The following is a 55,470-nucleotide window of genomic DNA, read 5'->3' on the forward strand; positions in this document are numbered from 1 at the left end:
AAAGGGCAAGAGTCGATTCAGAAAGCAAAGCGGCTTCACGGCCGCTTTTTTCATGGGCGCCGGTGGCGTGGCAGTGCCTCAGTCGCGCCAGGTGACGCTGTCCCCCGGGGCTGCGCGCTGCGTGCGAAACCGGTTGGCCGGATGCGCCGGGTCGGCCATGCCAAACGAGATGCCGCAGACGATGCTGCGGTCTGTGGCAATGCCCAGCACCTCGCGCAGAACACGGGGGTAGGCGGCCAGCGCGGCCTGCGCAATGGTTGCCACGCCTAGGCTGTGCGCGGCCAGCAGAAAGTTGCCCACGTAGGCGCCACAGTCCACCGCGCCATACACGCCCAGGGCTTCGTCGCTGCTGACGATGGCCACATGCGGCGCACCGAACATGGTGAAGTTCTGGGCCGCCTGCCGGGCGGAGGCTTCGCGGTCACCCTTGGGAATGCCCAGGGCTTCGTAAAGGCCCCAGCCGCATTCGCGCCGCCGCTCCTGGTACACGCCGCGGTATTCGCGCGGCCAGGGCAGATCGGGCGCCGCAGGCTCGGTGGCCACATGGGCCTGCAGGGCACTGCGCAGGCGCGCCAGGGTGGCGCCGCTGGCGATGGTCAGCTGCCACGGTTGCGCATTGCACCACGAGGCCGTGCGCTGGGCGGCGGCCAGGATGCTGTCGATGGTGGGGCGGTCCAGTTCCTGCGGCAGGAACGCGCGGCAGCTGTAGCGGGTATGCAGTAGGGTGGACAGGGTTTCGTAGGCGGGCGTTGTCCCGGCGGGTGCTGCGGCAGGAGGTGGTGTGTGCATGGGTGTCATCTCAGGCTTTCCGGGCCGCCGCCTTGGCGGGTGCGCGGCTGGCGGTCTTGTGCTCCGCGCCATCCTGCGCGGGCGCTTTCTTTTTGGCTGGCGCGGTTTTGCGCGCAGCGGGGTGGGGCGCGTTGAGCAGCGCATCGAGCTGCTCGCCGATTTCGGCTTCGATGCGCGCCTTGAAGGCACCAAACAGGAAGCCCAGCTCGGCCTTCATTTCAAACTGGCGGGCATCCACCAGCAGCGTGCCTTTCACGCCGGCGCGGCTGAAATACAGGGTGTCCTGCGCATCGCCTTCTTCATACGTGCAGTCCATGTCGAACTTTTTCTCGGCCTTTTCGGCCCAGGACAGGCCGACGTTGCGGGCTTCGGCGAAGCCCAGGTGGTGTTCGCGGTGGATGTGGATGTCAGGCACCGGGGGGCTCCTTGGGTGGTGGTAGGGCGCGCAGGCTCTGGTGGCGTTGCGCTTCGGGCTGCTGCGCCAGTTGTCTGACGGCATCATAAAACCGGGGCCACTGGCGGCCCTCGCGCTCGAACAGGGCTTCGAACGCGGGCACCAGTTCGTCGTAGGCCGCCTGGGCGGCAAAGCTGGCATTGTTGGCCCGGGCCACCCAGCGGTCGTAACCCGCCAGCTGGGCGGCATTCACGGCGGCGGTGCGATCGCGCCGGGCCTGCAGCCAGGCGGTGCGCAGCGTGGCGTAGTCGCTACGAAACGCTTGCATTGCTTCAATTTTCATAGCTGCCAGCGCTTTCTCATCAAGCGCTAGAGCCTCTTTTTGCTCGTAAATTGCTGACAGCCGCGCCCGGGTGGCGCGCGTCAGGGCACGGAAGGCGCTGCGTCGTTCGCTGCTTTCGGCAAAGGCCGCGCGGGCCTCTGGGCTGGCCTCGGTGGCCAGCCACTGCGCGCTGCCCAGCCGCTCCACCGCCGTGGCAAACGATTCGTTGAACAGCGTGTCGCCCTGCGCATACACCACCTGGTGAGCCAGTTCGTGGAACAGCAGGCGCACAAATTCGCCCTCGGGCCAGGCGATGAAGGTGGAGAGCAGCGGGTCACCGCCGGCCCAGTTCATGTAGCCCAGGGTGGAGTAGGCGGGCACGCCATACACCTCCACTTCCAGGCCTTGCCCGGTCAGCTGCGCGGCCTCGGCCCGCGCGTCGGATTCGGCAAAGTAGCCGCGGTAGCCAATGCAGCCCGTGACCGGAAAGCACCAGCGGTGCAGCGTGAGCGCATAGGGCGGCGCGGCCACCACATTCCAGACGGCGTAGGGGCGTTTCAGGTCGGCATAGCGGCGGTAGCTGGCGTTGTCGGGCAGGCCCAGCTCGGCCACGGCAAAGGCGCGGGCGCGCTGCGCCAGTTGCAGGCGCTCGCGCAGTGCGGGGGTGATGTCGGTGCGGGCGATCCACTGGTCGATCGGCTCGGCCGCCCGCATGATCTGCAGGTGCCCCTGTGCGGATTGCCAGTAATAGCCCAGCGTGCTGCCCTGGCTGGCGCAGCCCGGCAGCGCCAGCGCCAGCAGGAACAGCAGTACAAGGCGTTGCAGAAACGAAAGTGGCATGTCGGCAAGGAAAACGGGAGTGATCTGCAGTGTAGACACAAGGCCCGGCCAGGGTTCACTGCGGGCCTTGCCTGGCACCCGGTGCGGCTGGTTCCTAGAATGTGCCATGCCCCACGCTGCAGCTGGTGCCGGGCAGCACCGGTCTATTGCCGCTACCACGACCATGAATGGGGGTTCCCAGTGGCATGTCCAATGACGCACGTTTGCCCCCATTGTCAGAAGCGCGGCGTCAGCAATGCAGCGCTTCGCTGGTCCACGCGAGAAGGTCCTGCGCAATGCGGCTACTGCGCAGGACTGTCCCATGTACTGGCCAGTACCTCCAGCGCCATTGGCGTGTTCACATGGATGACGCTGATCGGTGGCCTGGTGCTGGGTCTGGTGCTTTCATCCGTTGCGGTCGCCGTGGCGGGTTTGCTCGTGGCGGGCTTAGGCAATGTGTGGATGTGGCGCCGCTGCGAGTTGTTCCCGACAGAGAGAAAGGCCGCGCGAACGGCACAGCGTGTTGGCTGGGCGGCTGCGCTTTTTGCGGTGGTGATGGCGCTCTTCGGCTGACCCCACGAGCAGGGCGGTGCAGGGCCTTTGGCTATTGCCGCGCCACCGGCCGCAGCACCCACAACGCCGCCAGCGCCGCCACGCCCAGCAGCGCGGTGACCCACAAGGCCGCAGCGCCAACGCCATCGAGCAGCAGGCCAAACAGCAGCGGCGCAAAGGCCTGCGCCACGCGGGCGGGCACCATCAGGAGCCCCTGGCGCTCGCCATAGCCCGCTGGGCCGAACAGCACCAGCGGCAGCGTGCCCTTGGCAATGGTCAGGATGCCGTTGCCCGCGCCGTGCAGCACGGTGAACACCGCTGCTGCGGGGGCGCCCACCACCATCAGGATGGCTGCGCCTACCGGGTGGGCCGCTGCGGCCAGCTGGGCTGACAGCAGCGGGTGCATGCGGTGCAACAGGCCAAATTCGAGCAGGCGCGCCACGACCTGGGCGGGGCCCACCAGGGCTGCGATGGCCACCGCCGCCTGCAGCGAGGTGCCGCTGGCCTGCAGCAGGCGCGGCAGATGGGCGGCCATGGCCGTGCTGGTGAACCAGGTCACGGCGAAGACGAACGACAGCAGCACCGTGGTGCGCAGCGCGCGGGTGGCAGCGGCCGGGGCGTGTGGGGATGCATCTGCTGACGCTGCCTGCGATGCGGCCGGCATGGTGGTCATGGGGGCCGGTGTGTTTTGCGCGTTCGCTACGCTGTCGATGCGGGGCAACCAGCCATTGAGCGGCACGCCCGCCAGCAGGTGCAAGCCGGCCCAGCCAAAACATGCGCCACGCCAGCCCCATTGCACTTCCATCCAGGCCGACAGCGGCCAGCCCACGGTGCTGGCAAAGCCCGCAATCAGCGTGATGCCGGTGATGGCGCCACGGGAGTCCTTGCCGTACAGGCGCACCAGCGTGGCAAAGGCCGCTTCATACAGGCCCGAGCCCATGGCTACGCCCATCAGCACCCAGGCGGCAAACAGGCCGATGGGGCCCTGCGCGAGGCCCAACCCGGCCAGACTGGCGGCAAACAGCACGTTGGTGCCGACCAGCACCGAACGGCCGCCATGCCGGTCGATCGTGCGGCCCGCCAGCGGGCCCAGCAAGGCCGACACGATGAGCGCCACCGAGAACGCGGCAAACACCACGGACGGTGCCACACCCAGGTCGCGCGCCATGGGCACGGCCAGCATGGCCGGCAGGTAGTACGACGAGGCCCAGGCCAGGGTCTGCGCGCTGCCCAGGCGGGCCACTGTCCAGCGCTGCGAGGCGGGTCTCATGAGAGGGGGTGCACCACGCTGCGCAAGCTTGGGGTGTTATGGCTTGCTGGAGGGGCGGTCGGCCCCTGGGGCGCGCTGGCCGTTCGCAGCGATGACCACCTCGCCGTCTTCCTTGGTGAAGGCGCCTTGCTGGGGCTGGGGCAAGATGTCCAGCACCGCCTCGGACGGGCGGCACAGCCGCGTGCCCAGCGGCGTGACCACGATGGGGCGGTTGATGAGGATGGGATGTTGGACCATGGCATCGATGAGCTGCTCATCCGTCACGCCGGGGGCACCCAGGTTCAGCGCGGTGAACAGGGCTTCCTTGCTGCGCACCGCATCGATCACGGGCCGGCCCGTGGCAGCGATCAGCGCCACCAGGGTTTCGCGGCGCGGCGGGGTCTTGAGGTATTCAATGACCTCGGGCTCCACGCCGCTGTTGCGGATCATGGCCAGGGTGTTGCGGGAGGTGCCGCAGCGCGGGTTGTGATAGATGGTGATGGAGGTCATGCGTCGGCAGTGTGTCAGCGCGAGCGTGCCATGGCAATGGCGTGTTCAGAGGGGCCAGCCGGGCAGCTGCTGCAGGGTGCGCAGCAGGTTGCGGCCAGCGTCGTCCAGGGCGTTGTTGTTGTGCACTTCCACGGCGGCGACGTGGGGTGGAGGCTGAAAGGCCGCTGCCCGCTGAACGCGTGCGTCGATCTGCTCTGCCGTCTCGCGGCCCCGGGCCGTCAGGCGCTGGCGCAGAACCTCGGGGCTGGCGGTGATGTGCACGGCGACCAGTTCCGGGCATTGTTGCAGCGCCTGCGGCAAGTAGGCGCGCGAGCCATTGACCAGCACCCATGCGCGTCTTGACAAGGGTGCCAGTTCAGCGTGCCGCACGCCATAGTGCAGGCCATTGGCTTGCCAGTGCAGCGCAAAGGCCTGGGCGTCGCGCAGCCGGGCGAAGGTGGCTTCATCCACGCTTTCGTGCGCCTCGCCACCGGCTGGGGCGGCGCGGCTGACGGTGCGCCGTGCCCAATGCACCGCGCTGGAGGCGGGCAGATGCTGGCGCAACCAGTCGAGCAACGAATCCTTGCCCGCGCCCGAGGGGCCCATGCAGTACACCAGCCGCCCACTCATGCGCCCATCTCCAGGTGGTCCAGCAGCACAAAGTCGGCGCCCGGAGTGGGTTCGGCAAACAGCGCCAGGCTGTTGAACTGCAGGGGCGGCAGGTCGGCAAAGAACTGCTCGGCGGCATCGTGCACCAGGGCCTGGGCGTCGACATGCACCTCGCTCAAGGGGCCGGTCAGCGACATGTGAAAGCGGAACTCCTCCAGCACAAACGGGTAGCCCCAGCGCTGCAGCAGCTCGTCCTGCCGGGGTGTCAGGCCGCCCGCGCGCCGCCGGGCGAGTTCGGCCGGGGGCAAGGGGGCCACCAGCGGCTGCAACTTCGTCACGCAAGCGGCGGCGGCCTGATGGATGGGCGCCTGCGCGGCAGCGGATGCCGTGGGTACCAGCGCCAGAAAGTCGTCAAGGCGCTCGACCTGCATGGGCGGCAGTGTGAACGGCTGCAGACCACTGGCGATGGCCTGCACAGCCTGGTGCAGCGTGGCCCAGTCCACGCCCGGCGTCAGCATAAATGGCGCCTTGAGCGTGCCATGCCAGCCATAGCGTCGGGGCGCTGCCGTGAGGCGGTGCAGGTCATCTTTGGTTACGCCTGCAATGTCCAGCTGGGGCAGCGGCTGCAACTGCGCCGCGCAGCGGCCCAGCCAGTGGCTGCCTGCCAGCCAGCCGAGGGTGCCGGGTGCGGGGGCGAAATACACCGCATAACGGTGCGCGGTGATGGGTTCAGTGCTCATCGTGGGCAATGGTGAGTTTGACGCGGTCGCCCGCAAACCAGGCGCGCGCCCATTCGATGGGCACGCCCTGAGGGTCGACGTTCAGGCTCTCCACCAGCAGCACGGGGCGGCTGGCGGGCTGGCGCAGATCGGCGGCCACCTGGGCATCTGGCAGATCGGCGGTGATGCGGCTTTCGCGGCGGGTGTAGTCGGCCACGCCATGCGCGGCAAAGCCTGCCGTGATGGAGCCGGTCGCGCGTACCACGGCGGTCAGGCCCTCAAAGCGCGGCAGCGGGAAATAGCGCTCACTGACGTGCAGCGGCTGCCCTTGTGCCTCGCCCAGCACGCGCAATGCCAGCACCTTGCTGCGCACAGGCACCTGCAAGGCCTTGGCCACCGTCACCGTGGCGGGCAGTGCTTGTTCGTGTAGCACCACCAGGCTGCCGCGCAGCCCCGCCTGCGCCAGACCCTGATGGTGCCGCGTGCGCTTGCCCAGCACCAGGTCCACCGCAAAGTCTTCGACATAGGTGCCGCTGCCCTGTGTGATGCGTACCAGGCCCTGCGTGCAAAGGCTGGCCAGTGATCGGCGGATGGTGTGGCGGTTCACGCCGAATTGCTCGGCCAGCGCGTGCTCGGACGGCAGGCGCTGGCCCGGGGCATAAATGCCGCTGCCAATGGCCTCGGCCAGTTCGGCGGCAATGCGCGTCCAGAAGCTGTCGCGGACGGGGCGTTGCGGTGCGTTCGACGCAATCGAGGGAGAAGTACTGGCTGTCATGAAAGCTACACGAGCGCTCTTTAAGCTGGCGCGAGTTGTTCAATTTGTCTATACAACTTTCAGGGTATCACTTTCATGTTTCAAGCCTTTGACAACCCCGGTGCTGGCAGACCGTTGCAGCGGGCGCAGTGGATGGCCTTGCTGGCCCGTGCGCCGCTGGACCTGCTGGAGCCCGCGCTGTGCGACCACCTGTCGCGCCCCGCCCGCTGGCTGCGCGCCCCGGAAACCGGGTTGATGATGGTGCAAGGCCGTGCCGGCGGCACCGGCGAGCGTTTCAACCTGGGGGAGGTCACAGTCACCCGCTGCGCGCTGCGCGTGCAGGCCGAAGGTGCCGAAGCCACCGTGGGCGTGGGCTATGTGCTGGGGCGCTCGCAACGCCATGTGCATCTGGCTGCGCTGGCCGATGCCCTGCTGCAAGACCCCGCGCATCAGCCGGCACTGGATGCCGCCCTGCTGGCGCCGCTGCGCCGCCATCTGGCAGACCAGCAGGCCGAGCGCCGCGCGCGCGCTGCCAGCACGAAGGTGGAATTTTTCACGGTGGCGCGCGAAAGCGGTGCCGATGACGAGGAGGAATCGGAATGACAGCCCACACCTTGTCCGCACTGGGTGCGGATTTTTCCAACGAAGCCCTGGGCAGCCAGGCCGTGTTTCGTGCCGTGCTGCAGGCGCTGTCGCAGCCCGGCAAGCCGGTGCGCGTGGACCACGATGCACAAGTGCCCGCAGTGGGCCACAGCGCTGCGGCTGCCGCCTTGCTGGCCCTGCTCGATAGCGATTGCTCGCTGTGGCTGTCGCCGCGTCTGGCCACCAGCAACGCAGGGCAATGGCTGCGCTTTCACACCGGTTGCCAGTTGGTGAACCTGCCGGAGCAGGCGCGCTTTGTGTGGGTGGCAGCGGGCGACGCCATGCCGCCCCTGCACGCCCTGGCACTGGGCAGTGACGCCTACCCGGATCAGTCGGCCACCTGTGTGCTTGATGTGGACGCGATGGACGCCGATGCGGTTGCGCACGGTGCCTGGCGCCTGCGCGGCCCCGGCATCCGTGATGTGCAGCACTTGCGGGTGAGCGGCCTGCCAGCCGACTTTGAACGCCAGTGGGCCGACAACCATGTGGCGTTTCCGCGCGGGGTGGACGTGCTGCTGGCCACCGCGAACCACCTCGCGGGACTGCCCCGCACCACCCGCATCCCTTCTGCCGTGGAGGCCTGAGCATGTACGTTGCCGTCAAGGGCGGTGAAGCCGCCATTCTCAACAGCTACCGCCTGCTGGCCGAACAGCGCCGCGGCGACACCGCGCAGCCCGAGCTGTCGGTGGACCAGATCCGCCAACAGCTCAAGCTGGCCGTGGACCGCGTGATGACCGAAGGCTCGGTCTACGACCCTGAATTGGCGGCGCTCGCCATCAAGCAGGCATCGGGCGATCTGGTCGAGGCCATCTTTTTGCTGCGCGCCTACCGCGCCACGCTGCCGCGCCTGGGCAGCACCTGCCCGATCGACACCGCGTGCATGGTGCTGGACCGGCGCATTTCCGCCACCTTCAAGGACCTGCCCGGGGGGCAGGTGCTGGGCCCTACCTACGACTACACCCAGCGGCTGCTCGACTTCACGCTGCTTGCGCAGGGTGACGTCCCGGCCATGCCATCGACCCAGGTTGCAGACATGGCCGCGCCGCCAACCACACCGCGTGTGGTGGACCTGCTGAACCAGGAAGGGCTGATCGAAACCCGCCCGGTGCCCCCGGGTGACCCGTTGCCCAAGGACCTCACGCGCGAGCCGCTGCGTTTCCCGGCCGACCGCGCTACGCGGTTGCAAAACCTGGCGCGCGGCGACGAGGGCTTTTTGCTGGCCATGGCGTATTCGACCCAGCGCGGCTATTCGCACTCGCACCCCTTTGTCGGCGAGGTGCGCCTGGGCACGGTGGCGGTGGAGATTGAACCCGAGGAACTGGGCTTTGCGATCGATATCGGGGATATCGAGATCACCGAATGTGAAATGGTCAACCAGTTTGCCGGCAGCAAGACCAGCCCGCCGCAGTTCACGCGTGGCTACGGCCTGGCGTTTGGCCACAGTGAGCGCAAGGCCATGGCCATGAGCCTGGTGGATCGCGCGCTGCGCGCCGACGAACTGGGTGAGCCCATCGAGTCGCCCGCACAGATGCAGGAGTTCGTGCTCTCGCACAGCGACAGCCTCGAAGCCTCGGGCTTCGTACAGCACCTCAAATTGCCGCATTACGTGGACTTCCAGTCGGAGCTGGAGCTGGTGCGCAAGATGCGCGCCGCTGCCGGCGCGGCCACTTCCGATTCCGTGCCAGGAGACGATGCATGAACGCGCCCCAACAGCCCGACTTGAGGCCCGCCGAGATGCCTGATGTGACGGAACCGACTGCCGACGCAGCGCCCGCCGATGGCCACTTCAACTTTGCCTACCTGGACGAGCGCACCAAGCGCATGATCCGCCGCGCCATCCTGAAGGCGGTGGCCATCCCCGGTTACCAGGTGCCGTTTGGCTCACGCGAGATGCCGCTGCCCTATGGCTGGGGCACGGGTGGCATCCAGGTGACGGCTTCCATCATCGGCCCGCAGGACCGCCTCAAGGTGATTGACCAGGGCTCGGACGACACGGTCAATGCGGTCAATATCCGCCGCTTCTTCGAACGCACCACGGGTGTGGCCACCACCACGCGGACCGTGGAGGCCACGCTGATCCAGACGCGCCACCGCATCCCCGAAACACCGCTGACCGAAGGCCAGGTGCTGGTGTACCAGGTGCCGGTGCCCGAGCCCATGCAGCGCCTGGAGCCGCGCGAGACCGAAACCCGCACCCTGCACGGTCTGGCCGAGTATGGGCTGATGCATGTGAAGCTTTATGAAGACATCGCCCGCTACGGCCACATTGCCACCACCTACGACTACCCGGTGCTGGTCAATGGCCGCTATGTGATGTCGCCGTCGCCCATTCCGAAGTTCGACAACCCCAAGATGCACATGAACCCGGCGTTGCAGCTGTTTGGGGCCGGCCGGGAAAAGCGCATCTACGCCGTGCCGCCGTACACCCCGGTGGAAAGCCTGGGCTTTGACGATCACCCGTTCGAGGTGCAGCGCTGGGATTCCGCCTGCGCGCTGTGCGGTGCCACCGACAGTTTCCTCGACGAGGTCATCACCGACGATCAGGGCAGCCGCATGCATGTGTGCTCGGATTCGGACTATTGCCAGGAGCGCCAGTGCACCCGGCAGGGCGAAGCGTCCACGACCTCTGGCGCAGCGGAGGCCCCATGAGCATCACCATCCGCGAGGCCTCCGAGGCCGACCTGGAAGACATTCTGGCGCTGTACGAAAGCATCGAAGAAAACCCGCAGCTGGTGCTGTCCCTGGAAGAGGCCCGCGCCATGCTGGCCCAGTTTTCCCGTTACCCCAGCTACCGCCTGTGGGTGGCCTGTGACGCGGCCAGTCGCGGTGCCGTGGTGGGCAGCTATGCACTGCTGGTCATGCACAACCTGGCGCACCGGGGCGCGCCTTCGGCCATTGCCGAGGACGTGGTGGTGGCGGCGGGGCGGCAGGGCCAGGGCATCGGGCGCCAGATGATGGCCCATGCGGTGCAGCAGGCGCGCGACGCCGGTTGCTACAAGCTCGCCCTCTCGTCGAACGCCAAGCGCGTCGCGGCCCACGCCTTTTATGAATCCCTGGGCTTTGCGCGGCACGGCCTCAGCTTTGTCATCGAGACCTGAAGAGACCTGCGATATGGAAACCCCTGATTCCCAATCCCCTTTGCTGAGCGTGCGCGGCATCTGCAAGCGCTATGGCGAGCGCGTGGCGCTGCAGGACGCATCGTTTGACCTGTGGCCTGGCGAAGTGCTGGCCGTGGTCGGCGAATCCGGCTCGGGCAAGTCCACCCTGCTCAATGCGATTGCAGCGCGCAGCGCGCCCGATGCGGGCAGCGTGCAGTTTTGTGGCCGTGACGGTGCCCTGCAGGACGTGTTTGGCATGACAGAGGCCCAGCAGCGCCTGCTGGCCCGCACCGACTGGGGCTTTGTGCACCAGAACGCGGCGGACGGCCTGCGCATGGAGGTGTCGGCCGGCGCCAATGTGGGCGAGCGCCTGATGGGCCTGGGCGAACGGCACTATGGCCGCCTGCGCGCCACGGCCATGGAGTGGCTGCAGCGCGTGGAGATCGATCCGGCCCGCATCGACGATGCGCCCCGCACCTTCTCGGGCGGCATGCGCCAGCGCCTGCAGATTGCCCGCAACCTGGTCACCCAGCCGCGCCTGGTGTTCATGGACGAACCCACCTCGGGCCTGGATGTGTCGGTGCAGGCGCGCCTGCTGGACATGTTGCGCCAGCTCACGCGGCAGATGCAGCTGGCCGCCATCATCGTCACGCATGACTTGGCGGTGGCCCGCCTGCTGGCGCACCGCATGGTGGTGATGCAGCGCGGCCGCGTGGTCGAGTCGGGCCTCACCGACCAGGTGCTGGACGACCCGCAACACCCTTACACCCAGCTTTTGGTTTCTTCGGTACTGCAGCCATGAACAACTCCCCCATTCTTCAGATGAAAGGGGTGGCCAAGCGCTTCACCCTGCACCACCAGAACGGCATCGAACTGCCCGTGCTGGGCGATGTGGACCTCGCCGTGTGCCCCGGCGAATGCGTGGTGCTTGACGGCCCCTCGGGGATGGGCAAGAGCACCTTGCTCAAGATGGTCTATGCCAACTACCGCGCCAGCGAAGGCAGCATCACCGTGCGGTCGGCCAGTGGCGCACTGGTGGATGTGACCCAGGCCACGCCGCGCGCGCTGGTGCAGCTGCGACGCGACACCATCGGCTACGTGAGCCAGTTTTTGCGGGTGATTCCTCGCGTTTCGGCACTCGATGTGGTGGCCGAACCGCTGGCCGAAGACGCCGCGGGTGACCGCACCGCGCTGGAGGCTGCGCGTGAGCAGGCGCGCCAATGGCTGGTGCGTCTGCGCATTCCCGAGCGCCTGTGGCATTTGCCCCCGGCCACGTTCTCCGGCGGCGAGCAGCAGCGCATCAACATTGCCCGCAACATGATCAAGCCCAAGCCGCTGCTGCTGCTCGATGAGCCCACGGCCTCGCTCGATGCAGCCAACACCGAAACCGTGATTGCCCTGATCCGCGAGGCGGTGGAGCGCGGTGCCGCCCTGGTGGGCATCTTTCACGACGTCCATGTGGGTGCGGCCGTGGCTACGCGCCGCGTGAATGTGGGCGACTTCCGGGGGGCGCCCGCATGACGGCCACCGTCTTCACGAACGCCCGCCTGGTGTTGCCAGGCGAGGTGGTTCAGGGTACGTTGCGCGCAGAGGCCGGGCGCATTGCGTCGGTGGATGCCGGCGCGACATCTGCGCTGCAAGCCTTCGACCTGGAGGGCGACTACCTGCTGCCCGGCCTGGTGGAGGTGCACACCGACAACTTCGAGCGCCATCTCATGCCCCGCCCCAAGGTGCAGTGGGCCGAGATGCCCGCGCTGCTCGCGCACGACGCCGAGATTGCCGCGGCCGGCATCACCACCGTGCTGGACGCGCTGGGCGTGGGCGAGGCCGACGCGGACAGCCTGCGCGGCAGCGCCTGGAATCGCGTGCTTGACACCATAGCCATCTGCACCGAGCGCAAGCTACTGCGGGCCGACCACCACCTGCATGTGCGCTGCGAGCTGCCCGCGCCCAACACCATCGACCTGTTTGCGCCGTTCCACGGGCACCCGCGCCTGTCGCTGATCTCGCTGATGGACCACACGCCGGGCCAGCGCCAGTGGGAAGACATTGAACAGGCACGCACTTACTACACCGGCAAGAAGGGCTGGAGCGCGGAAAAGTTCGAGCGCCAGGTGGAGCACGCTGCCACGCTGCAGGCGCAATACGCAGAGCCGCACCGCGCATATTTCGTGGATTACTGCCGCACGCACGGCATCTCGCTGGCCAGCCACGACGACACCACGGTGGCGCATGTGGAACAGGCCCATGCCGAAGGGGCCGCGATGTCGGAGTTTCCGACCACGCTCGCGGCGGCCCGCGCCGCCCATGAGCGCGGCCTGCTCACCGTGATGGGCGGACCCAATGTGGTGCGGGGCGGCTCGCACTCCGGCAACGTGGCGGCGGCCGACCTGGCACGCCAGGGGCTGCTGGACATTCTTTCGTCCGATTACGTGCCCGGCAGCCTGCTGAGCGCCGTGATGCGCCTGGTGCACGACGGCATCCTCACCTTGCCGCAGGCGGTGGCCACGGTCACGCGCAACCCGGCCCGGTCGGCCGGCATGGCAGACCGGGGCGAGCTGGCACCGGGGCTGCGGGCCGACCTGGTGCAGGTGCACATGGCCGAACTGCCCGATGGCTCACAGCAGGCGGTGGTGCGTGCCGTGTGGCGCGAGGGCATGCGGGTGCTGTGAGGGCCGATGGGGTGGCCCGTTTGCCGTCCCGTTTGACACCCAAACTTCTTGCAACTGTCAAAACCGTGTCATGAGGCAGCCAGACACTTGGTTGTCTAGACGACTTAAGGATCCTGTGATGTCCACAGCGCTTCGCATCCAGAAACTGAACAAGCATTTCGCCAATGGCAAACATGCCTTGCGCGACATCAACCTCACCGTGCAGCGCGGCGAGATGGTGGCTTTGATTGGCGCCTCGGGCTCGGGCAAGTCGACGCTGCTGCGCCATGTGGCGGGGCTGGTGGTGGCCGACAGCGCCAGCGACTCGCTGATCGAGGTGGACGGCCGCTGCGTGCAGCAGGGCGGGCGCATTCACCGCGACATTCGCCAGGTGCGGTCGCAGGTGGGTTTTGTGTTCCAGCAGTTCAACCTGGTCGATCGCCTGCCGGTGCTGATGAATGTGCTGGTCGGGCTGCTGCATCGTACGCCCCGCTGGCGCGGCTGGTTGCGCATGTTCAAACCGCACGAACGGGCGCTGGCGCTGGAGGCCCTGGCCCGCGTGGGCATTGCCGATTGCCACGCGCAACGCGCATCCACCCTGTCGGGCGGGCAGCAGCAGCGGGCGGCCATAGCCCGCACGCTGGTGCAGGGCGCCAAGGTGGTGCTGGCCGACGAGCCCATTGCCTCGCTCGACCCCGAGTCGTCGCGCAAGGTCATGGACATCCTGGCGCGGATCAACCGCGAAGACGGCAGCACCGTCATCGTGTCGTTGCACCAGGTGGACGTGGCCATCAAATACTGCCCGCGCGTGGTGGCGCTGCACCAGGGCCGTGTGGTGTACGACGGCCCGTCCGCCGCCCTGACACCAGACCTGCTGCGCGCGCTGTATGGCGTGCAGGCCGACGAGATTCTGGTGGGTGCCAGCCCGCTGGCGGCAGCCCCCGCCGCGCAACCAGCCAACGGCTGGATGCCGCCACTGGCACAGGTCGCCTGATTTTCCTTTTCACTTTCCAACCCCCGGGAGTTTTCATGATCAAGAAACTGTGTGCAGCCCTGGCCTTGGGCCTCGGCATGACGGGCGCCATGGCCCAGGACATCAACTTTGGCATCATCTCGACCGAAGCCACGCAGAACCTCAAGGCCGACTGGCAGCCGCTGCTGGACGACATGGCCAGGCAGACGGGCTTCAAGATCAAGGCGTTCTTCGCCCCGGACTACGCCGGCATCATCGAAGGCATGCGCTTTAACAAGGTGCAGGTGGCCTGGCTGGGCAACAAGTCGGCCATGGAAGCGGTAGACCGCGCCAACGGTGAAGTGTTTGCCCAGATGGTGAATGCCGATGGCACGCAGGGCTACTACTCGCACCTGATCGTGCACAAGGACAGCCCCCTGACCAGCCTGGACGACGTGCTCAAGAACGGCAAGTCGCTGAGCTTTGGCAATGGCGACCCCAATTCCACCTCGGGTTTTCTGGTGCCGGGCTACTACGCCTTTGCGCAGAACAAGATCGATGCCAAGACACATTTCAAGATTGTGCGCAGCGCCAACCACGAGACCAACGCCCTGGCCGTGGCCAACAAGCAGGTGGATGTGGCCACCAACAACAGCGAAAACCTCGAGAAGATCAAGGAACGCCAGCCCGAGAAGTTCAAGGACATCAAGATCGTCTGGACATCGCCCCTGATCGCGCTGGACCCCGTGGTTCTGCACAAGGAAATGCCCGAGGCGACCAAGACGAAGATCAAGAATTTCTTCTACAACTACGCCAAGACCGATGCACGCGAGAAGGAGATCGTGATGAAGCTCTCCAAGCTCTCGGGCTTCAAGCCATCGACCAATGCTCAGCTCACCCCCATCCGGCAGCTCGACCTGTTCGGCAAGCGCAACAAGATCGAATCCGACGCCACGCTGGCTGACGCCGACAAGAAGACCCGCCTGGCCGAAATTGACCAGCAACTGGCGTCCCTGAAGTAACGCCAACTGCCGGCACGAACTGCAGCCCTCCGCCGCCCCGAGTATCCCCATGTCTTCTGCTCTGAATCCTTCGCTGGCCACCCTGGCCAGCACCACGGCGCCCAAGCGCAGCCTGGGCTGGTACCTGTCGTGGGGCATCCTGCTGGTGCTGTTGGCGGCGTCCTGGAATGGCGCCGACATGCGCCCGCTGGATCTGCTGAGCGACTCGGGCAACATGGCCCGCTACGCGGCGGAGTTTTTTCCGCCCAATTTTGGGCAGTGGCAGCTCTATTTGCAGGAGATGCTCGTCACGCTGCAGATCGCGCTGTGGGGCACGGCCTTGGCCGTGCTGACGGCCGTGCCGCTGGCCTTGCTGGCCTCCTCGAACATCGTGCCCTGGTGGGTGTACCAGCCGGTGCGTCGCGTGCTCGATGCGTTTCGTGCCATCAACGAAATGGTGTTCGCCATGCTGTTCGTGGTGGCCGTGGGTCTGGGGCCGTTTGCGGGCGTGCTGGCGCTGTGGATCCATACCTCGGGCACGTTGGCCAAACTGTTTTCCGAGGCGGTCGAAGCCATCGACCCTCAGCCCGTCGAAGGCATACGCTCCACCGGTGCCAGTGCCCTGCATGAAATCATCTACGGTGTGATCCCGCAGGTGATGCCGCTATGGATCTCCTTCACGCTGTACCGCTTCGAGGCCAATGTGCGCTCGGCCTCGGTGGTGGGCATGGTGGGCGCGGGCGGCATCGGTGTGGTGCTGTGGGAGATCATTCGTGGCTTCCAGTATGCCGAGACCTGCGCGGTGATGCTCATCATTGTGGTTACCGTGAGTGCCATCGATCTGGTATCGGCGCGCATACGCAAGGCCCTGGTCTGAGAGGCCGCGCAGGAGTCCCTCATGGCCTTGACCCTGATCGACATTTCACACTTGCTGGTGACGCGCGGCAATGCGCAGTATGGCGGCGAAGCCGTCAGCGAGTTGGAGCATGCATTGCAGTGTGCCCATCTGGCCGAGCTGGCCGGCGAGACGCCAGAGTTGGTGACTGCTGCGCTGCTGCACGACATCGGGCACCTGCTGTCTCCGCAGGACGGGGGTGCTGAGCGCGCCGGCCGCGATGGTCTGCACCAGTATGTGGCGCTGCCGTTTTTGCGGGCCCTGCTGCCGCCGGCAGTTCTGGAGCCCGTGAGGCTGCATGTCGATGCCAAACGCTACCTGTGCACCGCGGAACGCGGTTACCAGGATGCCCTCTCACCGGCGTCCCAACACAGCCTGGAATTGCAGGGGGGCGCGTACTCGGTTGAAGAGGCCGTGCAGTTCGTATCTCGGCCCTTTGCCCACGAGGCCATCCGGCTACGCCGTTACGATGATGCGGCGAAGGTGGCCGGTCGCTCGACACCCGCGTTCGAGCATTTCATGCATACGCTGGCAACGGTCACCGCGCGCCATGCGCTGGCCAGTCAGATGCCCGTCGCCTTGCCGGCCTGAGGGGCTGAAGGCTCCAGCAGTTCATAGCAAGCGTTTTTCGCTGCCTTTGTGCAGCCAACCCACGCCCGGCTGGCGGTCTCTTCCAACGCTGTATCGCGCACCACGTTGCGGAACCGCACGTTGTGCCGGGGCCATGGGATCGTGGTGTGCCGATGGCGGAGCATTGGCATTTGCGACCCGTCTCTGTGTGCCGGGGTTCTGTGGCGCGCTTGCCGACATGCGCGGGGAATTATGGCGTACCGTGCAGCGAAGAAACCAAAGGTAAAAGAGTTGAATTCTTGCTGCAATTTCGGGGCATGGCTACCGGGTTGAAGGCTGGGGCGCGCACCACCGGGTCGGGGGCTGTTGACGTAGCAACGAGCCCATTCAAGAATGCGCCACCATGAAGAACTTGCTGCACATCCTGGAGGGGCGGCTGGAGGCGCTGCCGGTCCGCATGGCAGTTCAGTTGCCTGCGGGGCAGCGGCTGGGCGCGCGCAACGCGGCGGTCACGCTGCGGTTTAGGGATCGCATGGCGCTGTTGGCCCTGGCTTCGGGTGAAATCGGCAACGTCGGCGCGGCGATCGTTGAGGGCAAGGTGGCACTGGAAGGCAGCATGCGCGAGCTGATGGCTGCTGCCGCCGGACTGCTGACCGGGAACCCCGCGCAGGAGCCAAGCCATATGTGGTGGCGCCGCGTGCTCGCGCGCGCCAGATCGATGGCGGTTCACACGCTCCAGAACGATGCGCGCCATGTGCAGTTCCACTACGACCTGTCGGACGATTTTTACGCGCTGTGGCTGGACCCGCGCAGGGTGTATTCATGTGCCTATTTTTGCGACCCCGGAATGACGCTGGCCCGCGCCCAGGAGGCCAAGCTGGATCTGATCTGCCGCAAGCTGCGGTTGCAGCCGGGTGAGCGTTTTCTGGATATCGGTGCCGGCTGGGGCGCCCTGCTGCTGTGGGCGGCAGAGCACTACGGCGTGGACGCGACGGGCATTACGCTGTCGCGTAACCAGCACGCGCATGTCCAGCAACGCATTGCGGAGCGCGGTTTGACGGAACTGGTGCGCATCGAACTGCGCGACTACCGCGAACTGCAGGTCCAGGAGCCCTTCGACAAGGTGGCATCTGTCGGTATGTTTGAACATGTCGGGCGGGCGAAGATGAACGCCTACTTTGCCACTGTGCGCAACCTGCTGCGCCGCGGGGGGCTGCTGCTCAACCATGGCATCACGGCCGGTGGCGTGGACAACGCGCAACTGGGCGCCGGCATGGGCGATTTCATCGAGCAGTACATCTTCCCGGGCGGCGAATTGCTGCACGCCAGTGCCGTCCTGCACGACATGGCGCAGGCTGGGCTGGAGATGGTGGACACCGAAAACCTGCGCCCCCATTACGCCCGCACGCTGTGGGCCTGGTCGGATGCGCTGGAAGCCGTGCTGGAGCCGGCCCGCCAGGTGCTGCTGGCGCAGGTTGGGCCGGAGCGCGCGGACAAGGCGCTGCGGGCCTATCGCCTGTATCTGGCAGGCAGCGCCCTGGGCTTTGAGCGCGGCTGGATGGCCTTGCACCAGATACTGGCAGTGCGACCCGATGGCAACATGGGCTCGGGCACGATGACCGGCGCACAATCGGTCTATCCGTTCACGCGCGACTACATGTACACCACCAAGGACCGCACGCCATGCTCTACAAATTCAAGTCCCGATCCGCGCCCGATCTGATCATGCTCGAACCCCACGGGCGCCAGATCCTTCAGATCGTCGGCAAGACGCCCGGCCCCAGCGGCATCATCACGGCAGCGCAGATCCCCGGTGCCATGGCCGCGCTGGAGGCGGCCGTTGCTGCCGACGAGGCGCTTGCCGCCGATGCGCAGGATGATGCGGACGAGGATGGCGCGGAGCGCCCGGACACAGTGCGCCTTCGTCAGCGAGCGGCGCCGTTTCTCGAAATGCTGCGTCGCTCGGTCGCCGAGGGGCACGACGTGGTGTGGGGCGCCTGAGAGGCCGAGAGGCTTTTGCTCACTCCCGCTCATCGCAGCAGTAGCCCGTTGCATCACCTCCAGCTGGTGCCATTGCCGCACCGGTAACCCATAAAAAAGCCGCCTGGCCCCGAGGGGCAGGCGGCTGGTCGCGCACCGGCACGAAGCCGGGCAGGCTCAGTCGGCGTAGGTGCCGGCGGCCTTGATGACGGCGCCCCACTTGTCGATTTCAGCCTGCACGAATTTCTTGTGCTCGGCGGGCTCGACGCGCTTGTCGGTCACCACCACGGCGCCCAGGGCTTCCTGCTTCTTGATGAAGTCGGGGTCTTTCAGGCCTACTTTCAGGGCATCGTTGATTTTCTTGGTGACGTCGGCGGGCGTTCCCTTGGGTGCATACAGGCCGTGCCAGATGGTCACTTCAAAGTTTTTCAAACCCGACTCGGCCAGGGTGGGCAGGTCCTTCAGCGCCGGGGTGGTCAGGCGTTTGGAGGTCGTCACGGCAAAGGCCTTGACCTTCTTGCCTTCGATCTGCGACGTGGTGTTGGTGGTCTGGTCGCACAGCAGGTCGATCTGGCCACCGATCAGGTCGGTGATGGCGGGCGCCGTGCCCTTGTAGGGAACCGTGGTCATTTCGACCTGCATGGCGTTCTGGAACATCAGGCCACACAGGTGGGACGCAGCGCCCAGGCCCGCGTTGCCCAGATTGATCTTGCCCTTGTTCTGGCCGATCCAGGCGGTGAGCTCCTTCATGTTGTTCGCCGGGATGTTGGGGCGAGCAATCAGGGTCATGGGCACATCGTTGACCATGCCCAGGTACTCAAAATCATTCGGCACGCTGAAGGACAGCTTGCGGTACAGCGCGGGCATGGTGGACATGCCGATGTGGTTGAGCAGCAGTGTGTAGCCATCAGGGGTGGCGCGGGCCACACGGGCCGCGCCGATCGAGCTGCCGGCACCGGCCGTGTTGTCCACGACCACGTTGGCGCCCAGTGGCTTGCGCAAGGCTTCCGCGAGGTCGCGCGCGACGCGGTCAGTAGGGCCGCCTGCGGTGAAGGGAACGACCAGGGTGACGGTCTTGTCCTTGGCGGGATAGTCCTGGGCTTGTGCGCCCAGTGCTGCGATGGCTGCGGTGGCGACCAGTGCGAGTTTCAGTATCTTTTTCACGGAATGCTCCTGTAATCTGACGCGCGATGATAACGAGTCTCCGTCAAGGGGGTATTGAGGAAAGCACTTAAAGTTTGTCAGAGATGAATTTTATTAATATTGGCCTCTGGTGCTTATGTGGCGAGCGCCATTCGCTATCAATAAAATAGCAAAAAAAGGGTAAACCCTTGTTCGTCTGTGCGGGCACGGGCCGCAACCTTGCGTGGTTGTTGCGCTGGCTCAACCCGCGCCGGCGGCAGCGTTTCAGCGATAGCTGCGTGCGTCTTCAATCACCCGGCCATCGTTGGGCAGGGTGCCTGGGGCCACCATTTGCACTTCGCTGCGCAGCTTCGTCACTTCGCGCACCACCTCGGCGAGCTGGCGCGCAAAACCCTCGGCGGTTTCATGCGTCTCGACCTGCAGCACCATCTGGTCGCTGGCCATTTCGCCGCTGACCACCAGACGGGCCCGCAGCACTTGCGGAAACCGGCGTGTGATGGCGGCGATCTGGGCGGGATGCACGAACATGCCGCGCACCTTGGTGGTCTGGTCGGCGCGGCCCATCCAGCCCTTGATGCGGGTGTTGGTGCGGCCGCTCGGGCACTGGCCCGGCAGCACGGCCGAGAGGTCGCCGGTGCCAAAGCGGATCAGCGGGTAGTCGGGGTTGAGCGTGGTCACCACGAGTTCGCCCACTTCGCCTTCGGGCACCGGGTCGCCGGTGCCGGGGCGCACGATCTCGACGATCACGTCCTCGTCCAGCACCAGGCCTTCGCGCGCCTCGGTTTCATAGGCGATCAGGCCCAGGTCGGCCGTGCCGTAGCACTGGTAGCCGGCAATGCCGCGCTCGGCAAACCAGTCGCGCAGCGACGGCGGAAAGGCCTCGGCCGACAGGAGCGCCTTGGTCACGCTGGGCAGGGGCTGCTGCAGTTCGGCCGCCTTTTCGAGAATCAGCTTGAGAAAGCTCGGCGTGCCGATGTAGCCCGCGGGGCGCAGCTCGGCCATGGCCTGCACCTGCTGCTCGGTCTGGCCGGTACCGCCCGGAAACACCGTGCAGCCGAGTGCGTGGGCGCCGTTTTCCATCATCGAGCCGGCCGGCACGAAGTGGTAGCTGAAGCTGTTGTGGGCCAGCTCGCCCGCGCGGAAGCCGGCGGCGTACAAGGCGCGCGCCATGCGCCAGTAGTCGCGGCGCGTGCTCTCGGGCTCGTAGATGGGGCCGGGGCTGCTGAACACGCGCGGCATGGCCGCACCGAAGCCGATGGTGGCAAAGCCGCCAAAGACGTCGTTGCCCCGCCCTGCCTGCTGGCGTTCCTGCAGCTCATGCTTGCGCGTGACGGGCAGGCGTGCCAGTGCGGCACGGCTGGTGATGCCGGCCGGGTCCACATCGGCCAGGATGGCCGCATATGCGGCAGAGTGCGTGCGCGCATGCGCCACCTGGGTGGACAGTGCGGCGAGCAGTGCGGCCTCGCGCTCAGCGGGGTCGCGGGTTTCCAGGGCGTCGTAGAACTTGCTCATGCCATGGGTTCCTATGCGGTTGGGTTCAATGAAATTAGCCTCTGGCGCTTATTCATAAAGCGCAAGCAGCTATGAAATCAGGAGTGTTCGATTGCGTTGATCGGCGATGCCATCGTTGAAGCCGCCATGGCCTCGTCCCAGCGCCGCCTGTAGCCGGCTTCGCCGGGCCACCGCTTCTGGCGGTGGCACCGATGCACGAAGCGCCGCAGGGGGCATATCACGCCAACCAGCGCTTGCGGCGCTTGTAGCTCTTGACGTCCTTGAAGCTTTTGCGTTCGCCGCCGCCCACGCCGAGGTAGAACTCTTTCACGTCTTCGTTGTTGGCCAGATCGGAGGCGGCGCCATCCATCACCACGCGGCCGCTTTCCATGATGTAGCCGTAGTCGGCATATTTGAGGGCCATGTTGGTGTTCTGCTCGGCCAGCAGGAAGGTGACCTTCTCCTTGGTGTTCAGGTCTTTGACGATGTTGAACACCTCTTCCACGATCTGGGGCGCCAGCCCCATGGACGGCTCGTCGAGCAGCACCACGCTGGGGTTGGCCATGAGCGCGCGACCGATGGCGCACATCTGCTGCTCACCGCCCGAGGTATAGGCCGCCTGCGAGCTGCGGCGCGTTTTCAGGCGCGGAAAATAGTTGTAGACCTTCTCCAGGTTGGCCGCGATCTCGGCCTTGCTGGTGCGGGTGTAGGAGCCCGTCATCAGGTTCTCCTCGATGGTCAGGTGGGCGAAGCAGTGGCGTCCCTCCATCACCTGCACCACGCCACGCTGAACCAGGTCGGCTGGCGAGAGGTTTTCGATGCGCTCGCCACGCAGCTCGATGGTGCCCTTGGTCACCTCGCCCCGCTCGCCCTTGAGCAGGTTGGAGATGGCGCGCAGCGTGGTCGTCTTGCCCGCGCCATTGCCACCCAGGATGGCCACGATGCTGCCCTGCGGCACCTGCAGCGAGACACCCTTGAGCACCAGGATCACGTGGTTGTAGATGACCTCGATGCCGTTGACGTTGAGAACAATATTGCTGTTGGAGTCCATGGTCTTGCCTTCCTGTGCCAATCGAAAAGGTTGCGTCACAACCCTTTCGGTTGGCGGCTGCCCGCAGGAGCAACCGCTGATCACTGGCCGTAAAAACTGCCGCTGCCCAGGCCAGGGCCCCCGCGCAAGGACCGCCCCGCCGCGCTGGTGGTGTCCCCCTTCCCGAATCGCGAAGCGATTCGGGAAGGGGGAAGCGGCGCAGCCGCTCAGGGGGATGTCCTCAAGACTGGCAGTCCGCCGCATCGCGGCGCGTCATCTTCTTGTCGGCCAAGTACTTGTCGGCACCGGCCTTGACCATGGGCTTCAAGATCTGCTCATCGGCCTGGTACCAGTCGGACGAGAAGTTGAACTTCTTGCCATCCCAGGTGTGCACCCGTGCCCAGGTGGAGCCCATGTGGTCGGCGCAGCTGGTGGACAGCGGACGCATCAGGTCCTTGAAGCCCAGTGCATCCAGTTTCTTCTGGTCGAGTGCCAGGTTTTCCATGCCCCAGCGCACCTGCTCGCCGGTCATGACCTTGCCCTTGCCAAAGCGCTCCTGGGCACGGCGCACGGCTTCGACGGCCAGCATCTGGATGATCACGCCGCGCGTGTACAGCACCGAGCCCACTTCATCCTTGGGGCCCGTGCCCTGGCCTTTGTCGTGCACGTTCTTGAGGATGTCCTGGATGACCTTCGATTGCGTACCGTAGCCGTTGAGCGCCAGGGCGTGGTACCCCTTGGCGCCTTCGCCTACGTCGCGCACATCGGGCTCGGCACCGGCCCACCACACGCCATACAGCTTGTCGCGCGGGAAGCCCGTGGCTTGCGCTTCCTTCAAGGCGGTGGAGTTCATCACCCCCCAGCCCCACAGCAGCACATAGTCAGGGCGGCTCTGACGCACCTGCAGCCAGGTAGCCTTTTGCTCCACCCCGGGCGCGGTCACCGGCAGCATCTGCAGCTCAAAACCGTGCATCCTGGCGCGTTCCTGCAGCAGCGGGATGGGCTCCTTGCCGAACGGGCTGTCGTGGTAGACCAGCGCAATCTTCTTGCCCTTGAGCTTGTCCAGGCCGCCCGCGGTCTTGCCGATATGCTGGATCAGGATGTCGGCACCGGTCCAGTAGCTGCCCATGAAGGGGAAGTTCCACTTGAAGGCCTGGCCGTCCTGCGCCACCGACAGGCCGTAGCCCAGCGTCATCAGCGGGATTTTGTCCACGGGTGCCTTTTCGGTCAGCGCGAAGGTGATACCAGTGGCCTGGGGGTCGAACAGCGACACGCCGGGCTTGCCCTTCAGGCGCTCATAGCATTCCACGCCGCGGTCGGTGGCATAGCCGGTTTCGCATTCTTCAAAGGTGAGCTTGACGCCGTTGATGCCGCCGTCGCGCGCATTGATCATCTTGATGTAGTCCTGCTTGCCGTTGGCCCATGGCACGCCGTTGGGTGCGTAGGGGCCGGTGCGGTACGACAGCAGCGGGAAGAACTGCTCCTTGGCTTGCGCGAAGGCGCTGGTCGTCATGGACGACGCACCTGCAGCGACCACGGCAGCGGCGATCACGAGTTTCGAAAGCTTCATGGATGTCTCCTTTGATGAATGTGTTGAAGCACGGGGAAAACCAGATGGTTGGACAGTTAACGCGTCAATGCAGGCGGTCCGTATCGGGAATTGCGAGTAAGGGGTTTCCTCTGCGGCGGCTCTTCAGTGCGGGAAGGGCCACAGCCGCAGTTTCTGTTTGGCCGTGGACCACAGCTTGGCCAGGCCGTGGGGCTCCACGATCAGGAACCAGACGATGAGGGCACCAAAAATCATCAGTTCGGCGTGCGACACCCCGGCGGTGGAGATCTCGATGCCAAACATGCCAACCAGGGCAGGCAGGAACTGGTTGAGCACGATGGGCAGCACCACGATGAAGGCCGCGCCAAAAAAGCCGCCCATGATGGAACCGAGGCCGCCAATGATCACCATGAACAGCAACCGGAAAGATACTTCGACGGAAAATGCCGCCGGCTCCCAGGCGCCCAGGTGCACAAAGGCCCACAGGGCGCCGGCCATGCCGATGATGAAGGAACTCACGGCAAACGCACTGAGCTTGGCGTACATGGGACGGATACCGATCACGGCAGCGGCCACGTCCATGTCGCGGATGGCCATCCATTCGCGGCCTACTGAGCCGCGCACCAGATTCTTGGCCAGCAGGGCGACGACCACCAGAACCGCCAGACAAAAGATGTATTTGCTGGTGGCGCTTTCGATGGGCATGCCGAACACCTGCAGGTTGTTCACCGACACCGAGCCCGAATCGGAATTGTTGGTAAACCACTTGATGCGCAGAAACATCCAGTCGCTGAAGAACTGCGCCGCCAGCGTGGCCACAGCCAGATAAAGGCCCTTCACCCGCAGGCTGGGCAGCCCGAAAAGGATGCCGAAGAACGTGGCGCACAGGCCGCCCAGAATCAGCGCGGGAATGAGGGGCAGGCCCGGGATGCGCACGAAGAAGTTGTAGGCCCCATAGGCGCCCACTGCCATGAAGGCGCCAGAGCCCAGCGAGATCTGCCCGCAATACCCCACCAGGATGTTCACGCCCAGGGCCGCCAGCGCCATGATGACGAAGGGAATCAGGATGGCGCGGAAAATGTAGTCGCTGGCCAGCATGGGCACCACCAGAAACGCCACGGCGAGCATGAGGGCGATGGCAATGCGGTCTTGCGCGATGGGGAAGATGGCCTGGTCGGCCCGGTAGCTGGTCTTGAACTGGCCGTTTTCGCGGTAGAGCATGTTTTATTTCTCCTTGTGAGCCTTCGGGGTGGTGATCTTTTGGCTGCGGGCACTGCATGCCCTGCGCCGAAAAATCATTCTTCGCTGCGCGAAGCACCCTCCGGGCGGATCACGTGTTTCACACGCGATCAATGATTTTTTCGCCAAACAACCCCTGCGGCCTGAACAGCAGGAACACAAGCGCCAGCACATAGGCAAACCAGATCTCGATGCCACCACCGACGTAGGGGCCCAGATACACCTCCGAGAGCTTCTCGCCCACGCCGATGATCAGTCCGCCGATGATGGCGCCGGGCACCGAGGTCAGGCCGCCCAGGATCACCACCGGCAAGGCGCGCAGCGCCACCGTGGTGAGCGAAAACTGCACGCCAAGCTTGCTGCCCCAGATCATTCCGGCCACCAGCGCCACCACGCCTGCCACGCACCACACGATCACCCAGATGCGGTTGAGTGGAATGCCGATGGATTGCGCCGCCTGGTGGTCGTCAGCCACGGCGCGCAGGGCGCGGCCCGTGGAGGTCTTCTGAAAGAAAACACTGAGCAGCACCACCAGACCGGCCGCAATGGCGGCGGCAATGATGTCTTCCTTGTTCACCAGAATGCCACCTTCAAAAATCGAATCGAACACGAAGATGGGTTCCTTGGGCATGCCGATGTCGATCTTGTAGATGTCGCTGCCAAACAGGGTCTGCCCCAGGCCTTCAAGGAAGTAGGTGATGCCCAGCGTGGCCATCAGCAGGGTGGCGCCCTCCTGGTTCACCAGGTGGCGCAGCACCAGCTTCTCGATCAGCCAGGCCACCAGGAACATGCAGGTGCCTGCGATCACGAAGGCGATCAGGGTGGTCGCTATCGCGTTGTCGATGCCGGTCCAGGCGGGAACCCATTCGGCAAAACGGGCCATGGCCAGTGCCGCAAACAGCACCATGGCCCCTTGCGCAAAGTTGAAGACACCGGAGGCCTTGTAGATCAGCACGAAGCCCAGCGCCACCAGCGAATACAGCATGCCGGCCATGAGGCCGCCTATGAGGGTTTCAAGAAAGAATGCCATGTGTTTTCTCCGGCCCTTAATGGCTGGTGCCCAGATAGGCACTGATCACGTCTTTGTTGTTGCGCACTTCGTCCGGCGTGCCGTCACCGATCTTCTTGCCATAGTCGAGCACCACCACGCGGTCCGAGATGTCCATCACCACGCCCATGTCGTGTTCGATCAGGACGATGGTTGTGCCGAACTCGGCGCTCACGTCCAGGATGAAGCGGCACATGTCCTGCTTTTCCTCGACGTTCATGCCCGCCATGGGCTCGTCGAGCAGCAGCACCTGCGGCTCCATGGCGAGAGCCCGACCCAGGTCCACGCGCTTTTGCAGTCCGTAGGGCAACTGGCCCACGGGCGTTTTGCGAAAGGCCTGGATTTCGAGAAAGTCGATGATGTGCTCGACAAATTCGCGGTGGCGGATTTCCTCGCGCTCGGCGGGGCCGATGCGCAGCGCCTGCATCAGCAGGTTGCTTTTGATCTTGAGGTTGCGGCCGGTCATGATGTTGTCGATCACGCTCATGCCCTTGAACAGCGCCAGGTTCTGGAAGGTGCGTGCCACACCCATTTCGGCCACCTGGCGCGAGTTCATGTGATCAAAAGTCTTGCCCCGGAAGGTGATCGAGCCTTCGGACGGCGAATAAACCCCGTTGATGCAGTTGAGCATGGAGCTCTTGCCGGCACCGTTGGGGCCGATGATGGCGCGGATCTCGTGCTCGCGCACGTTGAACGAAATGTCGGTCAGTGCCTTCACGCCGCCAAATCGCAGGCTGATGTTTTTGACGTCCAGGATGACGTCGCCAATCTTTTTCTGGGTCATGGGGTGCTTTCCGGTGTCTCAGGCACTGACCTTGGCGGGCGCATGGGTCTTGGCATTCAGGATCTTGAGCGTGGCGCTCACGCTGCCGGTGCGGCCATCCTCGAACTTGACCTGGGTTTCAATGAACTGCTCGGTCTTGCCGGTGTAGAGCGCTTCCACCAGCACGGCGTATTTTTCGGCAATGAAGTTGCGGCGCACCTTGCGGGTGCGGGTGAGCTCGTCGTCGTCCGGGTCCAGCTCCTTGTGCAGAACCAGAAAGCGCGCCACCTGGGTGTCGGCCATGCCGGCCTCTGCGGCCAGGTCGGCGTTCACCTGTGCAATGCAGTCCGCGATCAGCTGCAGCACCTGCGGTTTGGAGGCCAGGTCGACATAGCCGCCATAAGGCAGCCCCTGGCGCTCAGCCCAGTTGCCCACCGCTTCATAGTCGATGTTGATGAAGGCGCACACCTGGTCGCGGCCATGGCCGAAGCACACCACTTCCTTGATCTGCGGGAAGAACTTGAGCTTGTTCTCGATGTAGTTGGGCGCGAACATCGCGCCGCCATTGAGCTTGCCCACGTCCTTGGCGCGATCGATGATGCGCAGGTGCCCGTCTTCGTCGAGCACGCCCGCATCGCCGGTGTGAAAGTAGCCCTCGGCGTCGATCACCTCGGCGGTGGCATCGGGGCGTTTGTAGTATTCCTTGAGCACCGACACCCCCTTGACCAGCACTTCGCCGTTGTCGGCGATCTTGAGCTCAATGCCCGGCGCGGCCTGGCCTACCGTGTTGAGCTTGACCTGGCGGTTCTTCTGGATGCACACATAGGCGCAGGTCTCGGTCTGGCCATACAGCTGCTTGAGGTTGATGCCGATGGAGCGGAAGAATCGGAACAGATCGGGGCCAATGGCGGCCCCGGCCGTGTAGGCCACCCGCAGGCGCGACAGGCCCAGCACATTGCGCAGGGGGCCGTAGATGGCGAAATCGCCCAGGCGGTACAGCACGCGGTCCCACAGGCCCACGGGCTTGCCGTCGAGGATGTCGGAGCCCACGCGCCGGGCCAGGGCCATGCACTTGGCATACAACCAGCGCTTGGTGGGCGCCGCGTCTTCCATGCGGATCGAGACCGACGTCAGCATGCCCTCGAACACCCGTGGCGGCGCAAAATAGTAGGTGGGGCCGATCTCGCGCAGGTCGATGCTGACGGTGCTGGCCGATTCGGGGCAGTTGATGGTGAAGCCCGCCACCAGCCATTGCGCCAGCGAGAACAGGTGGTCGCCCACCCAGGCCGGTGGCAGGTAGGAGATGACGTTGTCGTGGGGGTTGAGGCCATCCACCTCCACGCCGCCCTGCGCCGAAGCGATGAAGCTGGCGTGGGTCTGGCACACGCCCTTGGGCTTGCCGGTGGTGCCCGAGGTGTAGAGGATCACCGACACATCGTCGGGCCGGTTCTGCGCCACCATGGCCTCCCACGCGCCGGGGTGGGCGCGGTCCCATTCGGCGCCCATGGCCTTGAGCTTTTCGGTGCTGATGAGGCCAGGCTGGTCATAGTCGCGCAGCCCGCGAGGGTCGTCGTAAATGATGTGCGCGATGCCCGGCAGGGTTTCGCGCACTTCCAGCAGCTTGTCCACCTGCTCCTGGTTTTCGGTGAACACAAACCGGACTTCGGCGTCTTCCATCACAAAAGCCATTTCGGAGGCCACCGCATCCTGGTACAGCGGAATCGGAACGCCGCCAATGCTTTGCACCGCGATGAAGCCCATGTAGAGGTGGGGGCGGTTGTCGCCGACCAGTGCGAGGTTCTGGCCCCGCTGAAAACCCAGTGCTGCCATGCCACAGGCCATAAGGCGCACGGTCTGTGCGGCATCTTTCCAGCTCCATGTTTGCCAGATGCCGTATTCTTTTTCGCGCAGCGCCGGGGCCGTGGGGCGCTCGGCAGCATGCTTGAGCAGCAGTTGCGGGAACGTGGTCTTCATTCCGGTTCCTAATAATGATGGGGTGTCAGCCCGGGGACTGCCGGGCGCACTGTAATGAGGCAGTGCATTGGGGTGCATGCTAGGACTGCCTTTGACGTTGCCATGTCTTTCGGACGACAATTTGCGGGAAAGTCCTCATGGGGTTGAACCCTCAGTGCCCCCGCCGATCGGGTATGGCGCCGGTCTTGCGCCACACGCGCCATTGGTACCTGCTGGCTCGTGGTGGCCTCATCCATCGTCCATCGTCCCTTGCCCTGAAGACCCGAGCATGACCCACGATCTGTCCCTGCACCAGCGCCGCCGCCCGCCCACCGGGGAGGAACTCGACGGCATCCCGTGGCTCGCCCCACTGCAGAACGTCGAGCGCGAGCGCGCCGTGGCCTCGCTGCTGGTGGGCGACGCGATGGCGGGCGACTTTGTCTGCCGTGTCGGGCGGCCGGTGACCTACTGGTTTGGCGTGGTCGAGGGGCTGCTGAAGATGAGCAGTGACAACGCCCAGGGCCAGACCATGACCTTCACGGGGGTGCCGCCCGGCGGCTGGTTTGGCGAGGGCACCGCGCTCAAGCGCGAGCCTTACCGCTACAACATCCAGGCCTTGCGCAAGAGCGTGGTGGCTGGGCTGCCGATCGACACCTTCCACTGGCTGCTGGACCATTCCATCGGGTTCAACCGCTTTGTGATGAACCAGCTCAACGAGCGCCTGGCCCAGTTCATTGCGGCGCGCGAGATCGACCGGTTGAACAACCCCGATGTGCGGGTGGCGCGCAGCCTGGCTTCACTGTTCAACCCGGTGCTGTACCCCGGCGTGGGCGAGGTGCTGCGCATCACGCAGCAGGAGCTGGCGTATCTGGTGGGGCTGTCGCGCCAGCGGGTCAACGAGGCGCTGGCTGCGCTGGAGCGGCAGGGAGCCATTCGCATCGAGTATGGCGGGCTGAGGGTGCTGGATGTGTCGGCCCTGCGCTCCAGCATCTTTGCGCGCAACCTGGGTTGAGCGTAGCCGCCCTGCCGGTTGCGCCGGGCACGCTGGCGCCCGCGCACTGTTACAAACGATGAGGCCTGCGAGTGACCTGGGCGGCCGCCCAGGTCGGGCCGTTGCTTTCTCTGATTTGTGTGTTGAATAGTGCTGCAGCGCTTATGGTTCAAGCGCTAACAGCTATTGTTTTTGATTTTCTGGCGCGGACCGCGCGGTGCCGTGCGTTGCCACGATGGCAGGTGGCATCGGGTATAAACCCGTTACATCCGTGGGAGTGTCTGATGCCTTTGTTTCGTTGTCGCCAGCGCCTGCTGGCCTGGGTTGCTGCCGCACTGGTGCCGGCGGGATGCGCGGGCGTTGCCGAGCCACAGTCCGGTGCGGGCCAGGAGATGGTCTATGCCATCACCGACTCCCAGGAGCTGATCCGGTTCGTGGCCACGCAGCCGCGCCGGGTGATCGAGCGCAAGCCCGTCACCGGGCTGGCGCCGGGCGACGCGCTGATTGGCATTGATTTCCGGGTGGCCCGTGGCGTGCTGTATGTGTTGTCCCGCTCGGGGCGCCTGTACACGGTGGACCGTGCCAATGGCGCGCTGAACCCGGTGGGGGCTGCGTCCGCCGTGCTGCCGCTGGACGGGGCGGTGATCGGTTTCGATTTCAACCCGACGGTCGACCGCATTCGCGTGGTGACACCGTCCGGCCGCAACCTGCGCCTGCACCCGGACACCGGAGCCCAGGTGGACGGTGACCCCGCCCGCGAGGGCGTGCAGCCCGATGGGGCGCTGCACTACGTGGCGGGCGACCCGCATTTCGGCCGCGTGCCCGACATCGCCGGCGCCGCCTACACCTACAACACCCGCGATGAAAAAATCACCACCAATTACGCCATTGACCGCGCACTCGGCACCCTGGTCATGCAGGGCTCGCGCGAGGGGGCGACTCCCGTGATCTCGCCCAACACCGGGCAGCTGCGCACCGTCGGTGCGCTGGGCCTGGGGCCCCTCACCGATGTGGCCTTCGATATTTCCGACGTCGCCAACACGGCCCTGATCGCGGTGCGCACGGCGGCCGGGCCGCACACCCGCCTGCACCGGGTGGATCTGGCCACGGGCCAGGCCACCGACCTCGGCCAGATCGGCGATGGCCGTGCGCTGATTGGCCTGGCGATCGAGCCATGAGCTGGCGCGCGGCGGGACTAACGGGGCGCTGCGCCGCTCTGCGCGCGATGCGGCCCCTGGCGCTCGGTTTGTCGCTCTGTCTTGCGGCGGGCGCACAGGCCACCACGGTGCAGATCGATGTGCAGGACGCGGCCGGCAAGCCCCTGGGCGATGCCGTGGTGTTTCTGGAGTCGGCCCAGGCGCGCCGCCAGGTGCGGCCCTTGACCGGGCTGGAGATGGCGCAGCAGAAAAAGCAGTTCCTGCCCGATGTGCTGGTGCTGCCGGTGGGGTCGGAGGTGCGCTTTCCCAACCACGACACGGTGCGCCACCATGTGTATTCGTTCTCGCCCGCCAAGAAGTTCGAGCTCAAGCTCTATACCGGCACCCCCGCCAACCCCGTGCTGTTTGACCAGCCCGGCGTGGTCGTGCTGGGCTGCAACATCCATGACCAGATGGTGGGCTGGATCCTCGTCGTGGACACCCCCTATTACGCCCAGACCCTCGCGGCCACGGGCAAGGCGCAGATCGACAACGTGCCGGCGGGCAGCTACCGGCTGCGCACCTGGCATGCCCGCCTGCCCGTGGGCGCGCCCGCGCTCGAGCAGGTGCTGAGCGTGCCGGCCACCGGGGCGGTTGCGGTGACGGTGCGCATGTCGGGGTTGCAGCCTTGAAACTGGCGGTGCTTCGGCGCAGCCTGATCGTGCGGCTGGTCGGCATATCGCTGCTGCTGCTCTTGGTGGTGCAGGCCGCCGGGTTCGCCGTGGTGCGTGCCACCATCGACCGGAATGCCCGCGGCCAGATTGCACGGGCCCTGGACACCGACGAGAACGTCTGGCGGCGGTTGCTTGAGCAGAACGCCGACAGGCTGCGCCAGGGCTCGGCCTTGCTGGCAGCAGACTATGGATTCCGGTCTGCAGTGAACTCCGGCGACGAGGAAACCATCCAGTCGGTGCTGGAGAATCATGGCAGCCGGATCGGGGCCGAGGTCACCGCGCTGCTCGACACCGGGCTGCGCCTGCGCTCGCTGAGCACACCCGCCGGTGCCGGCGATTTCCAGGCCGCCGTGCAGCAGGTGGCGCCGCTGCTGGCCAGCCAGCCGCAGGGCAGCCGCATCGCCGTGATCGGGGGCATGCCCTACCAGTTCGTCATGGTGCCCATGCGGGCGCCGGTGGTCATCGGCTGGGTGTTGATGGGGTTCCCCGTCAGCCAGAGCCTGGCCGACGAAATGCGCCAGCTGCTGTCGGTGCATGTGGCCTTGCTGGTGAAAGCATCGGATGGCAGGCTGTCCGTGCCGGTCAGCACCTTGCCCGCCGAGCCGCTGGCCCTGCTGCGCCGCAGCGGCAACCCCACGGGCGAACTCGATACGGGCCAGGGCGTTCTGCTGGCGCGCGTCAGCCCGCTGGACACAGTGGGGGGCGAGGTGCAGGCGCTGCTGCTGCGCTCGGTGGACGAGGTCGTGGCGCCGTATAGGCAGCTGCAGGTGTTGCTGGCCTTCATCACAGTGGCCGGTGTGCTGCTGTTCGCGATGGGCAACGGCGTGATGGCGCAGCGTGTGACAACCCCCCTGCGCTCGTTGCTGGCCGCCACGCGGCGGCTCTCGCGCGGGGAGTACGACGTGCCACTGGAACATTTGGACCGCGCCGATGAAATCGGCAACCTGGCGCGTTCCTTTGACAAGATGCGCGTGGATATCGGCGCGCAGCAAAGCGAGATTCGGCGGCTGGCTTACTGGGACCGCCTCACAGGGCTCCCCAACCGCGAGCGCTTTCGGGAAGCCGTGCTGGCGGCCACCTCCGGCCAAGCCGGGGCTGTCCAACCGCTGGCCGTGCTGACGCTGGACCTTGACCGTTTCAAGCATGTGAACGACGTGCTCGGCTATGCCTTTGGTGACCGGCTGCTGCAGGCGGTGGCCGCCCGCCTGCGCGAACAGGTGGGCGCGCCCCAGGACATGGTGGCCCGCATGGGCGGCAACGAGTTCGCCGTGCTGCTGCAAGGTGCCGATGCCCCGGCGGCCCACGAGCTGGCGCGCCGCATCCACCAGTCGTTCGAAGAACCGCTGGTGTTCGAGGACCAGAGCGTTGACCTGAGCGCCGGCATCGGCATTGCCTGCTGGCCTGGCGATGCCGACGATGCCGACACCCTGCTCAGCCGTTCCGAGATCGCCATGTACGCCGCCAAGCGCCAGCTCAGCGGGGCGCTGCGCTACGACCCCGCCTTTGATCTGGCGAGCGCCCAGACCCTGTCGTTGCTGACCGAGCTGCGCCGGGCGGTAGAGCACAACGAATTGCGCCTGTACCTGCAGCCCAAGCTGGCGCTGCACGGCCAACCAGGGCTGGCGGCCGAGGCGCTGGTGCGCTGGCAGCATCCGCAGCGGGGGCTGGTTGCGCCCATGCATTTCATTCCGTTTGCCGAGCAGACGGGGTTTGTGCGCCAGCTCACGCTGTGGATATTCGAGGAGGTGGCCCGCCTGCTGGCTTCGCAAGAGGCGCGGCACCTGCAGCTGCGCGTGTCGGTCAACCTGTCCACGCGCGATTTGCTGGATCCTGAGCTCAGCACGCGGCTGGCGGCCATCCTGGTCCGCTACGGCGTGCAGGCCAGCGCCTTTTGCCTGGAGATCACCGAAAGCGCCATCATGGACGACCCCCAGCGCGCCGAGGCCATGCTCAACCGCCTGTCGCAGCAGGGGTTCAAGCTCTCCATCGACGATTTCGGCACGGGTTATTCGTCGCTGGCCTACCTCCGGCGCCTGCCGGTGGATGAGCTCAAGATCGACAAATCCTTTGTCATGGGCATGCAGTCGGGCGAGGACGACGCCATGATCGTGCGCTCCACCATCGAACTGGCGCACAACCTGGGCCTCACGGTGGTGGCCGAAGGGGTGGAAACCGCCGCCATTCTGGAGCGCCTGCGCACCCTGGCGTGCGACGAGGCGCAGGGTTATCACATTGCGCGGCCTTTGCCGGTGGATGATTTTCTGGCCTGGCAGGCGCGCCAGGGGTAAGCTCTTTTTCCGTTCTTTTCGGGCCCTCGCGACCCCTGATGCAGGGGCTTGTCGCCCCGCAGGCGAAAATACCCGCAATGACATCTTCCAGTTCCCGCCCGCCTGCCGGCCCTGCTGCGGCCCCTGCCTCCGCGGCCGGTGGCGCTGCGTCCCAGCGCCCGCGCCCCGTCCGGTGCTGCGCCGCCCCGCTGTGACGGCCAAACCGGCACCTCCAGCCCCGTCTGCTGCCCGGCGCGGTGCCGCGCCGGAGCGGCCCTCACGAACCCCTCCGCCCACGGGCTACCGCACGTCGTCGGGCGCGCCCTATGTCGTCCCGGTGCGCCAGGCGCCGCCCAAGCCGGTGCCCGCCACCACAGCGGCGGGAACGGCGGGTAACCCAGGCACATCCCGCCTCAACAAACGCATGGCCGAGCTGGGCCTGTGCTCGCGCCGCGAGGCCGACGAGTGGATCGCCCAGGGCTGGGTCAAGGTCAATGGCGAGGTCGCGCCCATGGGGCTGCAGGTCACGCCACTGGACCGCATCGAGGTGGACAAGGTGGCGCAGGGCTTTCAGGAGCAGCGCGTCACCATCCTGCTGCACAAGCCCATGGGTTATGTGAGCGGCCAGGCCGAGGATGGCCACACGCCCGCCGTGGCGCTCATCAACCCCCGCACCCACTGGCGCGATGACCCCAGCCGCAACCGGTTTTCGCCGCCGCAACTGCGTGGTTTGGCGCCTGCAGGGCGGCTCGATATCGACTCGGTGGGCCTGTTGGTGCTCACCCAGGACGGCCGCGTGGCGCGCCAGCTGATTGGCGAGGACTCCACGGTTGACAAGGAATACCTGGTGCGCGTGGTCTACCAGGCACCGGGTCAGGTGGTGCCACGCCATCCCAGTGAGCGCTCCGCGCCGCTGCAGGAAATTGACGAGCGCGATCCTGTCAGTACCAATGTGCAGGCGGTGTTTCCGCCCGAGTTGCTGGAACGCCTGCGCCATGGCCTGAGCCTGGACGGCGAGCCGCTCAAGCCCGCCAAGGTCGATTGGCAGAACCCCGAGCAGCTGCGTTTTGTGCTCACCGAGGGCAAGAAGCGCCAGATCCGGCGCATGTGCGAACTGGTGGGGCTCAAGGTGGTGGGACTCAAGCGCATCCGCATCGGCCGCGTGACCCTCGGAAACCTGCCCGTGGGTCAGTGGCGCTACCTGGCGCCGGGCGAGCGGTTCTGAGACCCCGCTGGTTCGCAGATCACCGTGGGGCTTGAAACTCCCCAACCCGCCCACAACTGCCGGCAGCCGGTATCGGCAGCGGTGCATTTGTGCCCTGCCGCGCATATTTCATTGATTCCAACGCGAGAAACATTCCCATGAGCAAACAAACCCTGTCGTTTCAGGCCGAAGTTGCCCAACTGCTGCATCTGGTCACCCATTCGCTCTATTCCAACCAGGAAATCTTCCTGCGCGAACTGGTCTCCAATGCGTCGGACGCCTGCGACAAGCTGCGCTTCGAGGCGCTGAACAACAACGCGCTGTACGAGGACGCCCCCAACCTCGAAGTGCGCGTGACGTTCGACAAGGCCGCCAAGACGCTCACCATCACCGACAACGGCATTGGCATGAGCGAGCAGGAGGCCATCGACCACCTGGGCACCATTGCCAAGAGCGGCACCAAAGACTTCATGGGCAAGCTCAGCGGCGACCAGAAGCAGGATGCCCAGCTCATCGGCCAGTTTGGCGTGGGCTTTTACTCGGGCTTCATCGTGGCCGACAAGATCACCGTCGAGTCGCGCCGCGCGGGCCTGAAGGCCGAGGAAGGCGTGCGCTGGACCAGTGGCGGCAGCGGCGATTTCGAGGTCGAAACCATCACCCGCACCGCGCGTGGCACCAGCGTCATCCTGCACCTGCGCGATGACGCCGAGGAATACCTCAACGCCTGGAAGCTCAAGCAGGTCATTGCCAAGTATTCCGACCACATCAGCCTGCCCATCCTGATGGAAAAGGAAGAGTGGAAAGACGGCGAGCTGATCACCCCCGGCGATGAAAACGGCGGCCGCCAGCCCGGTGGCATGGTCAAGACCGGCGAGTGGGAAACCATCAACAAGGCCAGCGCCCTGTGGACGCGCCCCAAGAAGGACATCACCGACGAGCAATACGCCGAGTTCTACAAGACCATCAGCCACGACCACGAGGCCCCGCTGACCTGGGCGCACAACCGCGTCGAAGGCAACACCGAGTACACGCAGCTCTTGTACATCCCCGCCAAGGCGCCGTTCGACCTGTGGAACCGCGACAAGAAGGCCGGTGTGAAGCTGTATGTCAAGCGCGTCTTCATCATGGACGACGCCGAGGCGCTGATGCCCAGCTACCTGCGCTTCGTCAAGGGCGTGATCGACTCGGCCGATCTGCCCCTGAACGTCAGCCGCGAGCTGCTGCAGGAAAGCCGCGATGTGCGCGCCATCCGCGAAGGCAGCACCAAGCGCGTGCTCAGCATGCTCGAAGACCTGGCCAAGCACGACAAGCATGACACCACGGCCAACGCCGATGGCGTGACCGATGTGGTGGATGCCGACGACAAGGCCAAGGAAGGCAAGTACACGGCGTTCTACGCCGAGTTTGGCGCGGTGCTCAAGGAAGGTCTGGGCGAAGACTTTGGCAACCGCGAACGCCTGGCCAAGCTGCTGCGCTTTGCATCCACGACCAGCGACACCGCCAGCGTGGGCTTTGCCGACTACAAGGCGCGCATGAAGGAAGGCCAGGAGGCCATCTACTACATCACCGCCGACACGCTGGCCGCCGCCAAGAACAGCCCGCAGCTCGAAGTCTTCAAGAAGAAGGGCATCGAAGTGCTCTTGATGACCGACCGCGTGGACGAGTGGGCGCTGAACTACCTGCACGAGTTTGACGGTACCCCGCTGCAAAGTGTGGCCAAGGGCGCCGTGGACCTGGGCAAGCTGCAGGACGAGGCCGAGAAGAAGGCCGCCGAAGAGGCCGCCGAAGCCTTCAAGCCGGTGCTGGCCAAGCTGAAAGAAGCGCTGAAAGACAAGGCGGAGGATGTTCGCGTGACCACGCGCCTGGTCGATTCGCCCGCCTGCCTGGTGGTGCAGGACGACGGCATGAGCACGCAGCTCGCCCGCATGCTCAAGCAGGCCGGCCAGCAGGCGCCCGAGACCAAGCCCGTGCTGGAGGTGAATGCCGAGCACGCACTGGTGAAAAAGCTCGACGGCAGCGTGCACTTTCACGACCTGGCCCACATCCTGTTCGACCAGGCGCTGCTGGCCGAAGGCGGCCTGCCCGAAGACCCGGCGGCCTATGTGCGCCGCGTCAACGCGCTGCTGGTCTGAGAACGTGATCACCATCTCGCGGCCGCTGGGAGATTGTGAACACGTTCTGAGAGGCGAAGAAGTCGGGCACGGGGCAGGCAAGCCTGCCTGCAGCCAGCGTGGGTGAAAGGTTGAATCGGCCTCCAGCGCTTGCTGCGTAAGCGCAATCTGCTATCAAAAACGCAAAAAAGCCCCGACGGTGCAAGCACCGTCGGGGCTTTTTTGATGCGGTCAGCGGTTGCTGCTGCGCCGGGCGCGTTCAGGCCGCGCAGGCGCCGGCAGGGGCGTGGCGGTGGTGGATCCAGCGCAGGCCTTCGCTGGTGGCGTAGTGGGCGGCGGCGGTGTGGTCGGCAAACACCGTGGCCAGGCGCAGCACACGGTCGTGCGTGCCGCTGCCCGAGCCTGAGCGGATCGAGACAGAAGCCGCGAAGCGGCCATCGTCGAGCAGCCGGGTCAGCGGGGAAACAAGGTATTTGCCAACGGTCGTGTTGGTGTGGGAGTGGGTCATGGTAAGGGGCCGCGGTCTCATGCGCGGCGTCAATCAAAAGGCAAGAGAAATGGCCCGTGGGGAGGGCCGGGTGGATCGATCCTGGGTGTCAACCCTTGCGGGGAACCCGGAGCGCACCTGAAAAAAAGTCGCACATGCCAGAGTGAAACTTTGGTGGCCGGTCATTGGGAGCAACCGGCACACAGGCGCAAGGCCATTCAAAAGAGGCGGCGCGCGGACTGGGCTGTCGTTTTATAGCGCGCCATTATGAAATCATGGCTTTATCGAACTGGTGATTATATGGCATTGCGCCTGACAGCCCTACCGCCGTGGCCGTTTCACGCCACCAGCGGTTCTTCCTGCATGGCCTCGATCTGCTCGTGCAGCATGTCCACCTGGCCGCGCCAGTAGTCGCTGCTGCCGAACCAGGGGAAGTTGATGGGGAAGATCGGGTCTTGCCAGCGCCGCGCGAGCCAGGCGCTGTAGTGGATCAGGCGCAGCGTGCGCAGCGGCTCGATGAGCGCCAGCTCGCGCCGGTCGAACGAGCGGAACTGTTCGTAACCATCGAGCAGGGCGCCGAGCTGGTGTGTGCGCTGGCGCCGGTCGCCGGACAGCAGCATCCACAAATCTTGCACGGCCGGGCCCATGCGTGCGTCGTCCAGGTCAACAAAGTGGGGGCCGCCGCGCCCCCATTCGTCGAGCGGCGTCCACAGGATGTTGCCGGGGTGGCAGTCGCCGTGCAGGCGCAGCATGGTGGCGTCTTTCAGGTGCAGGCGGTCGGGGCCATGCGCCAGGTGGGTGTGGCCCCCGATCAGCGAGAGTGCCTGTTCGCAGGCGCTGCGCCACTCCGACTGCACATCCAGCGGGATCAGCTCGTGGGCCAGCAGCCAGTCGTGCGGCTCCGAGCCAAAGCTGTGCAAGTCCAGCGGCGGGCGGTGGGTGAACGGCTGCGCCGCCCCCACGGTGTGGATACGCGCCAGGAAGCGGCCAATCCATTCGAGCACTTCAAAGTCGTCCAGCTCGGGCTGGCGGCCGCCGCGCCAGGGGCTGACCGAGAACACGAAGCCACCGAACGGGTGCAGCGTGCGCCCCGCCAGCACCAGCGGCCCCACGGCGGGCACCTCGGCCGCCATGAGATCGGCGGCGAAGGCGTGTTCTTCGAGTATCTGCGCCTCGCTCCAGCGGCCAGGGCGGTAGAACTTGGCGACCACGCGTTCGCCGTCCTCCAGCGTCACCTGGTACACGCGGTTTTCGTAAGACGAGAGCGCCATCAACCGGCCGTCGCCATACAGGCCCACAGTGGCCAGTGCGTCCAGCACCACGTCGGGCGTCAGGGTGGCAAAGGCGTGCAGGCCAGGCGTTTCGGGGGAAATATTCATCGGTCCATTGTCGCCGGGCTGCGGTGCAGGCGCTGTGGCCCTACCGCGTGCATGGCGGGCGCCGTTCGTGGTGGCATTTCTGGGTAAAAATGGCCTGTAGCGCTTTCTGTGATTGCGCTAATAGCTATTGTTTTGATAGTGATTCGCGGCAATGAGATGCGGCTGCTGGCGCGCCGGGCCGTAGCGGCGTGGCGGCTTACTCGCTGTATTCGCGTGCCAGCTGGGCAAAGGGCAGCGCCTGCTTGACCAGGATGACGGTGCAGGGCGCATCGCGCGCCACGCGCATGGGCACGGTGGCGATGAAGCGCTGGGTTTGCAGGCCGTGCGTGGCGGCGCCCAGAATCATCATGCTGACCTGGTTGCCCTCGGCGTAGCGCACCAGCGCGTGCGCCACATCGCCCGATTCGAGCACGTGGTAGCTGACGCTGTGGCCCGCCAGATCGAGGGGCTCGGCCCATTGCTTGAGCCGCGCGCGGTGCTGGCGGTGCACGGCGGTTTCGCTGCGCTCGCTGTCGGTGCTGCTGCTGGCTGCGGGCGAGATCACGGTGACGCAGGCCAGCCGCGCGCCGGGCCGGATGCCCAGCGAGCGCCCCACGGCCTGGCGCAGCGAATACATGGTGGCGTCGGTCACGTCGTCGTGGGGCACCGCCACCATGACGATGGGCACTTCCTCGATCTGGCGCGTGGGCAGCGGGCTGGGCTGGTAGTGCATGCCGGCGGCCTTGATCCAGCGCTTGAAATGCGTGCGCAGGCCCGGGCCGCGCTGGCGCTGACCGCGCTCGGTGATGGGCACCTGGTCGGGGTGGGTCAGGTCGAACGCCAGGTGCGCGGCCGACGGGTGGCGCCGCGCGGCTTCGGGCTCCAGGCAGCGCAGGATGGTCTCCTGCAGCCATTCGGGCAGGTCGGGGCGGTGCAGGCGCGGCGGCGCGGGCGACATCCACAGGCGCTGGCGCAGCCCGCCCTGCGTGGTGGGCGCGCCAAAGGGCAACTCGCCCGTGGCCAGCTCATAAAGCATGACGCCAATGGCAAAAATGTCGCTGCGCGGATCGCCGCGCACCCCCACCACCTGCTCGGGTGCGATCCAGGCCGGCGAGCCCACGGCGCGGCGCAGTTCTTCGGCCAGCAGGTCGGGGTAGTGCGCATGGCACGACAGGCCAAAGTCGAGCAGCACGGCATGGTCGTCGTGGGTAAACAGCACGTTGCCGGGTTTCAGGTCAAGGTGGCAGACGTTTTGCTGGTGCAGGCTGTGCGCGGCACGCCCCATGGCGGCGCCCAGGCGGGCTATTGTTGCCACGTCGGGTCGCTCGGCGGCATCCAGCCAGTATTGCAGCGTGTGGCCGCTGCAATACTCCATGACCAGGTAGGGCAGGCGTTCCAGGTCGCCTGCGGCCACAAAGCGCGGCACATGGGGGCCGGTGAGCGTGGGCAGGATCTGCAGCTCGACCTCGAAGCTGACGATGTTCTCGGCGCCATCGCCCGCAGTCATGCGCGGGATTTTCATGGCCAGCGGAAACCCCGGGTTGGGTGGCCCCACGGCATATTCGACGCGGTAAATGTGGGCCATGCCACCCGCATGAATGCATTCGAGCACGGTGAAGCCGTCCACCTCGGTGCCGGGCTCAAGCAGCTTCATCGGCCCACCTCCAGGCGCTGGGCAAAGTAGTCGGGCATGGCACCGGTGGCGCGGATGGCGGCGGCGGCGGCGGCATGGTCGTAGGGCACGCGTTCAAAGCGCAGCAGCCAGGCCTCGGTGTCGAGCAGGGCATACATGGCACGCGGGTCGCCGTCGCGCGGCTGGCCCACCGATCCGATGGTGGCCACCCATTGCCGGCGTGGTGCCACCGGAATGGCCACACCCGGCTGCGGCGCAAAGCGCATGAGCCCGCGCCCGGTGCCCCGGTAGTACAGCGTTTGCTTGTGCACATGGCCGCAGAACACATGGCGGATGCCGGGGCGCTGGGTTGCTGCGTCCAGGCATTGCTCTGCCACGGCCTCGTTGTCCACATAGCGCCAGCGCTCGGGCGCGTCGGCGCTGGCATGTACCAGCAAGACGCCGCCCACTTCGGCGACGAGGGGGCGCGCTGCGAGAAAGGCGCGCTCGTGCGGCGTGAGATGCTCGTGGGTCCAGCCCGCTCCATGTGCGGCCACGCTGCTGGCGGCCTTGTCGCCCGGTTGGGGTGGATGCACGGCCAGGGCGTCATGGTTGCCGCCAATCACGCAGTGGCCGTCTGCCACCAGCGCCATGGCTTGCTGCACCACATAGCCAGGGTCGGCGCCATAGCCCACCAGGTCGCCCAGCCAGGCAAAACGCTGCGCGCCCTGGGCGCGGGCGTGCTCCATGCAGGCGTCAAGCGCCTGGCGGTTCGAATGGATGTCTGACAGCAGCGCCAGCTTCATCAATGTCTCCTTGATGACGCCATCCTAGCCCAGACGCTGGTGGAGCTGGCCTGTGAATCCATGCCGTGGATTCACGGGTTTGCTGTCGGCAGAGCCGCGGCCTGCCGCTACGCCCGGTGCTTCAGACCAGCGAGAGCGTCACATCGATGTTGCCACGCGTGGCGTTGGAGTAGGGGCAGACCTGGTGGGCGGCATCCACCAGGGCTTGCGCTGCTGCGCGCTCCATGCCGGGCAGGCTGATGGCCAGGCGCACGGCAATGCCATAGCCCGCGCCCACCTTGCCCAGGTCCACGCTGGCGTCAATGGCCAGGTCCTGCGGCAGGGTGATCTTTTGCATGCCGGCCACGGCCTTCATGGCGCCGATGAAGCAGGCCGAATAGCCAGCGGCAAACAATTGCTCGGGGTTGGTGCCGGTGCCGGCCGTGCCTGGCGAGGACAGCTTCACGTCCAGGCGGCCATCATCGGTGCGCGAGGCGCCGTCGCGGCCTCCGGTAGTGTGGGCATGGGCGGTGTACAGAACTTTTTCGAGCGAGGCCATGGTGTCTTCCTTTGACGGTGATGCCCGCAGCGCGGGACGGTGGTGAAAAAAGCAAACGGTTGCTTCGCGTCAGGGCGCGTTGAGCCGCGCGCGCAGCGTCTTGAGCTGGCCGGTGAGTGCCGCCAGTTCGGGCAGCGTGCACTGGCTGCTTTGCAGCACGCAGGGCGGGATACGTTCGGCGGCATCGCGCAGCAGCCGCCCCGCGGGCGTCAGGCTGATGCGCACGCGGCGCTCGTCCTCGGCATCGCGCAGGCGGGCAATCAGCCCCGATGTTTCGAGCCGCTTGAGCAACGGGGTGAGCGTGCCTGAATCCAGGTACAGGCGCTCGCCCAGGGCGCTCACCGTGATGCCATCGCCCTCCCACAGCACCAGCATCACCAGGTATTGCGGATAGGTCAGGCCAATGGCGTCCAGCAGCGGCTTGTACAGCTTGGTCATCGCCAGCGAGGCGGAATACAGCGCAAAGCACACCTGGTTGTCCAGTTGCAGGGCGGCGGGGCTGGGTGACAGGGGCGATGGCTTGCGTGGCATGGGGTGAATTATTGCTGGCAATTAAATTGTGTGAAATTAAATTGGGAAAAGTCTTCTCGGAAGGAGGGGTTTCCGGGGTCTGGCCGCGCCATGGAAAAAGGCGCCCTCGGGCGCCTCGTTTTGTCCCTGGCGTTGCCGCCTTGCTCAGTAGCTGTAGACGCCGCGGCCGGTCTTGCGGCCCAGGCGACCGGCGGCCACCATTTCGCGCAGCAGCGGACAGGCGCGGTACTTGCTGTCGCCAAACTCGGCCAGGTACACGTCCATCACGGCCAGGCACACGTCCAGGCCCACCATGTCGGCCAGGGCCAGTGGGCCAATGGGCTGGTTGCAGCCCAGCTTCATGCCGGCGTCAATGTCTTCCGGCGTGGCCAGACCTTCGGCCAGCACGAAGAAAGCCTCGTTGATCATGGGCACCAGGATGCGGTTGACCACAAAGCCCGGGGCATTCTTCACGGTGATCGGGCTCTTGCCCAGCGCCACGGCCATGGCTTTCACGGCGTCGTGCGTGGCGTCGCTGGTCTGCAGGCCGCGGATGATCTCCACCAGCGCCATCATGGGCACGGGGTTGAAGAAGTGCATGCCGATGAACTTGTCGGCCCGGCTGGTGGCGGCGGCAAGCTTGGTGATGGAGATCGACGAGGTGTTGGAGGCAATGATCACGTCGGGGCCGACGATGCCATCGACCTGCTTGAGGATCTTGAGCTTGAGTTCGTAGTTTTCGGTGGCGGCCTCGATGACGAGCTGTGCAGCCTTCAGGTCGTCGTAGCTGGTGGAGACCTTGATGCGCGCCAGCGCGGTTTCCTTGTCGGCGGCCGTGATCTTTTCCTTCTTGATCAGGCGGTCCAGGCTGCCCGCCACCGTGGCCAGCCCTTTTTGCACTGCGGCGTCGGAAATGTCCACCATCACCACGTTAATGCCCGACACGGCACAGGCCTGCGCGATGCCATTGCCCATGGTGCCAGCGCCAATGATGCCAACGGTTTGAATCGTCATGGAGAGAACCCTCTTGGAAGTGAAAAAAGTAACCGACATGGTAATTGGATCGCATGTCCGTTCGGTTATCGTGCCGACACACCGCTGCATCGAATGGCGGGAGAGACAAGGGAACCATGTTTGACTACATCGTGATTGGTGGGGGATCGGCCGGCTCGGTGCTGGCGGGGCGGCTGACAGAGGACCCCGCCGTGCGCGTGTGCCTGCTGGAGGCGGGGCCCGCCGATCAAAGCGTTTTCATCCATTGCCCTGCCGGGCTGGCCGTGATGGCCAAGTTCGAGCTCAATGGCTGGGGGCAGAACACCACGCCGCAGCCAGGGCTCAATGGCCGCCAGGGCTACCAGCCGCGCGGCAAGGTGCTGGGCGGCTCCAGCTCCATCAATGCCATGATCTATGTGCGCGGCCAGCCTGCCGACTACGACCATTGGGCCCAGCAGGGCAACCCCGGCTGGGCATGGAACGATGTCAGGCCCTATTTCCTGCGCGCCGAAAACAACGAGCGCCTGCGGGATGAATGGCATGGCAAGGGCGGCCCCCTGAACGTGGCCGACCTGCGCGCCCCCAACCGCTTCAGCCAGCTGTTCACCGAGGCGGGCGTGCAGGCCGGCTTTCCGCACAACCCCGATTTCAATGGCGCCACGCAAGAAGGCGTGGGCATTTACCAGGTTACGCACAAGAACGGCGAGCGCCATAGCGTGGCCAAGGGCTATCTCACCCCGCACCTGGGCCGCCCCAACCTGCGCGTCATCACGCAGGCGCATGCCACGCGGGTGCTGCTGGAAGGGCGGCGGGCCGTGGGCGTGGAATACCGCCAGGGCGGCCAGCTGCACCAGCTCAAGGCCGCGCGCGAAGTGCTGCTGAGCGCGGGCGCGCTGCTGTCGCCGCAGCTGCTCATGCTGTCGGGCATTGGGCCGGGGGCGCAACTGCAGCGCCACGGCATTGCGGTGCAGCACGACTTGCCCGGCGTGGGCCAACATTTGCATGACCACCCGGATGTGGTGCAGGTGATGGATGCACCGGGCCTGACGGATCTGTTCGGGCTGTCGCCGCGGGGAATGGTGAACGTGGCACGCGGCATGCTGGAGTGGCGCCGCACCCGTACCGGCATGCTCACCACCAACTTCGCTGAGGCGGGGGGCTTCATCAAGAGCGATCCGTCCGAACCGGCGCCCGATCTGCAACTGCATTTCGTCATCGGCAAGCTCTTGGACCATGGCCGCAAGACGGTGCTGGGCCATGGCTATTCCTCCCATGTCTGCCTGCTGCAGCCGCGCAGCCGCGGCACGGTGGCGCTGGCCAGCAATGACCCCCTGCAGCTGCCGCTGGTGGACCCGCAGTTTTTGAGCGATCCCGACGACATGGTGCGCATGGTGCGGGGCGTCAGGCGTATGCGCGCCATCCTGCAGCAGCCGGCGCTGGCCCAGTTTGGGGCCAAGGAGCAGGCTGCGTCGGCCAGTGCCAAGACCGATGCGCAGATTGAGCAGTTCATCCGCCAGTACGCCGACACCATCTACCACCCCGTGGGCACCTGCCGCATGGGGCCGGGGACGCTGGACGTGGTGGATGCCCAGCTGCGTGTGCATGGCATGCAGCGGTTGCGGGTGGTGGATGCGTCCATCATGCCGCGCATCGTCAGCGGCAACACCAACGCGCCGGTTGTCATGATTGCCGAAAAGGCGGTGGATTTTTTGCGCGCGGCAGCGTAAAGCTGGCCACGCCAAGGCGTACTGGACGGGAATTTAAGAAATCTTTCAGATCTGCGTAAGCGATTTTTAACGGGCAAAAGCTGCGGGTTTTTCTAGACTTCTTTCACGGTTACGGATGCAGGGTGCAGCCGGCCCGATGCCACTCGACATGGCACCGTATTTGGCTCCGAAGGCCAGGAAAGAACGTGATGAAAATCGACCCCCGCGAAATTGCTGAAATCGCCAGCGCCCAGCCAGGCGCTCCCCGCATGGATATGTATGCGGGCATTCACAAGGCCATGCGTGCCTTCATGGCCGACACCCTGCTGGGACTGGGGCGCATGGATGTGGATGACGACCTTGAATTCGCCCAGGCCAGCGAACGCGTGATGCAGCTGCTGGACTTTTGCCGCTCACACCTGCACCACGAAAACGCCTTTGTGCACAGGGCCATGGATGCACGGGCGCCGGGCGCCAGCGCTGCCGTCGAAGCGGAGCATGCCGAACACGAGCAGGCCATCGCAGCGCTGTCGGCCAGCATCGTGCACCTGCAGGCCTGCGCCCGCGTGGCACGGCCCGCCGCGGCCCAGGCGCTCTATCGCCAGCTGGCATTGTTTGTGGCCCATAACTTCGAGCACATGCACCAGGAGGAAACCGTGCACAACGATGTGCTGTGGACCCACTACAGCGATGAGGAACTCATGGGTGTGCATGATGCCCTCGTGGCCTCCATTCCCGCCGGGGAAATGATGGTGGTGGTGCGCTGGCTCGTTCCCTTCATGGCGCCCGCAGAGCGCGTTGCCATGCTGGCCGACATGCGCCAGCATGCACCCGCACCCGCCTTCGCTGCGGTGCTGAACACGGTGCAGCCGCACCTCACGCAAGCCGAGTGGGGCAAGCTGATGCGGGGCCTTGGAATGGCGCCCGCTCCGGGTCTGGTGCATTGAAGGCCGAGAGCGGCGGGATCACGCAGGCATGTCTTCGAGCACGATGGGCCGCTCCAGGCACAGGCGAAAGCGCCCCCGCCCGGTTTTCTCGATGCGAACATGCGGGCAGTGCTCCTGCAGGCGGCGCTGCAGCAAAAGCAACCTGGCCTCAAGATTGTCAGCAACATCCGGCAGCCGAATCATCGGATCCAGCCGCAATTCGCGGTTGGAGAAGTCCACCCGGCCCTGGCTGGCGTTGTCGCGCAGCAGCTTCCAGAAAATGGCCCCCGCCACGCCCTTGATGAGGTAGTCATCGTTGATGAAAACGCTGTCATTGGCCGCAAAGTGGCGGATCCGCAGCGGGGCTCCGCTGACCACAGGGGCGGCGGGCGCGGGGCTGGCAACCTCGGGGCTGTCGGTGGTCGCCTGGAGCAGGTCGATGGCGGCGCCCAGCTGACCCGCAATGGCCACAAGCATGTCCTCGTCTTCAAAGTTGAACTGCAGGTCGAGCGGGCTTTCTGCGAACAGAACGCCCAGCAGATGTCCGGCGGAGATGATCGGAACGGCGATCTGGCTGTGGGGCTGCGCCAGGCCCGGGTACGGGATGTCCATGCCGGGCAGTGCGGCCCCAGCGTGGTGCGCTTCGGTCAGGCTCGTGCGGATGGCGTGACTGTAGAGTGCGGCGTGGGTCATGTGTGAGATGCGCACAGGTGTCTGCTCGCGCGCCGCCACGCCGATCACGCCATGGCCCAGCTGTATCTCGGAGCCCACCCCCGAGGTGCGGTAGCCGCAGCTGGCCACGGTGTAAAGCCGCTGCGCGCTGGGGTCCAGCATCAGGACCATGGCGTGGCGAATTCCGAGGTGCTCCTGCAGCGCGCCGAGTGTGGTCTGCAGCAGGCTGTCGAGCGCCGTGCAGCGCGCCAGGCGCTCGCCGCACAGCCGCAATGCGTGCAACAGGCCAGGCCGGGGGGCGGGTGCATCCAGTCCCTCGCCCGGCACTTCGTCAATATGCTCGACAGCGTAGATGTCCGCGCCCCGGAGTTCAAAAACGCCAGCCATGCCCGTGTGCGATGCAATTCCGGCCAGCTGAGCCCGCATGCTCTCGAACACCGGGCCTGCGGTTTCGGTGTGCTGGTAGTGAAGGTGCAGCCGGTAGAACCGCGCGGTGACGGGGTCCAGCACCAGCACCGACGCCCACGGATTGCTCAGGATGTTCTGGCGCGTCTTGTTGAAGAACTGGTATGACAGTGCCACGTGGCCGGCATCCACATAGACCACTTGCGAGATGTAGGCGACATTGGGCGTCCCATCGGGGGAGCAGGTGGACATGACGGCGGGAATGGCTCCTTCCAGGCAAGGGCGGATTGCGTGCAGGGAAATCGCGCTCATGGCTGCAACGGCTTAACGGGTTGGCCAGCGCGAGGCCCGGGGGTCTGGTCGAATGCGGCCGTGGGAGTGAATTCCACTGCCACCAGATCGGCCAGTGGGGCGGCCAGCATGGCGGCCACATAGGCCGGACCGTAGCCCACTTGTCCCACTTCGTTCTGCATGGAACGCAGGTAGGCCTGCAGCTGCGGCAGGTCATCGGGCACGGCCGGGCGCACCTGCGCTTGCGGTGCCTTGAGCTGCAGGGTGCGGTGGGTAGAGGGCTCGCTGAAGACCACGGCAATTTGACCGGTGCTTTCAATATCGCGCAGCAATTGCACAGACTGGCTGCGGCGCAGGAACACGGTCACCCGGCCTCCATCTGCGCGGATGTGGCTGCCCACGGCGCGCATCACGCTCGGCCGCAAACCCGCATTGCGGGAGGCCACGATGGCCGACACGCCCTTGGCCACCATGGCAATGCGGTCGGGGTCCAGTAGTGCCGGATGCGTCATGGCAGTGCCATCAGGCCTTGAAGCGTTTGCGCGTAAGCGCCAGCGCCACCCAGAAAGCCACCACGGTGGTGACCACCAGCACCAGAGCGTGGCGCAACGCGTTGTCGGGCCATTGGTCCATGAACAGCGGCCGCACCAGCTCGACCGCATTGGTCAGCGGCAACCAGTCGGAGATGGCGCGCACGATGGGCGGCAGCTGTTCGCGCGGGAAGAACACCCCCGACAGGAACATCATGGGCGTGAGCACCAGCGTGAAGTAATAGGTGAAAAAATCGTAGCCCTTGGCCAGCGCGTTGAAGATGAGGGCGATGCTGGAGAACATGATGCCCACGAACAGCAGCACCGGCCAGGCCACCAGCAATTTGGGGCTGTGGCTGATAGAGAGCGCCAGCATCACCCCCAGGATGGCGGTCACGGTGAACAGTGCCTTGAACGCGGCCCACAACATCTCGGCCAGCACCACGTCATCGAGGCTGATAGGGGCATTCATGATGCCGTCCCAGGTTTTTTGCACATGCATGCGCGAAAACGCCGAATACAGTGCCTCGAAGCTCGCCGCGTTCATGGCGCTCATGCAGATCGAGCCGCTGGCCAGGAACAGGATGTAGGGCACCGTCTGCCCGCCCACATGCAGCTGCCCCACCAGCGCGCCCATGCCGTAGCCAAAGGCCACCAGCCACATCAGTGGTTCGGCAATATTGCCCACCAGGCTGGGAATGGCCAGCTTGCGCCACACCAGCAGATTGCGCAAAAACACCGGCCACCAACGGGTTGAAAGGCTGGGCGCACGCCACACGGATGGAGGAAGCGGGCCAGCAGTGGCCGGGGCGGATGGGACGGTGGTGGACATGCACTTATTGTGCGATGTTGGCCGTCTGGAGGACAGCCCCCTGCAGAGCGTTACGACCATCGCTTAAAGTCGCCATCAACGTGTGACCGGTGCGCGTCCATCGCGTCCGTTGCCCCGATTTTCCTTCCACCTTTTTGAAATGCCCGCCATGACTACCCTTGGAACCCCCCTGTCGCCCCATGCCACCAAAGTCATGCTGCTGGGCTCGGGCGAGCTGGGAAAGGAGGTGCTGATTGCGCTGCAGCGCCTGGGCGTGGAAACGATTGCGGTGGACCGCTACGACAACGCCCCCGGCCAGCAGGTGTCCCACCACAGCCACACCATCACCATGAGCGACCCGGCGCAGCTCAAGGCCCTGATCGAGGCCGAGCGTCCCCACCTGGTGGTGCCCGAGATCGAGGCCATCGCCACCCCCATGCTCGAAGAGCTGGAAGCCGCCGGCGCCGTGCGCGTGATCCCTACGGCCCGCGCTGCACGTCTGACCATGGACCGCGAAGGCATTCGCGTGCTGGCCGCCGAAACGCTGGGCCTGCCCACCAGCCCTTACAAGTTCTGCAATTCACTCGATGAACTGCAGACCGCCATTGACGCAGGGATTGGCTACCCCTGCATCGTCAAACCGGTGATGAGCAGCTCGGGCAAAGGCCAGAGCAAGATCGACGGTCCGGCCGATGTGCAAAAAGCCTGGGACACTGCCATGGCCGGTGGCCGCGTGAGCCACGGCCGCGTGATCGTCGAAGGCTTCATCGACTTCGACTACGAAATCACCCAGCTCACCGTGCGGGCCTTGGGCGCCGAGGGCCAGATCGAGACCCATTTCTGCGACCCCATCGGCCATGTGCAGGTGAGCGGCGACTATGTGGAAAGCTGGCAGCCGCACCCCATGCACCCCGCCGCGCTCGAAAAATCACGTCAGATCGCAAAGGCCGTGACGGACAACCTCGGTGGCCAGGGCTTGTTTGGCGTGGAACTGTTCGTCAAGGGCGAGCAGGTCTGGTTCAGCGAAGTGAGCCCGCGCCCGCACGACACGGGCCTGGTCACGCTGTGCACCCAGCACCAGAGCGAGTTCGAGCTGCACGCCCGGGCCATCCTGGGCCTGCCGGTGGACACCAGCCTGCGCAACCCCGGCGCCAGCGCGGTCATCTACGGCGGCGTGGACGCCGTGGGCATCGTGTTTGATGGTGTGGAAGAGGCGCTGCGCGTGCCCGGCACCGATCTGCGCCTGTTCGGCAAGCCCGAGAGCTTTGCCAAGCGCCGCATGGGCGTGGCGCTGGCGCGCGCGGGCGATGTGGATACGGCGCGCGCCAATGCCAAGCTGGCGGCCAGCAAGGTGCGGCCACGCCAGGTTTGAGTATCAAAAAAGCCGCTAGCGCTTATTGGGTAAGCGCTAATAGCTATGATTTGGTGAGCAAATTTCGCGCGTTCAACCGTCTTCGCGGATCTGCCGCCCGGTGAGCTTGAGGAATAAATCTTCCAGGTTGGCCGGCCGGTGCAGCGTGCGCAGATGGCCATGGCGCCCCAGCGCCTGCAGCAGGGGCTGGGTGTTCTGGGTGTAGAAAAAAACGGTCTCGCCGCTGACCTCCACGCGGGCGGCCAGCGCGCGCAGGGCTTCGTCCTGGGCCAGGGCGATGGCGCCCACGCCATACACCTCGACCACGTCGGGCTCCAGGTGCCGGGCAATCAGCTCGCGCGGGCGGCCTTCGGTGATCTTCCTGCCATGGTCCAGCACCAGCAGGCGCGAGCACAGGCGCTCGGCCTCGTCCATGAAATGGGTGGTGAGCAAGATGGATTTGCCCTGCTGCAGCAATCGTTGCAGGCGCTCCCACATCAGGTGGCGGGCCTGCGGGTCCAGGCCCGTGGTGGGCTCGTCGAGCAGCAGCAGGCGCGGGTCGTTGACCAGCGCGCGGGCCAGCGACAGGCGCCGTTTCATGCCGCCCGACAGCTCACCGGGCTTGGCGTTGGCCTTGTGGGTAAGGGCCGCAAATTCGAGCAGGCGGGGCACGCGCTCGTCCATCACCGCACCCTTCAGGCCAAAGTAGCGGCCGAACACGCGCAGGTTTTCCGCGCAGGTGAAGTCGGGGTCCAGCGTATCGAACTGTGTGACCACGCCCAGCTGCGCCTTGATGGCCAGGGCATCGCGGGGCATGTGCAGCGGGGCCGCGCCGTCCCCGGGGAAGAATTGCACGCTGCCGCTGTCGGGCGCGGTGTGCCCCAGGCACATGCGGATCGTGGTGGTCTTGCCGGCACCATTGGGGCCGATCACGCCCAGGCATTCGCCCGGGGCAATGGTGAACGACACCTCGTTGACCACCGGGGTGTCGCCGTAGCGTTTGCTCAGCTGCGAGGCTGCGAAGAGGTCCGTCATGGACTGATTGTGTGCGATCTGGCGGGCACCTGGGCGCAGTGGCGGGGCGCCGGTGTATGCCGCGAAAATTTGGTGGCAAATACCCGCCTGGCGCTTGCTGTGCAAGCGCGAACAGCTATCAAAAATGAAGTTTTTACCGGTGGTGCCAGCGCCCCGCGCGGCTTACTGGAAAGCCACCTCGGCAAAGCTGCGCAGCTTGCGGCTGTGCAGGCGGTGCACGCCGCCGGTGCGCAGTATTTCGACGGCGCGCATGCCGATGCGCAAATGCTGGTCCACGCGCTCGCGGTAGAAATGGTTGGCCATGCCGGGCAGCTTGATCTCGCCGTGCAGGGGCTTGTCGCTCACGCACAGCAGGGTGCCGTAGGGCACGCGAAAGCGAAAGCCGTTGGCCGCGATGGTGGCGCTTTCCATGTCCAGCGCCACGGCGCGGCTCTGGCTGAAGCGGCGCTGCGGGGTGTTGTCGGGCAGCAGCTCCCAGTTGCGGTTGTCGGTGCTGGCCACGGTGCCGGTGCGCATGATGCGCTTGAGCTCGTCGCGGCCCATCTGGGTGACGTCGGCAACGGCCTGTTCCAGCGCCACCTGGATTTCGGCCAGCGCCGGGATGGGCACCCATAGCGGCAGGTCTTCATCGAGCACATGGTCTTCGCGCACATAGGCGTGGGCCAGCACGTAGTCGCCCAGCTGCTGGCTGTTGCGCAGGCCGGCGCAGTGGCCCAGCATCAGCCAGGCGTGCGGGCGCAGCACGGCGATGTGGTCGGTGATGGTCTTGGCGTTGGCCGGGCCCACGCCGATGTTCACCATGCTGATGCCGCTGCGGTCGGCGCGCACCAGGTGGTAGGCCGGCATCTGCGGCAGGCGCGGTGGTGGTGCGCCCAGTTCGTCGCCGGTCTGGGCGGGCAGGCTGGTGCGGCGCGTGACCACGTTGCCGGGCTCGATGAAGGCGATGTATTCGCTGTCGGGCTTGGCCATTTCGGCATGGCCCAGGCGCACGAATTCGTCGATGTAGAACTGGTAGTTGGTGAACAGCACGAAGTTCTGGAACCACTCGGGCTGCGTGCCCGTGTAGTGGCGCAGGCGGTGCAGCGAATAATCCACGCGCGGCGCGGTGAACAGCGACAGCGGCAGCGCCTCGCCCGGGCGGTGCTGGTGCGTGCCGTTGGCGATCCCGTCGTCCATGGCGGCCAGGTCGGGCAAATCGAACAGGTCGCGCATCAGCATGCGGCGCTCGGGCGTCAGGGTGCCTTCCACATGGTCGTGTTCGGCAAACGAGAAGTGGATGGGGATAGGGTGGGCGCTGGTGCCCACTTCCAGCTCGACGTTGTGGCTGTTGCGCAGCAGGCGGAACTGTTCGGCGTAGTAGCCGGCAAACAGGTCGGGCCGCGTGAGCGTGGTCTCGAAACGCCCTGGGCCCTCGACAAAGCCATAGGCCAGCTTGCTGTCGGTGCGCGCCACGGTGCTGGTGTGCACGCGAACGAACGGGTAGAACGCCCGCACGGCGCCATCGGGCGTTTCGCCGGCCACAAAGCGCTGCATGGCGGCGCGCAGGTGGCCGATCTGCTGCTGGTAGATGCGCTGCACCTGGGCCAGGGCGTCGGCGGGGTCGGTGTGGCGGGTAGGGGCGATGAAGTCGGGAATCTGGGGCATGGGCCTATTGTCCACATGCGCACGGGGAAGCGTGTGACAGCGGCGCGCCAGCAGGCGTTTGGGTGCCCTAGGGCGACAGCCAGCGGTGGGCGGCCTGTGCATCCATCGGGGCCGACACCAGAAAGCCCTGCACCAGGTCGCAACCCAGCCGGTGCAGTAGGTCTTTCTGGTTCGCCGTTTCGACGCCCTCGGCCACGGTCTTGAGCTGCAGGCTGTGGCCCATCTGGATGATGGCGGTGACGATGGCCACGTCGTCAGCGCTTTGCGGCGTGTCCATGACGAACGACCGGTCGATCTTGAGCTTGTCGATGGGGTAGCGCTTGAGGTAGGCCAGCGAGGAATAGCCCGTGCCGAAATCGTCGATGGTGACGCCCACGCCCAGCGTCTTGATGGCGTTGAGGGTTTCCAGCACCTGCCCCGTGTGGTGCATCAGCACCGATTCGGTGAGTTCGATTTCCAGGAACCGCGGTGCCAGCCCGGTGGCATGCAGCACGGCGGCTATTTCGCCGGCCACGTCGCGCTGGCGAAACTCCAGCGCCGACAGGTTGACGGCCACCGGCACCATGGCCAGGCCTTCGTCCTGCCAGGCCTTGAGCTGGCGGCAGGCCTCGTGCATGACCCAGCGGCCAATCGGGGTGATGAGCCCACGCGATTCGGAGAAGGTGATGAATTCGTCCGGGCCCACCAGGCCCCGCTCGGGGTGGCGCCAGCGCACCAGGGCCTCAAAGCCCTGCAGCGAGCCGTCGGCCAGGGAGATCTGCGGCTGGTAGTGCAGCACGAACGCGTTGTTGGCGATGGCCTCGCGCAGCAGGCGCTCCTGGTGCAGCACGTCGGTGGCGCGCACGTTCATGCCGGGCTGGTAGAACTGCCGGTTGCCCCGGCCACTGTCCTTGGCGTAGTGCATGGCCGTGTCGGCGCAGCGCAGCAGCCCTTCGGCGGTGTTGTCGTCGCCCGGAGACACGCTGATGCCGATGGAGGGCGACATCGTGAGCGGCAGGTGGTCCACGGTGAAGACGCTGCGCATGGCATCAAGCAGTTTGTCGGCCACCAGGGCGGCGTCCTCGGGCGAGTGGATGTCGGTCAGCACCGCCACGAATTCGTCGCCGCTGAGCCGTGCCACCAGATCGGTGTCGCGCACGCTGTGGCGCAGGCGTTCGGCCACATCGCACAGCAACTGGTCGCCAGCGTGGTGGCCCAGCGAATCGTTGACGGTCTTGAAGTGGTCCAGGTTGATGAACAGCACCGCCACCATGAACTTGCGCCGGCGTGCCATCGACAGCACCTTGCCCAGCTGTTCCATCAGAAAGCGGCGATTGGGCAGCTGGGTCAGGGTGTCGTGCAGTGCCAGAAAGGTTTCGCGCTCCTGTGCCTCTTTGCGGGCCGTGATGTCGCGCACCACCACCACGCGGTAGTCGGAATGCAGTTGCGGCATGGTCTTGCCCACCACCTCGACGGGGATGGCGTGCCCGTCCTTGTGCCGAATGGTCACCTCATAGGGGTCTTCGCGGCCCGAGCGCGTGTACTCATAGGCCACGGCCCGCCACTCATGGCTGATGAAGTTGAAGATCGACAGGCCCATCACTTCCGGCAGGGTGTAGCCCGTAAGCCGCGTCAACGCTTCGTTGCCGTCAGTGATCAGCCCGTCGCGGTGAAAGAGAATGGCTTCATCGGTGATTTCGGTGAATTTGCGCATGCGCTCTTCACTCTGGCGCACGGTACTCTCGGCTTGCCAGCGGTCGGTGATGTCCGTGATCAGCACGAACGAGCCCAGTTGTTGTTTCTGCGGGCTGAAGTGAGGGATCAGGTTGACCTCGATCATGCGGGACTCTCCGCTGGGGATGGTCTGTTCGCGCATGTACTTCACATGCTCCCCGCGGGTCGAGCGCTCGATGTAGGGCTGTATGGCCAACCAGGCCTTGTTGCCAATGGCCTCCTGCACGGTCAGGCCCACGATGGATGCGACGGAATGCCCGTTGTAGGCGGCATAGCCCTGGTTGGCAAACTGGCAGCGCAGGCCGGGCAGGTCGAAATAGGCCATCAGAGCCGGGACGGAGTCGGCGATGAGACGCAGCAACGCATCGCTGGAGCCCTGGGGACCAGAAATGGAGGCTTCTGTGGTCAGTTCTTGCATGTTGGGGTGCCGGTTACACCAGTTACATCGGTTATAGCCGATTGACCTGACGCGAAGCCTAAGGGCAACTCCGCATGGTGGGCGGCACGGCGTGCCGGTTGCTCCGTGCTATTTCTGTCACCATGTTGCAGGGTCTGTAAAGAAAGGTGTATGAGCCCCATGCAGGATTTTGCAGATTTTTCTACGGCGCTGGCCGTGCTGGCGAGCGCGGCCGGATGCGGCTTGCTGATGGGCATCGAGCGGGAGCGTCGCAAGGGGGCAGGGCCTGACCGGGCGCTGGCCGGGGTCCGGTCGTTCACCCTGGCAGCCATCGGCGGTGCCACCGCCGCGCTGACTGGAATTCCTGCACTGATGGCGGTTGGGGCGGCATTGGTGGCGGCCCTGACGGTGGTTGCCTATGCCCGGGACCGCTCTGGCGACCCGGGCGTGACCACCGAGATCGCCCTGCTGCTGGCCTACCTGATCGGAGTGACCTGCGCGCGCGATCAGTTGCTGGCCGCAGCCCTGGCGGTGGTGGTGA

Annotated in this window: 55 protein-coding genes (2 of these 55 running past the window's edge); 26 read left to right on the forward strand and 29 right to left on the reverse strand. The window is 65.7% G+C overall.

Annotation, left to right across the window (positions count from 1 at the left end; all coding sequences use genetic code 11):
- On the forward strand, position 1 holds a 1-nt sliver of the coding sequence (locus tag CBP34_RS01900; protein ID WP_024813151.1) for an acyl-CoA-binding protein. It extends 254 nt beyond the left edge of the window; just 1 of its 255 coding nucleotides falls inside the window; the start codon falls outside the window, past its left edge; its stop codon straddles the left edge of the window (only 1 of its three bases is visible, at position 1).
- Between the two features lie 77 nt (positions 2–78).
- Here the strand turns inward: CBP34_RS01900 and CBP34_RS01905 are convergent, their stop codons facing one another.
- Genes CBP34_RS01905 through CBP34_RS01915 form a run of 3 tightly spaced genes read right to left on the reverse strand, consistent with a single transcriptional unit; the run spans position 79 to position 2,345 of the window.
- Positions 79–789, reverse strand: a complete 711-nt coding sequence (locus CBP34_RS01905) for a nitroreductase (protein ID WP_094099016.1) — start codon at positions 787–789, stop codon at positions 79–81.
- Between the two features lie 10 nt (positions 790–799).
- Entirely contained in the window at positions 800–1,204 is a 405-nt protein-coding gene (locus CBP34_RS01910) for a polyhydroxyalkanoic acid system family protein (RefSeq protein WP_094097122.1), read from the reverse strand.
- The gene (locus tag CBP34_RS01915) at positions 1,197–2,345 is read right to left on the reverse strand and encodes an aminopeptidase (RefSeq protein ID WP_094099017.1); all 1,149 of its coding nucleotides are present in this window, start codon (positions 2,343–2,345) and stop codon (positions 1,197–1,199) included. Before CBP34_RS01915 ends, CBP34_RS01910 begins: the two co-directional genes overlap by 8 nt.
- A gap of 345 nt (positions 2,346–2,690) precedes the next feature.
- On the opposite strand from CBP34_RS01915, the gene CBP34_RS19555 reads away from it, so the two are divergent.
- Positions 2,691–2,897, forward strand: a complete 207-nt coding sequence (locus CBP34_RS19555; protein ID WP_094097123.1) for a hypothetical protein — start codon at positions 2,691–2,693, stop codon at positions 2,895–2,897.
- A 31-nt stretch (positions 2,898–2,928) separates the two neighbouring features.
- Here the strand turns inward: CBP34_RS19555 and CBP34_RS01925 are convergent, their stop codons facing one another.
- From CBP34_RS01925 to phnF, 5 genes are read right to left on the reverse strand one after another with little or no spacing between them, the layout of a single operon-like run.
- Entirely contained in the window at positions 2,929–4,146 is a 1,218-nt protein-coding gene (locus CBP34_RS01925) for an MFS transporter (RefSeq protein ID WP_094097124.1), read from the reverse strand.
- Positions 4,147–4,182: 36 nt separating this feature from the next.
- On the reverse strand, positions 4,183–4,635 hold the full coding sequence (gene arsC, locus CBP34_RS01930; protein ID WP_094097125.1) for an arsenate reductase (glutaredoxin): 453 nt from the start codon (positions 4,633–4,635) through the stop codon (positions 4,183–4,185).
- Positions 4,636–4,680: 45 nt separating this feature from the next.
- Positions 4,681–5,244 (reverse strand): phosphonate metabolism protein/1,5-bisphosphokinase (PRPP-forming) PhnN, encoded by a 564-nt coding sequence (gene phnN / locus CBP34_RS01935; RefSeq protein ID WP_094097126.1) that lies wholly within the window; start codon positions 5,242–5,244, stop codon positions 4,681–4,683.
- Positions 5,241–5,963, reverse strand: coding sequence for a DUF1045 domain-containing protein (locus CBP34_RS01940; protein ID WP_094097127.1), 723 nt, complete (start codon positions 5,961–5,963; stop codon positions 5,241–5,243). The genes phnN and CBP34_RS01940 overlap by 4 nt, the downstream gene beginning before the upstream one ends.
- Positions 5,953–6,717, reverse strand: coding sequence for a phosphonate metabolism transcriptional regulator PhnF (gene phnF / locus CBP34_RS01945; RefSeq protein ID WP_086911145.1), 765 nt, complete (start codon positions 6,715–6,717; stop codon positions 5,953–5,955). The genes CBP34_RS01940 and phnF overlap by 11 nt, the downstream gene beginning before the upstream one ends.
- Positions 6,718–6,792: 75 nt before the next feature.
- Between phnF and phnG the strand changes: the two genes are divergently transcribed.
- The 14 genes from phnG to CBP34_RS02015 all read left to right on the forward strand — a co-directional run bounded on the left by phnG (position 6,793) and on the right by CBP34_RS02015 (position 18,506).
- Positions 6,793–7,299 carry a phosphonate C-P lyase system protein PhnG gene (phnG, locus tag CBP34_RS01950; RefSeq protein ID WP_094097128.1) on the forward strand — a complete coding sequence of 169 codons (507 nt, stop codon included), beginning with the start codon at positions 6,793–6,795 and terminating at the stop codon, positions 7,297–7,299.
- The gene (gene phnH, locus CBP34_RS01955) at positions 7,296–7,922 is read left to right on the forward strand and encodes a phosphonate C-P lyase system protein PhnH (RefSeq protein WP_094097129.1); all 627 of its coding nucleotides are present in this window, start codon (positions 7,296–7,298) and stop codon (positions 7,920–7,922) included. Before phnG ends, phnH begins: the two co-directional genes overlap by 4 nt.
- A 2-nt stretch (positions 7,923–7,924) precedes the next feature.
- Positions 7,925–9,037, forward strand: coding sequence for a carbon-phosphorus lyase complex subunit (locus CBP34_RS01960; RefSeq protein ID WP_094097130.1), 1,113 nt, complete (start codon positions 7,925–7,927; stop codon positions 9,035–9,037).
- On the forward strand, positions 9,034–9,987 hold the full coding sequence (locus CBP34_RS01965) for an alpha-D-ribose 1-methylphosphonate 5-phosphate C-P-lyase PhnJ (protein ID WP_418134701.1): 954 nt from the start codon (positions 9,034–9,036) through the stop codon (positions 9,985–9,987). The genes CBP34_RS01960 and CBP34_RS01965 overlap by 4 nt, the downstream gene beginning before the upstream one ends.
- On the forward strand, positions 9,984–10,436 hold the full coding sequence (locus CBP34_RS01970) for a GNAT family N-acetyltransferase (RefSeq protein WP_094097131.1): 453 nt from the start codon (positions 9,984–9,986) through the stop codon (positions 10,434–10,436). The genes CBP34_RS01965 and CBP34_RS01970 overlap by 4 nt, the downstream gene beginning before the upstream one ends.
- Positions 10,437–10,449: 13 nt before the next feature.
- Positions 10,450–11,238: a phosphonate C-P lyase system protein PhnK gene (phnK, locus tag CBP34_RS01975; RefSeq protein WP_094097132.1), complete on the forward strand. Its 789-nt coding sequence runs from the start codon at positions 10,450–10,452 to the stop codon at positions 11,236–11,238.
- Positions 11,235–11,957 carry a phosphonate C-P lyase system protein PhnL gene (phnL, locus tag CBP34_RS01980; RefSeq protein WP_094097133.1) on the forward strand — a complete coding sequence of 241 codons (723 nt, stop codon included), beginning with the start codon at positions 11,235–11,237 and terminating at the stop codon, positions 11,955–11,957. The genes phnK and phnL overlap by 4 nt, the downstream gene beginning before the upstream one ends.
- Positions 11,954–13,108 (forward strand): alpha-D-ribose 1-methylphosphonate 5-triphosphate diphosphatase, encoded by a 1,155-nt coding sequence (locus CBP34_RS01985; RefSeq protein ID WP_094097134.1) that lies wholly within the window; start codon positions 11,954–11,956, stop codon positions 13,106–13,108. The genes phnL and CBP34_RS01985 overlap by 4 nt, the downstream gene beginning before the upstream one ends.
- 118 nt (positions 13,109–13,226) lie before the next feature.
- Positions 13,227–14,081 (forward strand): phosphonate ABC transporter ATP-binding protein, encoded by an 855-nt coding sequence (gene phnC, locus CBP34_RS01990; RefSeq protein WP_094097135.1) that lies wholly within the window; start codon positions 13,227–13,229, stop codon positions 14,079–14,081.
- A 35-nt stretch (positions 14,082–14,116) separates the two neighbouring features.
- Positions 14,117–15,061, forward strand: coding sequence for a phosphonate ABC transporter substrate-binding protein (gene phnD / locus CBP34_RS01995; RefSeq protein WP_094097136.1), 945 nt, complete (start codon positions 14,117–14,119; stop codon positions 15,059–15,061).
- 49 nt (positions 15,062–15,110) lie between these two features.
- On the forward strand, positions 15,111–15,917 hold the full coding sequence (phnE, locus tag CBP34_RS02000) for a phosphonate ABC transporter, permease protein PhnE (RefSeq protein WP_086911155.1): 807 nt from the start codon (positions 15,111–15,113) through the stop codon (positions 15,915–15,917).
- 21 nt (positions 15,918–15,938) lie between these two features.
- Positions 15,939–16,526: a phosphonate degradation HD-domain oxygenase gene (locus tag CBP34_RS02005; RefSeq protein WP_094097137.1), complete on the forward strand. Its 588-nt coding sequence runs from the start codon at positions 15,939–15,941 to the stop codon at positions 16,524–16,526.
- A gap of 382 nt (positions 16,527–16,908) precedes the next feature.
- Positions 16,909–18,228: a class I SAM-dependent methyltransferase gene (locus tag CBP34_RS02010; RefSeq protein WP_094097138.1), complete on the forward strand. Its 1,320-nt coding sequence runs from the start codon at positions 16,909–16,911 to the stop codon at positions 18,226–18,228.
- A complete protein-coding gene (locus tag CBP34_RS02015) occupies positions 18,189–18,506 on the forward strand; it encodes a DUF1840 domain-containing protein (protein WP_086911158.1) in 318 nt (105 codons plus the stop codon). Before CBP34_RS02010 ends, CBP34_RS02015 begins: the two co-directional genes overlap by 40 nt.
- Before the next feature lie 156 nt (positions 18,507–18,662).
- Here the strand turns inward: CBP34_RS02015 and CBP34_RS02020 are convergent, their stop codons facing one another.
- The 8 genes from CBP34_RS02020 to CBP34_RS02055 form a co-directional block, all read right to left on the reverse strand.
- A complete protein-coding gene (locus CBP34_RS02020) occupies positions 18,663–19,649 on the reverse strand; it encodes a tripartite tricarboxylate transporter substrate-binding protein (protein ID WP_094097139.1) in 987 nt (328 codons plus the stop codon).
- Positions 19,650–19,892: 243 nt separating this feature from the next.
- Positions 19,893–21,140: a phenylacetate--CoA ligase family protein gene (locus CBP34_RS02025; RefSeq protein WP_086926440.1), complete on the reverse strand. Its 1,248-nt coding sequence runs from the start codon at positions 21,138–21,140 to the stop codon at positions 19,893–19,895.
- A 217-nt stretch (positions 21,141–21,357) separates the two neighbouring features.
- Positions 21,358–22,170 carry an ABC transporter ATP-binding protein gene (locus CBP34_RS02030; protein WP_094099018.1) on the reverse strand — a complete coding sequence of 271 codons (813 nt, stop codon included), beginning with the start codon at positions 22,168–22,170 and terminating at the stop codon, positions 21,358–21,360.
- A 220-nt stretch (positions 22,171–22,390) separates the two neighbouring features.
- Positions 22,391–23,719: an ABC transporter substrate-binding protein gene (locus tag CBP34_RS02035; RefSeq protein WP_094097140.1), complete on the reverse strand. Its 1,329-nt coding sequence runs from the start codon at positions 23,717–23,719 to the stop codon at positions 22,391–22,393.
- A gap of 123 nt (positions 23,720–23,842) precedes the next feature.
- Positions 23,843–24,919 carry a branched-chain amino acid ABC transporter permease gene (locus CBP34_RS02040; RefSeq protein WP_086911162.1) on the reverse strand — a complete coding sequence of 359 codons (1,077 nt, stop codon included), beginning with the start codon at positions 24,917–24,919 and terminating at the stop codon, positions 23,843–23,845.
- Between the two features lie 118 nt (positions 24,920–25,037).
- A complete protein-coding gene (locus tag CBP34_RS02045; protein WP_086911163.1) occupies positions 25,038–25,967 on the reverse strand; it encodes a branched-chain amino acid ABC transporter permease in 930 nt (309 codons plus the stop codon).
- Between the two features lie 16 nt (positions 25,968–25,983).
- Positions 25,984–26,769: an ABC transporter ATP-binding protein gene (locus CBP34_RS02050; RefSeq protein ID WP_094097141.1), complete on the reverse strand. Its 786-nt coding sequence runs from the start codon at positions 26,767–26,769 to the stop codon at positions 25,984–25,986.
- An 18-nt stretch (positions 26,770–26,787) separates the two neighbouring features.
- Positions 26,788–28,722 (reverse strand): AMP-dependent synthetase/ligase, encoded by a 1,935-nt coding sequence (locus CBP34_RS02055; RefSeq protein ID WP_094097142.1) that lies wholly within the window; start codon positions 28,720–28,722, stop codon positions 26,788–26,790.
- A 268-nt stretch (positions 28,723–28,990) separates the two neighbouring features.
- On the opposite strand from CBP34_RS02055, the gene CBP34_RS02060 reads away from it, so the two are divergent.
- The 6 genes from CBP34_RS02060 to htpG all read left to right on the forward strand — a co-directional run bounded on the left by CBP34_RS02060 (position 28,991) and on the right by htpG (position 37,165).
- On the forward strand, positions 28,991–29,713 hold the full coding sequence (locus CBP34_RS02060) for a Crp/Fnr family transcriptional regulator (RefSeq protein ID WP_094097143.1): 723 nt from the start codon (positions 28,991–28,993) through the stop codon (positions 29,711–29,713).
- 263 nt (positions 29,714–29,976) lie between these two features.
- Complete coding sequence (locus CBP34_RS02065; protein ID WP_094097144.1) at positions 29,977–30,870, forward strand: DUF4394 domain-containing protein; 894 nt, start codon at positions 29,977–29,979, stop codon at positions 30,868–30,870.
- A 47-nt stretch (positions 30,871–30,917) separates the two neighbouring features.
- A complete protein-coding gene (locus CBP34_RS02070) occupies positions 30,918–31,520 on the forward strand; it encodes a methylamine utilization protein (RefSeq protein WP_094097145.1) in 603 nt (200 codons plus the stop codon).
- Positions 31,517–33,850 carry a putative bifunctional diguanylate cyclase/phosphodiesterase gene (locus tag CBP34_RS02075; RefSeq protein ID WP_094097146.1) on the forward strand — a complete coding sequence of 778 codons (2,334 nt, stop codon included), beginning with the start codon at positions 31,517–31,519 and terminating at the stop codon, positions 33,848–33,850. The genes CBP34_RS02070 and CBP34_RS02075 overlap by 4 nt, the downstream gene beginning before the upstream one ends.
- Before the next feature lie 403 nt (positions 33,851–34,253).
- On the forward strand, positions 34,254–35,054 hold the full coding sequence (locus tag CBP34_RS02080; RefSeq protein ID WP_418134714.1) for a pseudouridine synthase: 801 nt from the start codon (positions 34,254–34,256) through the stop codon (positions 35,052–35,054).
- A 137-nt stretch (positions 35,055–35,191) separates the two neighbouring features.
- A complete protein-coding gene (gene htpG, locus CBP34_RS02085; protein WP_094097147.1) occupies positions 35,192–37,165 on the forward strand; it encodes a molecular chaperone HtpG in 1,974 nt (657 codons plus the stop codon).
- Between the two features lie 238 nt (positions 37,166–37,403).
- On the opposite strand, the gene CBP34_RS02090 is transcribed toward htpG, so the two are convergent.
- From CBP34_RS02090 to CBP34_RS02120, 7 genes are all read right to left on the reverse strand, one after another.
- Entirely contained in the window at positions 37,404–37,652 is a 249-nt protein-coding gene (locus CBP34_RS02090) for a hypothetical protein (RefSeq protein WP_086911170.1), read from the reverse strand.
- Positions 37,653–37,969: 317 nt separating this feature from the next.
- Positions 37,970–39,010, reverse strand: a complete 1,041-nt coding sequence (locus CBP34_RS02095) for a serine/threonine protein kinase (protein WP_094097148.1) — start codon at positions 39,008–39,010, stop codon at positions 37,970–37,972.
- Between the two features lie 196 nt (positions 39,011–39,206).
- On the reverse strand, positions 39,207–40,643 hold the full coding sequence (locus CBP34_RS02100) for a serine/threonine protein kinase (RefSeq protein ID WP_094097149.1): 1,437 nt from the start codon (positions 40,641–40,643) through the stop codon (positions 39,207–39,209).
- On the reverse strand, positions 40,640–41,407 hold the full coding sequence (locus tag CBP34_RS02105; protein WP_086911173.1) for a metallophosphoesterase family protein: 768 nt from the start codon (positions 41,405–41,407) through the stop codon (positions 40,640–40,642). Before CBP34_RS02105 ends, CBP34_RS02100 begins: the two co-directional genes overlap by 4 nt.
- Before the next feature lie 121 nt (positions 41,408–41,528).
- Entirely contained in the window at positions 41,529–41,945 is a 417-nt protein-coding gene (locus tag CBP34_RS02110) for an organic hydroperoxide resistance protein (RefSeq protein WP_086911174.1), read from the reverse strand.
- Positions 41,946–42,014: 69 nt separating this feature from the next.
- Positions 42,015–42,476, reverse strand: a complete 462-nt coding sequence (locus tag CBP34_RS02115) for a MarR family winged helix-turn-helix transcriptional regulator (protein WP_094097150.1) — start codon at positions 42,474–42,476, stop codon at positions 42,015–42,017.
- Positions 42,477–42,620: 144 nt separating this feature from the next.
- Complete coding sequence (locus CBP34_RS02120) at positions 42,621–43,469, reverse strand: 3-hydroxybutyryl-CoA dehydrogenase (protein WP_094097151.1); 849 nt, start codon at positions 43,467–43,469, stop codon at positions 42,621–42,623.
- Positions 43,470–43,585: 116 nt separating this feature from the next.
- Between CBP34_RS02120 and CBP34_RS02125 the strand changes: the two genes are divergently transcribed.
- Entirely contained in the window at positions 43,586–45,175 is a 1,590-nt protein-coding gene (locus tag CBP34_RS02125) for a GMC family oxidoreductase (RefSeq protein WP_094097152.1), read from the forward strand.
- A gap of 188 nt (positions 45,176–45,363) precedes the next feature.
- On the forward strand, positions 45,364–46,101 hold the full coding sequence (locus tag CBP34_RS02130; protein WP_094097153.1) for a hemerythrin domain-containing protein: 738 nt from the start codon (positions 45,364–45,366) through the stop codon (positions 46,099–46,101).
- Positions 46,102–46,119: 18 nt separating this feature from the next.
- Here the strand turns inward: CBP34_RS02130 and CBP34_RS02135 are convergent, their stop codons facing one another.
- Genes CBP34_RS02135 through CBP34_RS02145 form a run of 3 tightly spaced genes read right to left on the reverse strand, consistent with a single transcriptional unit; the run spans position 46,120 to position 48,810 of the window.
- Entirely contained in the window at positions 46,120–47,469 is a 1,350-nt protein-coding gene (locus CBP34_RS02135; protein ID WP_094097154.1) for a GAF domain-containing protein, read from the reverse strand.
- Entirely contained in the window at positions 47,466–47,960 is a 495-nt protein-coding gene (locus CBP34_RS02140) for a hypothetical protein (RefSeq protein WP_094097155.1), read from the reverse strand. Before CBP34_RS02140 ends, CBP34_RS02135 begins: the two co-directional genes overlap by 4 nt.
- 10 nt (positions 47,961–47,970) lie before the next feature.
- A complete protein-coding gene (locus CBP34_RS02145) occupies positions 47,971–48,810 on the reverse strand; it encodes an ABC transporter permease (protein WP_094097156.1) in 840 nt (279 codons plus the stop codon).
- 148 nt (positions 48,811–48,958) lie between these two features.
- Between CBP34_RS02145 and purT the strand changes: the two genes are divergently transcribed.
- A complete protein-coding gene (gene purT, locus CBP34_RS02150) occupies positions 48,959–50,161 on the forward strand; it encodes a formate-dependent phosphoribosylglycinamide formyltransferase (RefSeq protein WP_094099020.1) in 1,203 nt (400 codons plus the stop codon).
- A 72-nt stretch (positions 50,162–50,233) separates the two neighbouring features.
- On the opposite strand, the gene CBP34_RS02155 is transcribed toward purT, so the two are convergent.
- From CBP34_RS02155 to CBP34_RS02165, 3 genes are all read right to left on the reverse strand, one after another.
- Positions 50,234–51,175 (reverse strand): ATP-binding cassette domain-containing protein, encoded by a 942-nt coding sequence (locus CBP34_RS02155; protein WP_094099021.1) that lies wholly within the window; start codon positions 51,173–51,175, stop codon positions 50,234–50,236.
- A 162-nt stretch (positions 51,176–51,337) separates the two neighbouring features.
- Complete coding sequence (locus tag CBP34_RS02160; RefSeq protein ID WP_094097157.1) at positions 51,338–52,819, reverse strand: AMP nucleosidase; 1,482 nt, start codon at positions 52,817–52,819, stop codon at positions 51,338–51,340.
- Between the two features lie 67 nt (positions 52,820–52,886).
- A complete protein-coding gene (locus CBP34_RS02165; protein ID WP_094097158.1) occupies positions 52,887–54,950 on the reverse strand; it encodes a putative bifunctional diguanylate cyclase/phosphodiesterase in 2,064 nt (687 codons plus the stop codon).
- A gap of 150 nt (positions 54,951–55,100) precedes the next feature.
- On the opposite strand from CBP34_RS02165, the gene CBP34_RS02170 reads away from it, so the two are divergent.
- On the forward strand, positions 55,101–55,470 hold the beginning of the coding sequence (locus CBP34_RS02170) for an MgtC/SapB family protein (RefSeq protein WP_335622263.1). 635 nt of this gene lie beyond the right edge of the window; the window shows 370 of its 1,005 coding nt (coding positions 1–370); it begins with the start codon at positions 55,101–55,103; the stop codon falls past the right edge of the window.

Source organism: Acidovorax carolinensis (genome assembly GCF_002157145.1).
Lineage (GTDB): Bacteria > Pseudomonadota > Gammaproteobacteria > Burkholderiales > Burkholderiaceae_C > Acidovorax > Acidovorax carolinensis.

Coding starts and splice junctions, on each gene's coding strand:
- phnN (WP_094097126.1), bottom strand. CDS start 5,244: ATGAGTGGGCGGCTGGTGTACTGCATGGGCCCCTCGGGCGCGGGCAAG.
- CBP34_RS02010 (WP_094097138.1), top strand. CDS start 16,909: ATGAAGAACTTGCTGCACATCCTGGAGGGGCGGCTGGAGGCGCTGCCG.
- CBP34_RS02030 (WP_094099018.1), bottom strand. CDS start 22,170: ATGGACTCCAACAGCAATATTGTTCTCAACGTCAACGGCATCGAGGTC.
- phnD (WP_094097136.1), top strand. CDS start 14,117: ATGATCAAGAAACTGTGTGCAGCCCTGGCCTTGGGCCTCGGCATGACG.
- CBP34_RS02070 (WP_094097145.1), top strand. CDS start 30,918: ATGCGGCCCCTGGCGCTCGGTTTGTCGCTCTGTCTTGCGGCGGGCGCA.
- CBP34_RS02105 (WP_086911173.1), bottom strand. CDS start 41,407: ATGAAGCTGGCGCTGCTGTCAGACATCCATTCGAACCGCCAGGCGCTT.
- CBP34_RS02025 (WP_086926440.1), bottom strand. CDS start 21,140: ATGAGCAAGTTCTACGACGCCCTGGAAACCCGCGACCCCGCTGAGCGC.
- CBP34_RS02100 (WP_094097149.1), bottom strand. CDS start 40,643: ATGAAGCTGCTTGAGCCCGGCACCGAGGTGGACGGCTTCACCGTGCTC.
- CBP34_RS02090 (WP_086911170.1), bottom strand. CDS start 37,652: ATGACCCACTCCCACACCAACACGACCGTTGGCAAATACCTTGTTTCC.
- CBP34_RS01960 (WP_094097130.1), top strand. CDS start 7,925: ATGTACGTTGCCGTCAAGGGCGGTGAAGCCGCCATTCTCAACAGCTAC.
- CBP34_RS02005 (WP_094097137.1), top strand. CDS start 15,939: ATGGCCTTGACCCTGATCGACATTTCACACTTGCTGGTGACGCGCGGC.
- CBP34_RS01985 (WP_094097134.1), top strand. CDS start 11,954: ATGACGGCCACCGTCTTCACGAACGCCCGCCTGGTGTTGCCAGGCGAG.
- CBP34_RS02060 (WP_094097143.1), top strand. CDS start 28,991: ATGACCCACGATCTGTCCCTGCACCAGCGCCGCCGCCCGCCCACCGGG.
- phnG (WP_094097128.1), top strand. CDS start 6,793: ATGTTTCAAGCCTTTGACAACCCCGGTGCTGGCAGACCGTTGCAGCGG.
- CBP34_RS02080 (WP_418134714.1), top strand. CDS start 34,254: ATGGCCGAGCTGGGCCTGTGCTCGCGCCGCGAGGCCGACGAGTGGATC.
- CBP34_RS02040 (WP_086911162.1), bottom strand. CDS start 24,919: ATGCTCTACCGCGAAAACGGCCAGTTCAAGACCAGCTACCGGGCCGAC.
- phnE (WP_086911155.1), top strand. CDS start 15,111: ATGTCTTCTGCTCTGAATCCTTCGCTGGCCACCCTGGCCAGCACCACG.
- CBP34_RS02065 (WP_094097144.1), top strand. CDS start 29,977: ATGCCTTTGTTTCGTTGTCGCCAGCGCCTGCTGGCCTGGGTTGCTGCC.
- CBP34_RS01915 (WP_094099017.1), bottom strand. CDS start 2,345: ATGCCACTTTCGTTTCTGCAACGCCTTGTACTGCTGTTCCTGCTGGCG.
- CBP34_RS02135 (WP_094097154.1), bottom strand. CDS start 47,469: ATGAGCGCGATTTCCCTGCACGCAATCCGCCCTTGCCTGGAAGGAGCC.
- CBP34_RS02155 (WP_094099021.1), bottom strand. CDS start 51,175: ATGACGGACCTCTTCGCAGCCTCGCAGCTGAGCAAACGCTACGGCGAC.
- phnL (WP_094097133.1), top strand. CDS start 11,235: ATGAACAACTCCCCCATTCTTCAGATGAAAGGGGTGGCCAAGCGCTTC.
- CBP34_RS02095 (WP_094097148.1), bottom strand. CDS start 39,010: ATGAATATTTCCCCCGAAACGCCTGGCCTGCACGCCTTTGCCACCCTG.
- CBP34_RS01970 (WP_094097131.1), top strand. CDS start 9,984: ATGAGCATCACCATCCGCGAGGCCTCCGAGGCCGACCTGGAAGACATT.
- CBP34_RS02050 (WP_094097141.1), bottom strand. CDS start 26,769: ATGACCCAGAAAAAGATTGGCGACGTCATCCTGGACGTCAAAAACATC.
- CBP34_RS02110 (WP_086911174.1), bottom strand. CDS start 41,945: ATGGCCTCGCTCGAAAAAGTTCTGTACACCGCCCATGCCCACACTACC.
- arsC (WP_094097125.1), bottom strand. CDS start 4,635: ATGACCTCCATCACCATCTATCACAACCCGCGCTGCGGCACCTCCCGC.
- CBP34_RS02055 (WP_094097142.1), bottom strand. CDS start 28,722: ATGAAGACCACGTTCCCGCAACTGCTGCTCAAGCATGCTGCCGAGCGC.
- CBP34_RS02120 (WP_094097151.1), bottom strand. CDS start 43,469: ATGACGATTCAAACCGTTGGCATCATTGGCGCTGGCACCATGGGCAAT.
- CBP34_RS01965 (WP_418134701.1), top strand. CDS start 9,034: ATGAACGCGCCCCAACAGCCCGACTTGAGGCCCGCCGAGATGCCTGAT.
- phnH (WP_094097129.1), top strand. CDS start 7,296: ATGACAGCCCACACCTTGTCCGCACTGGGTGCGGATTTTTCCAACGAA.
- CBP34_RS02045 (WP_086911163.1), bottom strand. CDS start 25,967: ATGGCATTCTTTCTTGAAACCCTCATAGGCGGCCTCATGGCCGGCATG.
- CBP34_RS01925 (WP_094097124.1), bottom strand. CDS start 4,146: ATGAGACCCGCCTCGCAGCGCTGGACAGTGGCCCGCCTGGGCAGCGCG.
- CBP34_RS02130 (WP_094097153.1), top strand. CDS start 45,364: ATGAAAATCGACCCCCGCGAAATTGCTGAAATCGCCAGCGCCCAGCCA.
- CBP34_RS02165 (WP_094097158.1), bottom strand. CDS start 54,950: ATGCAAGAACTGACCACAGAAGCCTCCATTTCTGGTCCCCAGGGCTCC.
- htpG (WP_094097147.1), top strand. CDS start 35,192: ATGAGCAAACAAACCCTGTCGTTTCAGGCCGAAGTTGCCCAACTGCTG.
- CBP34_RS02160 (WP_094097157.1), bottom strand. CDS start 52,819: ATGCCCCAGATTCCCGACTTCATCGCCCCTACCCGCCACACCGACCCC.
- CBP34_RS02115 (WP_094097150.1), bottom strand. CDS start 42,476: ATGCCACGCAAGCCATCGCCCCTGTCACCCAGCCCCGCCGCCCTGCAA.
- phnF (WP_086911145.1), bottom strand. CDS start 6,717: ATGACAGCCAGTACTTCTCCCTCGATTGCGTCGAACGCACCGCAACGC.
- CBP34_RS01940 (WP_094097127.1), bottom strand. CDS start 5,963: ATGAGCACTGAACCCATCACCGCGCACCGTTATGCGGTGTATTTCGCC.
- CBP34_RS02125 (WP_094097152.1), top strand. CDS start 43,586: ATGTTTGACTACATCGTGATTGGTGGGGGATCGGCCGGCTCGGTGCTG.
- phnK (WP_094097132.1), top strand. CDS start 10,450: ATGGAAACCCCTGATTCCCAATCCCCTTTGCTGAGCGTGCGCGGCATC.
- phnC (WP_094097135.1), top strand. CDS start 13,227: ATGTCCACAGCGCTTCGCATCCAGAAACTGAACAAGCATTTCGCCAAT.
- purT (WP_094099020.1), top strand. CDS start 48,959: ATGACTACCCTTGGAACCCCCCTGTCGCCCCATGCCACCAAAGTCATG.
- CBP34_RS01905 (WP_094099016.1), bottom strand. CDS start 789: ATGCACACACCACCTCCTGCCGCAGCACCCGCCGGGACAACGCCCGCC.
- CBP34_RS02035 (WP_094097140.1), bottom strand. CDS start 23,719: ATGAAGCTTTCGAAACTCGTGATCGCCGCTGCCGTGGTCGCTGCAGGT.
- CBP34_RS02145 (WP_094097156.1), bottom strand. CDS start 48,810: ATGTCCACCACCGTCCCATCCGCCCCGGCCACTGCTGGCCCGCTTCCT.
- CBP34_RS02015 (WP_086911158.1), top strand. CDS start 18,189: ATGCTCTACAAATTCAAGTCCCGATCCGCGCCCGATCTGATCATGCTC.
- CBP34_RS19555 (WP_094097123.1), top strand. CDS start 2,691: ATGACGCTGATCGGTGGCCTGGTGCTGGGTCTGGTGCTTTCATCCGTT.
- CBP34_RS02140 (WP_094097155.1), bottom strand. CDS start 47,960: ATGACGCATCCGGCACTACTGGACCCCGACCGCATTGCCATGGTGGCC.